The sequence below is a fragment of the Microbacterium flavum genome (assembly GCF_018717645.1).
Taxonomy (GTDB): Bacteria; Actinomycetota; Actinomycetes; order Actinomycetales; family Microbacteriaceae; genus Microbacterium; species Microbacterium flavum.
The window spans coordinates 111,260-167,534 of record NZ_JAFLHG010000006.1 but is presented as its reverse complement, the minus strand read 5'-3'; the positions used below and the strand labels follow the sequence as shown (position 1 = coordinate 167,534).

The 56,275-nt window shown below is 71.0% G+C and carries 57 protein-coding genes and 1 tRNA gene (2 of these 58 cut by a window edge); 29 read left to right on the top strand and 29 right to left on the bottom strand.

The annotated features are described in order from the left end of the window. Positions 1-244, bottom strand: the 5' end (the start) of a protein-coding gene (locus tag J0P97_RS08335) for a MarR family winged helix-turn-helix transcriptional regulator (RefSeq protein ID WP_215487309.1). It extends 347 nt beyond the left edge of the window; the window shows 244 of its 591 coding nt (coding positions 1-244); it begins with the start codon at positions 242-244; its stop codon lies beyond the left edge, outside the window. Between the two features lie 137 nt (positions 245-381). Between J0P97_RS08335 and J0P97_RS08330 the strand changes: the two genes are divergently transcribed. The 12 genes from J0P97_RS08330 (at position 382) to J0P97_RS08275 (ending at position 13,011) form a co-directional block, all read left to right on the top strand. Further along, positions 382-1,038 (top strand): winged helix DNA-binding protein, encoded by a 657-nt coding sequence (locus tag J0P97_RS08330; protein WP_215487308.1) that lies wholly within the window; start codon positions 382-384, stop codon positions 1,036-1,038. Positions 1,039-1,201: 163 nt separating this feature from the next. Next, on the top strand, positions 1,202-1,960 hold the full coding sequence (locus J0P97_RS08325) for a sirohydrochlorin chelatase (RefSeq protein WP_282838184.1): 759 nt from the start codon (positions 1,202-1,204) through the stop codon (positions 1,958-1,960). A 186-nt stretch (positions 1,961-2,146) separates the two neighbouring features. Then, a complete protein-coding gene (locus J0P97_RS08320) occupies positions 2,147-3,862 on the top strand; it encodes a nitrite/sulfite reductase (RefSeq protein ID WP_215487366.1) in 1,716 nt (571 codons plus the stop codon). Next, entirely contained in the window at positions 3,859-4,602 is a 744-nt protein-coding gene (locus J0P97_RS08315) for a phosphoadenylyl-sulfate reductase (protein ID WP_215487306.1), read from the top strand. Before J0P97_RS08320 ends, J0P97_RS08315 begins: the two co-directional genes overlap by 4 nt. Next, on the top strand, positions 4,599-5,516 hold the full coding sequence (gene cysD, locus J0P97_RS08310) for a sulfate adenylyltransferase subunit CysD (protein ID WP_215487305.1): 918 nt from the start codon (positions 4,599-4,601) through the stop codon (positions 5,514-5,516). The genes J0P97_RS08315 and cysD overlap by 4 nt, the downstream gene beginning before the upstream one ends. Continuing rightward, positions 5,513-6,841 (top strand): sulfate adenylyltransferase subunit 1, encoded by a 1,329-nt coding sequence (locus J0P97_RS08305; protein WP_372449692.1) that lies wholly within the window; start codon positions 5,513-5,515, stop codon positions 6,839-6,841. Before cysD ends, J0P97_RS08305 begins: the two co-directional genes overlap by 4 nt. A gap of 66 nt (positions 6,842-6,907) precedes the next feature. Next, positions 6,908-7,993, top strand: coding sequence for an ABC transporter substrate-binding protein (locus tag J0P97_RS08300; RefSeq protein ID WP_215487303.1), 1,086 nt, complete (start codon positions 6,908-6,910; stop codon positions 7,991-7,993). A gap of 1 nt (position 7,994) precedes the next feature. After that, positions 7,995-8,864: an ABC transporter ATP-binding protein gene (locus J0P97_RS08295; RefSeq protein ID WP_215487302.1), complete on the top strand. Its 870-nt coding sequence runs from the start codon at positions 7,995-7,997 to the stop codon at positions 8,862-8,864. After that, the gene (locus tag J0P97_RS08290) at positions 8,854-9,762 is read left to right on the top strand and encodes an ABC transporter permease (protein ID WP_215487301.1); all 909 of its coding nucleotides are present in this window, start codon (positions 8,854-8,856) and stop codon (positions 9,760-9,762) included. The genes J0P97_RS08295 and J0P97_RS08290 overlap by 11 nt, the downstream gene beginning before the upstream one ends. Continuing rightward, a complete protein-coding gene (gene cobA / locus J0P97_RS08285) occupies positions 9,759-10,595 on the top strand; it encodes a uroporphyrinogen-III C-methyltransferase (RefSeq protein ID WP_215487300.1) in 837 nt (278 codons plus the stop codon). The genes J0P97_RS08290 and cobA overlap by 4 nt, the downstream gene beginning before the upstream one ends. Continuing rightward, positions 10,592-12,028 (top strand): FAD-dependent oxidoreductase, encoded by a 1,437-nt coding sequence (locus J0P97_RS08280; protein WP_215487299.1) that lies wholly within the window; start codon positions 10,592-10,594, stop codon positions 12,026-12,028. Before cobA ends, J0P97_RS08280 begins: the two co-directional genes overlap by 4 nt. After that, a complete protein-coding gene (locus tag J0P97_RS08275) occupies positions 12,025-13,011 on the top strand; it encodes an NAD(P)/FAD-dependent oxidoreductase (RefSeq protein ID WP_308163518.1) in 987 nt (328 codons plus the stop codon). The genes J0P97_RS08280 and J0P97_RS08275 overlap by 4 nt, the downstream gene beginning before the upstream one ends. 45 nt (positions 13,012-13,056) lie before the next feature. Here J0P97_RS08275 and J0P97_RS15585 read toward each other — a convergent pair whose 3' ends face one another. The 3 genes from J0P97_RS15585 to dcd form a co-directional block, all read right to left on the bottom strand. Further along, entirely contained in the window at positions 13,057-13,641 is a 585-nt protein-coding gene (locus J0P97_RS15585) for an NUDIX domain-containing protein (RefSeq protein ID WP_308163517.1), read from the bottom strand. Between the two features lie 145 nt (positions 13,642-13,786). Next, the gene (locus J0P97_RS15580) at positions 13,787-14,644 is read right to left on the bottom strand and encodes a serine/threonine-protein kinase (protein WP_246540042.1); all 858 of its coding nucleotides are present in this window, start codon (positions 14,642-14,644) and stop codon (positions 13,787-13,789) included. After that, positions 14,622-15,227, bottom strand: coding sequence for a dCTP deaminase (gene dcd, locus J0P97_RS08265; protein WP_215487297.1), 606 nt, complete (start codon positions 15,225-15,227; stop codon positions 14,622-14,624). The genes J0P97_RS15580 and dcd overlap by 23 nt, the downstream gene beginning before the upstream one ends. A gap of 49 nt (positions 15,228-15,276) precedes the next feature. Here dcd and J0P97_RS08260 point away from each other — a divergent pair, with 49 nt between their 5' ends. After that, positions 15,277-15,525 carry a hypothetical protein gene (locus J0P97_RS08260; RefSeq protein WP_215487296.1) on the top strand — a complete coding sequence of 83 codons (249 nt, stop codon included), beginning with the start codon at positions 15,277-15,279 and terminating at the stop codon, positions 15,523-15,525. Positions 15,526-15,565: 40 nt separating this feature from the next. On the opposite strand, the gene J0P97_RS08255 is transcribed toward J0P97_RS08260, so the two are convergent. From J0P97_RS08255 to J0P97_RS08200, 12 genes are all read right to left on the bottom strand, one after another. After that, on the bottom strand, positions 15,566-15,733 hold the full coding sequence (locus J0P97_RS08255; protein ID WP_215487295.1) for a hypothetical protein: 168 nt from the start codon (positions 15,731-15,733) through the stop codon (positions 15,566-15,568). A 63-nt stretch (positions 15,734-15,796) separates the two neighbouring features. Next, positions 15,797-16,714, bottom strand: a complete 918-nt coding sequence (locus J0P97_RS08250) for a PfkB family carbohydrate kinase (protein ID WP_215487294.1) — start codon at positions 16,712-16,714, stop codon at positions 15,797-15,799. Continuing rightward, positions 16,714-18,237 carry a glycoside hydrolase family 32 protein gene (locus J0P97_RS08245; protein ID WP_246540040.1) on the bottom strand — a complete coding sequence of 508 codons (1,524 nt, stop codon included), beginning with the start codon at positions 18,235-18,237 and terminating at the stop codon, positions 16,714-16,716. The genes J0P97_RS08250 and J0P97_RS08245 overlap by 1 nt, the downstream gene beginning before the upstream one ends. Further along, positions 18,234-19,745, bottom strand: a complete 1,512-nt coding sequence (locus J0P97_RS08240) for a glycoside hydrolase family 32 protein (protein WP_215487293.1) — start codon at positions 19,743-19,745, stop codon at positions 18,234-18,236. The genes J0P97_RS08245 and J0P97_RS08240 overlap by 4 nt, the downstream gene beginning before the upstream one ends. Next, positions 19,742-20,800: an ATP-binding cassette domain-containing protein gene (locus tag J0P97_RS08235; protein ID WP_215487292.1), complete on the bottom strand. Its 1,059-nt coding sequence runs from the start codon at positions 20,798-20,800 to the stop codon at positions 19,742-19,744. Before J0P97_RS08235 ends, J0P97_RS08240 begins: the two co-directional genes overlap by 4 nt. Beyond that, positions 20,797-21,732 (bottom strand): ABC transporter ATP-binding protein, encoded by a 936-nt coding sequence (locus J0P97_RS08230; RefSeq protein ID WP_215487291.1) that lies wholly within the window; start codon positions 21,730-21,732, stop codon positions 20,797-20,799. Before J0P97_RS08230 ends, J0P97_RS08235 begins: the two co-directional genes overlap by 4 nt. Then, complete coding sequence (locus tag J0P97_RS08225; protein WP_372449686.1) at positions 21,729-22,742, bottom strand: ABC transporter permease; 1,014 nt, start codon at positions 22,740-22,742, stop codon at positions 21,729-21,731. Before J0P97_RS08225 ends, J0P97_RS08230 begins: the two co-directional genes overlap by 4 nt. A 13-nt stretch (positions 22,743-22,755) precedes the next feature. Then, the gene (locus J0P97_RS08220; RefSeq protein WP_215487289.1) at positions 22,756-23,733 is read right to left on the bottom strand and encodes an ABC transporter permease; all 978 of its coding nucleotides are present in this window, start codon (positions 23,731-23,733) and stop codon (positions 22,756-22,758) included. Positions 23,734-23,800: 67 nt separating this feature from the next. Beyond that, positions 23,801-25,468, bottom strand: coding sequence for an ABC transporter substrate-binding protein (locus tag J0P97_RS08215; protein WP_215487288.1), 1,668 nt, complete (start codon positions 25,466-25,468; stop codon positions 23,801-23,803). A 63-nt stretch (positions 25,469-25,531) separates the two neighbouring features. Beyond that, positions 25,532-26,554 (bottom strand): LacI family DNA-binding transcriptional regulator, encoded by a 1,023-nt coding sequence (locus J0P97_RS08210; protein ID WP_215487287.1) that lies wholly within the window; start codon positions 26,552-26,554, stop codon positions 25,532-25,534. 155 nt (positions 26,555-26,709) lie between these two features. Further along, entirely contained in the window at positions 26,710-27,546 is an 837-nt protein-coding gene (locus J0P97_RS08205) for an alpha/beta fold hydrolase (protein ID WP_215487286.1), read from the bottom strand. Between the two features lie 353 nt (positions 27,547-27,899). Then, positions 27,900-28,616 carry an alpha/beta hydrolase gene (locus J0P97_RS08200; protein WP_215487285.1) on the bottom strand — a complete coding sequence of 239 codons (717 nt, stop codon included), beginning with the start codon at positions 28,614-28,616 and terminating at the stop codon, positions 27,900-27,902. A 196-nt stretch (positions 28,617-28,812) separates the two neighbouring features. On the opposite strand from J0P97_RS08200, the gene J0P97_RS08195 reads away from it, so the two are divergent. Beyond that, positions 28,813-29,793 carry a GlxA family transcriptional regulator gene (locus J0P97_RS08195; protein ID WP_215487284.1) on the top strand — a complete coding sequence of 327 codons (981 nt, stop codon included), beginning with the start codon at positions 28,813-28,815 and terminating at the stop codon, positions 29,791-29,793. Here the strand turns inward: J0P97_RS08195 and J0P97_RS08190 are convergent. After that, complete coding sequence (locus J0P97_RS08190) at positions 29,745-30,656, bottom strand: helix-turn-helix transcriptional regulator (protein ID WP_215487283.1); 912 nt, start codon at positions 30,654-30,656, stop codon at positions 29,745-29,747. The genes J0P97_RS08195 and J0P97_RS08190 overlap by 49 nt on opposite strands. Before the next feature lie 141 nt (positions 30,657-30,797). On the opposite strand from J0P97_RS08190, the gene J0P97_RS08185 reads away from it, so the two are divergent. Next, positions 30,798-31,394, top strand: coding sequence for a TetR/AcrR family transcriptional regulator (locus tag J0P97_RS08185; protein ID WP_215487282.1), 597 nt, complete (start codon positions 30,798-30,800; stop codon positions 31,392-31,394). Positions 31,395-31,429: 35 nt separating this feature from the next. Here the strand turns inward: J0P97_RS08185 and J0P97_RS15910 are convergent, their stop codons facing one another. The 3 genes from J0P97_RS15910 to J0P97_RS08170 form a co-directional block, all read right to left on the bottom strand. After that, positions 31,430-32,380 (bottom strand): helix-turn-helix domain-containing protein, encoded by a 951-nt coding sequence (locus J0P97_RS15910; RefSeq protein ID WP_215487281.1) that lies wholly within the window; start codon positions 32,378-32,380, stop codon positions 31,430-31,432. 280 nt (positions 32,381-32,660) lie between these two features. Next, positions 32,661-33,074, bottom strand: a complete 414-nt coding sequence (locus J0P97_RS08175) for a DUF3253 domain-containing protein (RefSeq protein WP_215487280.1) — start codon at positions 33,072-33,074, stop codon at positions 32,661-32,663. A gap of 77 nt (positions 33,075-33,151) precedes the next feature. Further along, on the bottom strand, positions 33,152-37,405 hold the full coding sequence (locus J0P97_RS08170) for a hypothetical protein (protein WP_215487279.1): 4,254 nt from the start codon (positions 37,403-37,405) through the stop codon (positions 33,152-33,154). Positions 37,406-37,614: 209 nt separating this feature from the next. Between J0P97_RS08170 and J0P97_RS08165 the strand changes: the two genes are divergently transcribed. The 7 genes from J0P97_RS08165 to J0P97_RS08135 all read left to right on the top strand — a co-directional run bounded on the left by J0P97_RS08165 (position 37,615) and on the right by J0P97_RS08135 (position 42,869). After that, positions 37,615-37,688, top strand: a tRNA-Gly gene (locus J0P97_RS08165). 127 nt (positions 37,689-37,815) lie between these two features. Continuing rightward, complete coding sequence (locus J0P97_RS08160) at positions 37,816-38,496, top strand: GntR family transcriptional regulator (RefSeq protein ID WP_215487278.1); 681 nt, start codon at positions 37,816-37,818, stop codon at positions 38,494-38,496. Positions 38,497-38,645: 149 nt separating this feature from the next. Then, positions 38,646-40,001, top strand: a complete 1,356-nt coding sequence (locus J0P97_RS08155; RefSeq protein WP_215487277.1) for an MFS transporter — start codon at positions 38,646-38,648, stop codon at positions 39,999-40,001. A gap of 68 nt (positions 40,002-40,069) precedes the next feature. Further along, on the top strand, positions 40,070-41,143 hold the full coding sequence (locus J0P97_RS08150) for an Ldh family oxidoreductase (protein ID WP_215487276.1): 1,074 nt from the start codon (positions 40,070-40,072) through the stop codon (positions 41,141-41,143). A gap of 11 nt (positions 41,144-41,154) precedes the next feature. Then, a complete protein-coding gene (locus J0P97_RS08145) occupies positions 41,155-41,796 on the top strand; it encodes a pyridoxamine 5'-phosphate oxidase family protein (protein ID WP_215487275.1) in 642 nt (213 codons plus the stop codon). An 86-nt stretch (positions 41,797-41,882) separates the two neighbouring features. Beyond that, a complete protein-coding gene (locus J0P97_RS08140; protein ID WP_215487274.1) occupies positions 41,883-42,314 on the top strand; it encodes a nucleotidyltransferase domain-containing protein in 432 nt (143 codons plus the stop codon). A 63-nt stretch (positions 42,315-42,377) separates the two neighbouring features. Continuing rightward, on the top strand, positions 42,378-42,869 hold the full coding sequence (locus tag J0P97_RS08135; RefSeq protein WP_215487273.1) for a hypothetical protein: 492 nt from the start codon (positions 42,378-42,380) through the stop codon (positions 42,867-42,869). Positions 42,870-42,941: 72 nt separating this feature from the next. Here the strand turns inward: J0P97_RS08135 and J0P97_RS08130 are convergent, their stop codons facing one another. Then, positions 42,942-43,340 (bottom strand): hypothetical protein, encoded by a 399-nt coding sequence (locus J0P97_RS08130; protein ID WP_215487272.1) that lies wholly within the window; start codon positions 43,338-43,340, stop codon positions 42,942-42,944. A 101-nt stretch (positions 43,341-43,441) separates the two neighbouring features. Between J0P97_RS08130 and J0P97_RS08125 the strand changes: the two genes are divergently transcribed. Together J0P97_RS08125 and J0P97_RS08120 are read left to right on the top strand one after the other, a co-directional pair. Continuing rightward, positions 43,442-43,999, top strand: a complete 558-nt coding sequence (locus J0P97_RS08125; RefSeq protein WP_215487271.1) for a hypothetical protein — start codon at positions 43,442-43,444, stop codon at positions 43,997-43,999. Positions 44,000-44,024: 25 nt separating this feature from the next. Continuing rightward, positions 44,025-44,873, top strand: coding sequence for an SDR family NAD(P)-dependent oxidoreductase (locus J0P97_RS08120; RefSeq protein WP_215487270.1), 849 nt, complete (start codon positions 44,025-44,027; stop codon positions 44,871-44,873). A gap of 51 nt (positions 44,874-44,924) precedes the next feature. Here J0P97_RS08120 and J0P97_RS08115 read toward each other — a convergent pair whose 3' ends face one another. The 4 genes from J0P97_RS08115 to J0P97_RS08100 form a co-directional block, all read right to left on the bottom strand. Then, positions 44,925-46,112: an NAD(P)/FAD-dependent oxidoreductase gene (locus J0P97_RS08115; protein ID WP_215487269.1), complete on the bottom strand. Its 1,188-nt coding sequence runs from the start codon at positions 46,110-46,112 to the stop codon at positions 44,925-44,927. 62 nt (positions 46,113-46,174) lie between these two features. Beyond that, positions 46,175-47,503, bottom strand: a complete 1,329-nt coding sequence (locus tag J0P97_RS08110; protein WP_215487268.1) for a glycosyltransferase — start codon at positions 47,501-47,503, stop codon at positions 46,175-46,177. A 5-nt stretch (positions 47,504-47,508) separates the two neighbouring features. Beyond that, on the bottom strand, positions 47,509-48,516 hold the full coding sequence (locus J0P97_RS08105) for a glycosyltransferase family protein (RefSeq protein ID WP_215487267.1): 1,008 nt from the start codon (positions 48,514-48,516) through the stop codon (positions 47,509-47,511). Beyond that, entirely contained in the window at positions 48,513-49,442 is a 930-nt protein-coding gene (locus tag J0P97_RS08100) for a WcbI family polysaccharide biosynthesis putative acetyltransferase (protein ID WP_215487266.1), read from the bottom strand. Before J0P97_RS08100 ends, J0P97_RS08105 begins: the two co-directional genes overlap by 4 nt. Between J0P97_RS08100 and J0P97_RS08095 the strand changes: the two genes are divergently transcribed. Genes J0P97_RS08095 through J0P97_RS08080 form a run of 4 tightly spaced genes read left to right on the top strand, consistent with a single transcriptional unit; the run spans position 49,441 to position 53,730 of the window. Further along, positions 49,441-50,664 (top strand): glycosyltransferase, encoded by a 1,224-nt coding sequence (locus J0P97_RS08095; protein WP_215487265.1) that lies wholly within the window; start codon positions 49,441-49,443, stop codon positions 50,662-50,664. The two genes, J0P97_RS08100 and J0P97_RS08095, sit on opposite strands and share 2 nt — an antisense overlap. Then, on the top strand, positions 50,661-51,854 hold the full coding sequence (locus tag J0P97_RS08090; protein ID WP_215487264.1) for a glycosyltransferase: 1,194 nt from the start codon (positions 50,661-50,663) through the stop codon (positions 51,852-51,854). Before J0P97_RS08095 ends, J0P97_RS08090 begins: the two co-directional genes overlap by 4 nt. After that, positions 51,851-52,873 (top strand): hypothetical protein, encoded by a 1,023-nt coding sequence (locus J0P97_RS08085; RefSeq protein WP_215487263.1) that lies wholly within the window; start codon positions 51,851-51,853, stop codon positions 52,871-52,873. Before J0P97_RS08090 ends, J0P97_RS08085 begins: the two co-directional genes overlap by 4 nt. Further along, complete coding sequence (locus J0P97_RS08080; RefSeq protein ID WP_308163514.1) at positions 52,870-53,730, top strand: glycosyltransferase family 2 protein; 861 nt, start codon at positions 52,870-52,872, stop codon at positions 53,728-53,730. Before J0P97_RS08085 ends, J0P97_RS08080 begins: the two co-directional genes overlap by 4 nt. Before the next feature lie 56 nt (positions 53,731-53,786). Here the strand turns inward: J0P97_RS08080 and J0P97_RS08075 are convergent, their stop codons facing one another. From J0P97_RS08075 to J0P97_RS08065, 3 genes are read right to left on the bottom strand one after another with little or no spacing between them, the layout of a single operon-like run. Continuing rightward, complete coding sequence (locus J0P97_RS08075; RefSeq protein WP_215487261.1) at positions 53,787-54,230, bottom strand: BLUF domain-containing protein; 444 nt, start codon at positions 54,228-54,230, stop codon at positions 53,787-53,789. Beyond that, entirely contained in the window at positions 54,227-54,448 is a 222-nt protein-coding gene (locus J0P97_RS08070; RefSeq protein WP_215487260.1) for a hypothetical protein, read from the bottom strand. Before J0P97_RS08070 ends, J0P97_RS08075 begins: the two co-directional genes overlap by 4 nt. A gap of 38 nt (positions 54,449-54,486) precedes the next feature. Further along, entirely contained in the window at positions 54,487-54,846 is a 360-nt protein-coding gene (locus tag J0P97_RS08065) for a hypothetical protein (protein WP_215487259.1), read from the bottom strand. Positions 54,847-54,996: 150 nt separating this feature from the next. On the opposite strand from J0P97_RS08065, the gene J0P97_RS08060 reads away from it, so the two are divergent. Continuing rightward, positions 54,997-56,016, top strand: a complete 1,020-nt coding sequence (locus J0P97_RS08060) for a zinc-dependent alcohol dehydrogenase family protein (RefSeq protein WP_215487258.1) — start codon at positions 54,997-54,999, stop codon at positions 56,014-56,016. Positions 56,017-56,050: 34 nt separating this feature from the next. On the opposite strand, the gene J0P97_RS08055 is transcribed toward J0P97_RS08060, so the two are convergent. Beyond that, positions 56,051-56,275: the 3' portion of a DUF2834 domain-containing protein gene (locus J0P97_RS08055; protein ID WP_215487257.1), read on the bottom strand. Its footprint extends 120 nt past the window's final position; the window shows 225 of its 345 coding nt (coding positions 121-345); the start codon falls outside the window, past its right edge; it ends in the stop codon at positions 56,051-56,053.

Sequence of the window (56,275 nt, the reverse complement as noted above, 5' to 3'; positions counted from 1 at the left end):
GCGCCCCCGGCGGGGTGGCATCCCGCTCGCCGCGCATCCAGCCGTGGCCCGGGTGGCCGTGCCCGCGGGCGAAGCCCGCTCCGCCGCGGCCGAACCCGCCGGGGCCGCCCGCGCCGGACGAGCCGCCCGGTCCCCCGGGGCCGCCGTCGGGGCCGGTCGGCCCGAATCTCCCGGGGCCCCGACCGCGCAGGCGCGACAGGGCGGCGGCGATGGCGTCGAGCTCGGCGGGCGTGGGTTCGGTCATGGCATCCAATTTACATGCGACTTGACATGCTTCGAGATTGCATGTCATACTGCATGTGCATGCACTATTACATGCTTCGAGCGGCTCCGACGGAGACGCCCCCACACCTCACCAGACATCACCCGAAAGGACTCCTCATGGAGAACATCGACACCACAGCCACCACCCCCCTTCCGTTCGGCCGCCTCGTGCGCGTCGTGGACCACCTCATCGCTCGGGAGTTCGACACGGCCTTCCGAGCCGAGGACGTCTCGCGGCGCGACATGCGTCTGCTGACGCTCCTCGCCGACGACACCACGGCGCCCGCCGTGACCGCGCGCATGGCGCGACACAGCAGCAAGAAGCTCCACCGCCTCGCCGAGCGGGGCTGGATCACCCAGGTCGACGGAGCCTGGCGCCTGAGCGACGAGGGGCGTGCCGCACAGGCCCGGCTCTCGGAGCGCATCTCCGACATCCGCACCCGCCTCGGCGCGGCCGTCTCGGACGAGGACTTCGCCACCACCACGGCGAGCCTCGAGGCGATCGCTCGCGAGCTCGGCTGGGACCCCGACGAGCGGACGCCGCGGCCCGGCCGCGAGTTCGGCCCGCGCCGCCACGGATTCGGCCCCGGCTTCCGCGGGGGCTTCGGCCCCGGCTTCGGCGGGCACGGCTTCGGGCCCGGCTTCGGCGGGCACGGATTCGGCCCCGGAGGCCGCCACGCGGGCCAGGCTCACGCCGAGCGAGCCTTCGAGCGCGGGTTCGAGGCCGGTTTCAGCCGCGGCGCGGCCTCCCACGAGGCCTCCCGCGGAGCCTGAACCGGCGCTGAACCGGGCTTGAGTCGGGGCCTGCGCCCCGGCTCAGGCCGCGATCCGGGCTCCGACTCGAGCTCGGCCGCACCGCGGAAGCCCCCACCGCGGCATGCGTCGGCGTATGACACGACGACTGCCGCAACGGCCTGCCACCGGTGAGAATGGCCGGGTGACGGCCCTCCTCGCGATCTCGCACGGCACCGGCGATCAGGCCGGCCAACACGCCGTCGCCACCCTCGTCGGCGCCGTGGCGGCGCGGCTTCCGGATGTCGTCGTCCGCCTCGGCCACGTCGATGTGCAGCAGCCCGACGTCGCCACTGCCCTCGCGCACCTTCACGCGGCGCCGGTCGCCCTCGTTCCGCTTCTCCTGTCGGCCGGCTACCACGTGCACGTCGACCTGCGCCGCGCCACCCGCGATCGCCCCGACGTGCGCGTCGCGCCGGCCCTCGGCCCGGACCCGCGCCTCGTGGACGTCCTGGTGCAGCGCCTGCAGGAGGCGGGGTGGGATGCCGCGTCATCCGCGCCCGACGACGCCGTCGTCCTGGCGGTCGCGGGCTCGAGCGACGAACGGGCGAACGAGGACTGCCGCGTCGTCGCACGCCTGCTGGCGGAGCGGATCGCCCGGCCGGTCGAGGTCGGCTTCCTCGCGGCCGCCCACCCGCGCCTGCGCGACGCCGTCACAGCGGCGCAGAGCCGCACCGCACGCCCGGTCGCGGTTGCGACGTATCTGCTCGCTCCGGGCTACTTCCACGACCTCGCCGTCCGCGAGGCTCCCGGAGCGATCGTCGCGCGGCCCCTGCTGGATGCCGATGCGCCGGCCGCCGCGCTCGTCGACCTCGTCGTCGACCGCTTCCTCGCCGCCGACCCCCATCGCACGGCGAGCGCCGGTGCACAGAGGCACATCGAAGGCCCCGCCGCCGGAGTGTGACGCCGTGTGACGGCCGGTGACGCACCGTGTCGCACACCGCGACAGCGGCGCCCCCGTGTTCCTACCCTCCTGAAAGGGTCGAGCCGACCCGCGCACGCAGAGCGCACGAAGAGGAACGCCATGACCACCAGCGAGACCGAGACCCGCGAACCGGGCGACGCCGCCGCGCGCGCGACCGCGCGGGACATGCGGGATGCCGCGACGCGCCCCACCCGCGATGCGTCGCGCCCCCCTCGCCCGGCATCGAAGCCGAACGGCCAGTGGAAGATCGACGGCACCGCCCCGCTGAACGCCAACGAGGAGTGGAAGCAGGTCGACGACGGCCTCGCCGTCCGCGGCCGCATCGAGAACATCTACGCGAAGGGCGGCTTCGCGTCGATCGATCCGACCGACCTCCACGGCCGGTTCCGCGTGTGGGGTCTCTACACCCAGCGCAAGCCCGGCATCGACGGGGGACGCACGGCGACGCTCGAGCCGCACGAGCTCGAGGACGAGTACTTCATGCTCCGCGTGCGCATCGACGGCGGTCAGCTCACGACCGAGCAGCTGCGCGTGATCGCGGGGATCTCGCAGGACTTCGGCCGCGGGACCGCCGACCTCACCGATCGCCAGAACATCCAGCTGCACTGGATCGAGGTCGAGTCGATGCCCGAGATCTGGCGCCGCCTCGAGGCCGTCGGACTCGGCACCACCGAAGCATGCGGCGACGTGCCGCGCGTCATCCTCGGCTCGCCCGTCGCGGGCATCTCGGCCGCCGAGCTCATCGACCCGACGCCGCAGATCGAGGAGATCCAGTCCCGCTTCATCGGCGATCCGACGCTGTCGAACCTGCCCCGCAAGTTCAAGTCGGCGATCACCGGGCATCCGAGCCAGGATGTCGTGCACGAGATCAATGACGTCGCCTTCGTCGCGGTGCACCATCCCGAGCTCGGCATCGGATACGACCTCTGGGTGGGCGGCGGCCTGTCGACCGCGCCGCGCCTCGGCGAGCGCCTCGGCGTGTTCGTCGCGCCCGAGCGCGTCGCCGACGTGTGGCACGGCGTCGCCCAGATCTTCCGCGACTACGGGTACCGCCGCCTGCGGAACAAGGCACGGCTGAAGTTCCTGCTCGCCGAGTGGGGCACCGAGAGGTTCCGACAGGTGCTGCAGGACGAGTACCTCGGTCATGCCCTGCCCGACGGCCCCGCGGCCCCGAAGCCGGAGACGCCGGGAGACCACATCGGCATCCACCGCCAGAAGGACGGGCGCTTCCACGTCGGTGTCACGCCGATCGTCGGACGGGTCTCCGGTCCGACCCTCGAGAAGCTCGCCGACCTCATCGAAGCGCACGGCTCGGCCCGGCTGCGGACGACACCGCACCAGAAGCTCGTGATCCTCGACATCCCGGAGGACCGGGTGCCCTCCCTCGTCGCGGGCCTCGACGACCTCGGGCTCTCGGTGCGTCCGAGCCTCATCCGCCGCGGCACGATCGCGTGCACGGGCATCGAGTTCTGCAAGCTCGCGATCGTCGAGACGAAGGCGTACGCCACCGCCGCGGTCCTCGACCTCGAGGAGCGGCTCGACCGGTTCGAGCTCCCCCACCAGATCTCGCTGCACGTGAACGGATGCCCCAACTCCTGCGCCCGCATCCAGACGGCCGACATCGGGCTGAAGGGCCAGCTCGTCACGATCGACGGCGAGCAGGTGCCCGGCTACCAGGTGCACCTGGGCGGAGGGCTCGCCTCGCAGGACCGCGACGAGGCCGGCCTGGGCCGGACGGTCCGCGGCCTGAAGGTCGCCGCGGACGGCATCGCCGACTACGTCGAGCGGGTCGTCACCCGGTTCCTCTCCGATCGCGACAGCGAGATCGACGAGACGTTCGCCCAGTGGGCGCACCGCGCCGACGAGGAGGCGCTCGTATGAGCGTCTCGCTCGCGCCCCGCGCGACGACCCGCCGGAGCGCCGATGAGCTGCGCGCTCTCGCCGAGGAGGGGAACGCGTTCCTCGGCAGCCTGACGGATCACGAGGCATCCGCGCAGGAGATCATCCGCTGGGCGGCGGAGCACTTCGCGCCCGAGGCGGCCGCCGTCGCCTGCTCGATGGCGGATGCCACGCTGCCGCACCTCGTCGCAGCGGACCTCCCCGGCGTCGACGTCCTCTTCCTCGACACGGGCTACCACTTCACCGAGACGCGCGCGACGCGCGACGAGGTCGACCGGGTGCTGGACGTGCGCATCGTCGATGTGCTCCCCGCGCAGTCGGTCGCCGAGCAGGATGCCGCCTTCGGCGAGCGCCTGTACGAGCGCGACCCCGCGCTGTGCTGCGCCCGGCGCAAGGTCGAGCCGCTGCAGGAGGCCCTCGGCGGCTACGAGGTGTGGTTCACGGGCGTGCGCCGCGACGAGGCGCCGACCCGTACGCAGACCCCCCTCGTCACCTGGGATGAGCGCAACGGGCTCGTCAAGGTGAACCCCCTCGCCGCGTGGAGCTTCGATGAGGTGCTGGGCTACGCGGCCGACCACAAGGCGCCGGTCAACCTCCTCGTCGGATTCGGCTACCCCTCGATCGGATGCGCGCCCTGCACCCGCCCGGTCGCCGCCGGCGAAGATCCCCGATCCGGCCGATGGGCCGGCACCTCGAAGACGGAATGCGGGCTGCACGAATGAGCACCGACCTGGCCACCCCGACGCGCCTGAGCACCCTCGACACGCTCGAGGCGGAGGCGATCCACATCATCCGCGAGGTCGTCGCCGAGTTCGAGCGCCCTGTGCTGCTGTTCTCCGGCGGCAAGGACTCGGTCGTCGTCCTCCACCTCGCGACGAAGGCGTTCCTCCCCGGCAGGGTCCCCTTCCCCGTCCTGCACGTGGACACGGGGCACAACTTCCCCGAGGTGCTCGCGTTCCGCGACGAGACCGTCGCGCGGCTCGGGCTCACCCTCCATGTGGCGCGCGTGCAGGACTACCTCGACGACGGGCGGCTGCACGAGCGCGCCGACGGCACCCGCAACCCGCTGCAGACGCAGCCGCTCCTGGATGCCATCGCCGCAGGCCGCCACGACGCGGTCTTCGGCGGCGCACGCCGCGACGAGGACAAGGCCCGCGCGAAGGAGCGGATCATCTCCCTGCGCGATGAGTTCGGACAGTGGGATCCCCGCAACCAGCGGCCCGAGCTCTGGTCGCTGTACAACGGGAGGCACACGCCCGGCCAGCACGTGCGCGCCTTCCCGATCTCGAACTGGACCGAACTCGACATCTGGCGCTACATCGAGCGCGAGGGCATCGCGCTGCCGCCGCTCTACTTCGCGCATGAGCGCGACGTGTATTCCCGCGACGGCATGTGGCGGGCAGTGGGCGAGGCATCCCCTGCCCGCGCGGAGGAGGATGTCGTCCGACGCACCGTCCGCTACCGGACGGTCGGCGACATGAGCTGCACCGGAGCGGTCGAATCGGATGCCGCGGACGTGGCCTCCATCGTCGCCGAGGTCGCCCGCACGACCCTCACCGAGCGCGGCGCCACGCGCGCCGACGACCGCCTCTCGGAGGCGGCGATGGAAGACCGCAAGAAGGACGGGTACTTCTGATGACCACGACCATTCCCACCTCGGAAGACACCGCCACGCTGTTCCGCTTCGCCACCGCCGGCTCGGTCGATGACGGCAAGTCCACGCTCGTCGGGCGACTCCTGCACGACTCGAAGGCGATCCTGGCCGACCAGCTCGAGCAGGTGCAGCGCACCTCCGCCGAGCGGGGATTCGCGCACGGCGCGTTCGACTTCGCGCTTCTGACCGACGGCCTCCGCGCCGAGCGCGAGCAGGGCATCACGATCGACGTCGCCTACCGCTACTTCTCGACGGGTGCGCGCTCGTTCGTCCTCGCCGACTGCCCGGGTCACGTGCAGTACACGCGCAACATGGTCACCGGCGCGACGACGGCGGACGCCGTGATCGTCCTGATCGATGCCCGCAAGGGCGTCCTCGAGCAGACCCGCCGGCACCTCGCCGTCGTCGCGCTCCTCCGGGTGCCGCATGTCATCGTCGCGGTGAACAAGATCGACCTCCTGGACTTCGCGGAGGATCGCTTCCACCCGGTCGCGGAGGACGTGCGCCGCGTCGCGGCGGAGCTCGGCATCCTGGAGGTGCATGTGCTCCCGGTCTCCGCCCTCGAGGGCGACAACATCGTCGACCGGTCGGAGCGGACCCCCTGGTACGACGGTCCCGCGCTCCTCGAGCTCCTCGAGTCGCTGCCCTCCATCGACGAGCGGGAGAGCGCGGCCGACCCGTTCCGCCTTCCGGTCCAGCTCGTCCTGCGCCCGCAGGGCGGTCTCGCGCCGCACCTCGCCGCCGATCCCGATGCCGCCGAGCGCTACCGCGACCACCGCGCGTTCGCTGGGCGCGTCGCCTCGGGCACGGTCCGCGTCGGCGACCGCGTGAGCGTGTTCCCCTCGGGCGTCGAGACGACGGTCACCGCGATCGACGTCGCCGGGTCGCCCGCCGAGGAGGCGGTCGCGTCGCAGTCCGTCGCGATCCAGCTCAGCGACGAGGTGGATGCCGCGCGCGGCGCCGTCATCGCCGCGGCGGGAACGCTCCCCGCACCCACCCGGATCGTCGAGGCGGAGCTCTTCCAGCTCGACGCGCGGCCGCTCCTGCCGGGCGCCAAGGTGCTCGTGAAGCACGGCACCGCGACGGTGCAGGCGCTCATCGCGGGCATCGTCTCGCGACGCGACCTCGACACGCTCGCGCACGAGCCGGCACATCAGCTCGCGGTCAACGACATCGGTCGTGCGACGCTGCGGCTGGCCGCCGATCTCCCCCTCGAACCGTACGAGACGAACCGCGCGAGCGGCTCGTTCCTCGTCATCCACCCGCTCGACGGCGCCACCCTCGCCGCCGGCACCGTCCCGGCCTGACGCCGGGGCATCCGCACGACCCGCACCACCGCACGACCCCACTCATTCGCAGAAGGAGGCGAACCGATGAAGAACACCCGAATCCTCACACTCACCGCACTGGCTGTCGCCGGGATGATGGCCCTCACCGGCTGCGCCTCGCAGGCATCCGCCGACGCCGGCGCCTCCCCCGCCGCGACCGGCGCGGGCACGCCCGCGACCGAGCTCCGCCTGGGCTATTTCGCGAACGTCACCCACGCGCCGGCCCTCATCGGGCTGCAGGAGGGCCTGTTCGAGAAGGAGCTCGGCGACACGACGCTCACGACGCAGGTCTTCAACGCCGGCCCCGCGGCGATCGAGGCCCTCTCCGCCGGTGCGATCGACGCGACCTTCATCGGGCCGAACCCGTCGATCAACACGTTCATCCAGTCCCAGGGCGCGTCGGCACGGATCGTCGCGGGTGTCGCGACCGGCGGCGCGGCGCTCGTCGTCCGCGACGGGATCAGCTCTCCCGCGGACCTCGCCGGCGCGACGCTCGCCTCCCCACAGCTGGGCAACACGCAGGATGTCGCGCTCCGCAGCTGGCTGAAGGACGAGGGCTACTCGACCGACACCACGGGCGGCGGCGACGTCCACGTCACCCCGACCGAGAACGCGCAGACGCTCACGCTGTTCCAGCAGGGTCAGCTCGACGGGGCATGGCTGCCCGAACCGTGGGTGTCGCGGCTCGTCGTCGACGCGGGCGCGAAGGTGCTCGTCGACGAGGCGGACCTCTGGAAGGACGGGGCATTCCCCACGACCGTCCTCCTCGTGCGCAAGGACTTCCTCGAGGAGCACCCCCAGACCGTCGAGGCGCTCGTGAAGGGCAACCTCGACGCGATCGCCTGGATCGGGGACAACCCCGACACGGTCGGGGCGGAGATCAACAAGAAGCTCACGGCCGACGCGGGCAAGGGGCTCAGCGACGCGGTGCTCGCGCGCGCGCTCGAGCACGTGACGTTCTCCGCGAACCCGCACGCCGAGACCTTCCAGCAGCTGGTCGACAACGGGCTCGCCGCGGGCACGCAGAAGAAGGGCTCCATCGACGGCCTCTTCGACCTGCGCATCCTCAACGGCCTCCTCGGCGCGGACGGCCAGGAGACCGTCTCGGCCGACGGTCTCGGCGAGGACTGACATGCCCCGTTCCCGCACTCAGCCAGGGGCCGGCGCGCCCGCGTCGGCGACACCGGCCGTGGCATCCGCCGGGCTCCTCCCGAGCTTCGACCTCGCCGCACCGCCCTCCGTCGCGCCCTCCGAGGCGCCCGCGATCGTGCGGCTGGACGGCGTCGGCAAGCGGTTCGGCACCGGTCCGCTCGTCCTCGACGGCGTCACGCTGGACATCCGGGCGGGCGAGTTCGTCTGCCTCGTCGGGGCGTCCGGGTGCGGGAAGTCGACCCTGCTGAACCTCGTCGCGGGTCTCGATCGGCAGAGCTCCGGCACGATCGAGACCCCGGCGGCGGGATCGGCCGTCATGTTCCAGGAGTCGGCGCTCATGCCGTGGCTCACCGCATCCCGCAACGTCGAACTCGCGCTGCGGCTGCGCGGCGTGCCGCGCGGAGAGCGGCGGACGCGGGCGCGGGAGCTCCTCGACATCGTCAACCTGGCGGATGCCGCGGACAAGCGCCCGCACGAGCTCTCCGGCGGCATGCGCCAGCGCGTCGCGCTCGCGCGCGCCCTCGCGCAGGACCGCCCGGTCCTGCTCATGGACGAGCCGTTCGCCGCCCTCGATGCGATCACCCGCGACCTTCTCCACGAAGAGCTCGAGCGGGTGTGGCGGGCGACGGGCCGCACGATCGTCTTCGTCACGCACAACGTGCGCGAGGCGGTGCGCCTCGGCCAGCGGGTCGTGCTCCTCTCCAGCCGACCCGGCCGCATCGCCCGCGAGTGGCGAGTGGCACCGGCATCCGCCACCCGCGGGCGCCGCACCGAGTCGCCCGAGGTGTCGAGCCTCGCCGCGGAGATCACCGAGCAGCTCCGGAAGGAGATCCGCCGCAATGCCGCATGACACCCCTGTCCTCGACCGCTCGGATGCCGCGCCCTCCGCCGAGGAGGCACGCACCCTCGCCGGCCTCGACCGCCTGCAGACCGCCGCGGGCCGCGACGCCGGGGCGTGGCGCAGCTTCTTCTCCGGCGTCATCCCGCCGCTCATCTTCGTCGCGCTTCTCATCGCCGCCTGGCAGCTCTACATCGTGATCGCGCAGCCGCGGCCCGACATCGTCCCCGCACCGCTGGACGTCCTCGGCGCGTTCGGCGACGCGCTCGAATCGGGCCGGATGCAGCTCGCCGTCGCGACGAGCCTCGAACGGGGCGTCCTCGGCTTCCTCATCGCGATCGTCGTGGGCACGCCGATCGGGCTGCTGCTCGCGGAGGTCCGACCGATCCGCCGCGCCGTGGGCCCGATCGTCTCGGGCCTGCAGGTGCTGCCGTCGGTGGCCTGGGTGCCCGCCGCGATCCTGTGGTTCGGGCTCTCGGACGCCACCGTCTACTTCGTCATCCTCATGGGGGCCATCCCCTCGATCGTCAACGGCCTGATCGCGGGGGTCTCGCAGGTGCCTCCGCAGTTGCGGCGCGTCGGCACCGTGCTCGGCACCACGCGCCTCACGCAGCCGCTGCTGATCGTCCTCCCCGCGGCCCTCCCGGGGTACGTCGCCGGCCTCAAGCAGGGCTGGGCGTTCTCCTGGCGCTCGCTCATGGCCGCCGAGATCATCGCGACCGGCGGGTCGATCGGCTTCGGTCTGGGCGCCATGCTCGACCAGAGCCGACAGCTGGCGGACCTCGCCGGCGTGCTGGCGACGATCCTCGCGATCCTCACCATCGGCATCCTCGTCGAACTCGTCGTCTTCGCGCCGCTCGAGCGGCGGATGCTCCGCAATCGGGGCCTCCTGCAGGGAGCGACGGCATGACCGGCGCCGCGGCCGGGCCGGGCCTCGGCTCGGTGACCCTCGTCGGAGCGGGGCCGGGAGACCCGGGCCTGCTGACCCTGCGCGGCCTGCGCGCGCTCGAGCGCGCCGACGTGATCGTCGCCGACCGTCTCGGCGCGCGCGCCGTCCTCGACGGGCTCGCCGCCGACGGTGTGCAGCTCCGCGCGGAGGTCGTCGACGTCGGCAAGACGCCCGGACACCACGCCGTGCCGCAGGATGCCATCAACGCCCTCCTCGTCCAGCTCGCGCGGGAGGGGCGCCACGTCGTGCGCCTCAAAGGCGGCGACCCGTACGTGTTCGGCCGGGGGCTCGAGGAGCTCGCCCACTGCCGCGCCCACGGGGTCGACGTCGAGGTGGTCTCCGGGGTCACGAGCGCGGTGTCGGTGCCGGCGGTGGCGGGCATCCCGCTGACGCATCGCGGCATCGCGACGGCCTTCACGGTCGTCACCGCGCACGATCAGATCCCCGGCATCGGCGGGGGGCGCGACCACACGGTCGTGCTGCTCATGGGCGTCGGGACGCTCGCCCATGCGGCGCACGTGCTCGCCGCGGGCGCCGACGGCCGCAGCGGTCGCGGCGCCGACTGCCCCGTCGCGATCGTCGAGGACGGCTACGGCCCCGGTCAGCGGGTGACCATCGGCACGCTCGCGACGATCGCCCACCAGGCGGCGGCGCGCGGCGTCCGCTCGCCGGCCGTCGTCGTCGTCGGCGATGTCGTCGCCCTCAGCCCGTACGCTCCCGACAGCCTCACCGCCGCTCAGTCCGTCAGCCCCCTCCAGCCGGCCGACCCCCTCCTTCGAAAGGCCCCCGCATGACCTCCACGATCCACGAGTCCGCCCCGACCCCTGAGCGGGTCGACGGACTCCGCGTCGCCATCATCGGCGCCGGGCCCGCCGGCATCTACGCGGGCAACATCCTGCAGAGCGCCGTCGAGAGCCTCGGCGGCACCGTCGCGATCGACCTCTTCGAGTCGCTTCCCGCTCCGTACGGCCTCATCCGCTACGGGGTCGCGCCCGACCACCCCCGCATCAAGGGCATCGTGAACTCGCTGCACGAGATGCTCGACGCGGGCTCGATCCGCTTCATCGGCAACGTCGAGGTGGGGCGCGACATCGCGCTCGACGAGCTGCAGGAGCGCTACGACGCCGTGATCCTCGCGACCGGCGCGATCCGCGACGCGGCGCTCGAGATCCCCGGCATCGACCTCGCCGGCTCGTACGGCGCGGCCGACTTCGTCGCCTGGTTCGACGGGCACCCCGACGTGCCGCGGGAATGGCCGCTCGACGCGCGCGAGATCGCGGTGATCGGCAACGGCAACGTCGCGCTCGACATCGCCCGCATCCTGGCGAAGCACCCCGAGGACCTCCGCTCGACCGAGGTCGCCGACACGGTGCTCGCAGGGCTCGAGTCATCCGCCGTCACCGACGTGCACGTGTTCGGTCGCCGCGGCCCGCTGGACGTGAAGTTCACGCCGATCGAGCTGCGTGAGCTCGGCGAGGTGCCCGGGGTCGACATCGTGCTGGCCGAGGAGGACTTCGCCGCGCTGGATGCCGCGGTCGCCGCCGGAGCCCCCGGCACCAACCAGCTGAAGGTCATCCGCCGCACCTTCGACGCATGGCGCACACGCGACGCGGAGGCGTCCCGCACCCACGGCGAGCGCGCGCGGCGCCTGCATCTGCACTTCTTTCACGCGCCCGTCGCGGTTCTCGGCGACGAGCGGGTGGAGGCCGTCCGGTTCGAGCGCACGGCGCAGTCGGAGGACGGTGCGGTGCGCGGCACGGGCGAGCTCCGTGACATCCCCGTGCAGGCCGTGTACCGCGCGGTCGGGTACTACGGCACCCCGGTCGTGGGGGTGCCGTTCGACGAGCGCCGCGGCGTGATCCCGAACGCCGAGGGCCGGGTCCTCGCGGGCGATGCGCCCGCGCCCGGTCTGTACGCGACCGGGTGGATCAAGCGCGGCCCGGTGGGGCTCATCGGGCACACGAAGTCGGATGCCATGGAGACGATCGCCCACCTCGTCGCCGACGCGCAGGCGGGCGCGCTGACCGCGCCGGTCGAGACGGGCGATGTGCTGGAGGTCCTCGCCGCTCGCGAGGTGCCGTACACGACGTGGTCGGGCTGGCTGGCGCTCGACGCGCACGAGCGCGCGCTCGGCGCGGGGCACGTCCACGCGCGCGAGCGGGTGAAGGTCGTGCCGCGCGACGAGCAGGTCGAGGTGTCGCGCGCGGGCGCGCTGATCGGGTCGTGACCGCCGTCCGCGGCGACGCCCGCGCGCCGGGCGGCGCTCCGGCGCCCGCGCCGCTCGTGGACGTCGTGGTGATCGGCGGCGGTCCGGCGGGCCTTTCCGCGGCGCTCAACCTCGGACGCGCCCGGGCGTCGGTCATCGTCGTGGACGCGGGCCGCCCCCGTAACGCGGCGACCCTCCGCTCGCACGGGTTCCTCACGCGCGACGGCATCCCCCCGATCGAGCTGCGCAAGCTCGCGCATCTCGAGCTGGCGGGGTACCCCGACGTCCGCGTCCTCGACCGAACGACCGTCACCGAGGTGCGGGCCACGGATGCCGCTGACGGCATACGCTTCGAGATCTTCCTGGCCGGGCGCTCCGCCAAGACCACCCCTCTCGTGCGCACACGAACCGTGATCGTCGCGACGGGTCTGCACGAGACCCTTCCCGACGTCCCCGGCATCCGCTCGTTCTACGGGATGTCGCTGTTCAGCTGCGCCGCCTGCGATGCGTGGGAGCTGCAGGGGCAGCGCCTCGCGCTCATCGGCGAGACCCCCGATCTCGCCGAGCGTGCGCGCCTGATCGCGCGGTGGAGCGAGCACCTCACGGTGTTCACGAATGCCGCGCCCGTCGTGGACGCCGCCGACGAGGCCGAGCTCGCCGCCCGCGGCATCGCGGTCGAGCGTCGGCCGATCGCCGATCTCGCGGGAGAGCGCGGCGCGATCCGTGCCGTCGTCCTGGACGGCGGCGATCGCGTCGAGGTCGACGGCGGGTTCGTGCGCCCCGACTGGGAGCCCGCGCTCGACTTCCTGACCGGCATCGACGTCGATCGCGATGCCGACGGCCACCTCGTCACCGACCGCTCGGGTCGCACCTCGGCCGCGGGGCTGTACTCCGCGGGCGACGCGGCATCCGGTGCGCAGCAGCTCATCGTCGCCGCGGGGCAGGGCGCGCGGGTCGCAGCCGTGCTCGTGCACGACCTCGTCGGGGTCACGACCGCGCACTGACCCCCCGGGCCGGCGCGACCCGCTCCGGATCGCTCCGGTTCGCCGTCAGCGAGTGGGGCCGCCTCGGGCGGGGATGCCTCGGACAGCCGTCGCGACCCGCGCCGCGAGGTGCGGCTGGGTCTGCGGGAGCTCGGCGAGGGGCCACCAGGCGACCTCGTCGCTCTCATCGCTGACGACCACGGGCTCCGCCTGTGACGCGACGCCGAGGAAGCCGAGATCCCAGTGGGTGCGGCACGCGCCGAAGGAGCCGATGAGCCGGTGCGCGTCGATGTCGACCGGCCGCGCCGAGAGCAGGCGCACTCCCGGCAGGCCGCCCTCTTCTCGGGCCTCGCGGAGGGCCGCCGCCGCGGGGTCGGCGTCGCCCGCCTCGAGGTGACCGCCGAGCTGGAGCCACCGGCCGGCCTTCTTGTGCAGGGCCAGCAGGATCGACCGACGATCGCCCGACAGCACGAAGCAGCTCGCCGTGATGTGCTCCGGAGCGCCGCCCTTCCGCACGAAGTCACCACCGAGACCGGTCAGCCGCTCCACCGCATCGTCGCGCAGACGCGCGTGATCCGGATCGGTCGGCGACCATTGCCGCAGCGTGCGCTCGGTGGTCGATGCGATCCGATCCCAAGCCTCCGTGTCCACCCCCCGACAGTAGCCGAGGGGCCGCGGAGGTTCGCTCTGTGGACTCCGCCCCGCCCAGCTGGCGTGTCGGCGGGGGTGAGGCAGGTGATCACCGGCGTCCGCGCCAGGTGAAGCGACGGGACGCCACCAACGCCGGGCGGCCGCATCAGACGCGGGCGGACGCCTCTCGCCAGCCGTCGGCGAGGGCTGCCACCGAGGGCCACCGACGCGACCGATCCGGCTCCAGCGCCCGGGCGGCCACGGCGAACTGCGCAGGGGTGCCCGCCCACGACCCGCGGTCCTTCTCCGCATCGTCACCGAGGAAGGAATGCGTCAGCGCGCCGAGGGCGAACACCGTGGTGACCTCGTCGATGCGCGCGCCGCGCTCGTATTCCTCCGGTGACATGAAGCGTGCGGACCCCCACATCCGCCCCCGGTCGTTGACGGAGGGACCCCGTCGGTAGAAGTCGAGGTCGCAGAGGGTCGCCGCCCCTGTCGACGGGTCGACGAGGACCGACCCGTCGTACAGGTCGACCGCGACCCATCCGCGCGCGGCGGCACGCACGTGCACGTCGAGGATGCTCTGCACCGCCGCAGATCGGACGGCGACCGGCAGAGCGCGCACGCGGGTCGCCTCCCCGTACTGGCGCCCGAGGGGATCGGCGTCCACCCAGTCGAACACGAGCGCGAACCCGCCGCCGCATTCGACGGCCTCTCGCAGCACGATCACATTCGGGCCGCGCAGCTCCTCGTACACCTGCTGCGCGCTGCGCAGGGCGGTGACCGCATGCTCCGGATCGACCGCAGACCTCACGGTCGGCGCGCCGGCGAACTTCACGAACACGCGATCCGCACCGCGCTCCACTCCGGCGCAGAGATTGCCCGAATCCTGATCGTCGAACACGCGGAAGACGCGGCCCCACCGCCCGAGGAACGACAGATCGTACGGCCTCGACAGACGCACCGGCAGCCCATCGACGAACGCGACGTGGGGCGGCGGGTCAGTCTCCGCGGGCCCCGGCATCCGTCGACCCGACATCGGTGCGGTGGAAGTTCTGGGACGATCGGGATGCCGTCGGCCCCCGCTGCCCGTGGTAGCGGTTGAGATACGGCCCCGTGCCGTAGGGGTTCTCCGCCGCCGAGGAGAGCCGGAAGAAGCAGAGCTGCCCGATCTTCATCCCCGGCCACAGCTTGATCGGCAGGGTGGCGACGTTGGAGAGCTCGAGGGTCACGTGGCCCGAGAAGCCCGGGTCGATGAACCCTGCGGTCGAGTGCGTCAGCAGACCCAGCCGGCCGAGCGAGGACTTGCCCTCGAGGCGCGCGGCGACGTCATCCGGGAGAGTCACCTGCTCGAACGTCGACCCGAGGACGAACTCGCCCGGGTGCAGGATGAACGCCTCGTCGGGCCGCACCTCGATGAGGTGCGTGAGGTCGGGCTGATCCTCGGCGGGGTCGATGAACGGGTACTTGTGGTTGTCGAACAGCCGGAAGTACCGGTCGAGCCGCACGTCGACGCTCGAGGGCTGGACCATCTGCGGGTCCCAGGGGTCGAGACCCACCCGTCCGGAGGAGATCTCGGCTCGGATGTCGCGGTCGCTCAGCAGCACGCCGCCAGCCTACCGGCGCTCGGCCGAGCGGCCGCGCTAGGTTGCGACCATGAACCCTGACTACGGCCCCGCGGCCGGCTTCGGCATCGGCTTCATCGTCCTGATGATCGCGATCTACCTCGCGCTCATCGCCCTCGGCATCTGGATCCAGTACCTCCTGATGCGCACCGCGGTGAAGAACGGGATCAAGCTCGCGATGCAGGAGACGGGCCAAGCTTTCCCGCCGTCGCAGTACCACCCGCCGATGCCCCCGCAGGGCTATCAGCCCCCGCAGGGCTATCAACCGCCGAACGGCTGACCGACCGCCGAATTGCCGACCGACCGCCTCTCACCGTCCGTCAGGCCAGGCCGGTGCCGGTCGTCGGCTCCTCGTCCTGCTCGAGGCTCTTGTTCGGGTCGGTCGAGGAGTCGTCGATCTCGGTGGCATCCTCCGCCTCGTCGGCCTGCTCCTCGGCGAGGTCGAGGAGCTTCTCCTCGTCCTTGTGGTGGGGCTTCTCTCCGTACATCGGGGTCCTCCGTCTCGATCGCAGCGCCCGGCGCCGCCTGCCTCCATCCTCCCCGTCCGGTGGTCAGGATGCCAGGGGCGCCGCCGCCGCCTCGAGGATCTCATCGAGGGTCGGCAGGTCCGCCCCGGCCCGCTGCACGGTGATCGCCGCGGCAGTGGCGGCGTACGACCCGGCAGCGAGAAGGTCGGCCTCCGTCGCCGCGTCGAGCAGCTCCGGAGAGGAGATCACGCGCCGGATCAGTGCTGCCATGAACGTGTCGCCCGCACCGACCGTGTCGCGGACGGCCACCCGCGGCGCACCCACGTCGACCACGGCGCGGGACGACTGCAGGATCGCCCCCGAGCCACCCGCCGTGAGGGCCGCCACACCTGCGCCGAGCTCGACGAGGTGGGTGCACACCTGCCTCGGCGTGAGGGCGGGGTAGAGCCACTCGGCATCCTCGTCGCTGAGCTTCACGAGGTTCGACATCGACACCAGTCGCTCGAAACGCGCCCGCGTCTGCGCGTGCGCGGGGACGAGCGCCGGTCGGATGTTCGGGTCGAACGTGACCACGGTTCCGGGCCGACGCTCGCGCAGGGCCGCTTCCACGGCCGTCGCTCCCGGCTCGACGAACGCGCCGATCGAGCCGACGTGCACGTGGGTGGCATCGCCGAGCGCGACCGGCCGCTCCAGCGTCCACGCGATGTCGAAGTCGTATGCGGCCGAGCCGTCCGCGCCGATGCGAGCATGCGCCGTCGACGTCGCCGGAGCCGACCACGAGGCCGGATCGATGTCGACGCCCTCCCCCTCCAAGTGTGCGCCGATCCGCTCACCGCGCTCGTCGCGCGCGAGCGCGGTGAGCAGCCGCACGGGGATGCGCTGACGGGCGAGCCCGAGCGCGACGTTGGCGGGCGATCCGCCGACCACTTCCGCCGTCCGCCCGTCGGTGCCCGTGACGATGTCGATGAGGCTCTCACCGATGACGAGGACGCCGCCGCCCATCAGCGGGCCTCCTCGCTCTCGTGCGCGGGGACCGACGATTCAGGAACCAACAGTTCGCGGATCATCAGATCGCGGAAGGTGGCGGATCCTCCGCGCGCGTACAGGCGGATGCCGTCATCGGAGGGGAGCGGGAAGACGCGGTGCGACTGCACGCTGCGGCCGTCATCGACGAACACCTCGACGCTGGTCCGGTCGACGAGCATCCGGAAGGACACCCGCCCGCGGGAAGTGTCCAGCGGCGCGCGGGTGCGACCCCGGGTGGGGTTGATCGTCATCGTGCGGTCGAGGAAGACCTGCGCCGCGCCCACGTCGAGGCCGACGCCGACGAAGCGGGTTCCGCCCTCCGCGCGGCAGACGTCGACACCGACCTCGCTCGTCGGAGTGAGGGCGTCGACGCTCCACTCGATGACGCATTCGAGATCGTATGCCGCGAGGTGGAGGGGGAGGTCGACGTGACCGTCGACCTCCTGGTCGCCGAGACGGTGCTCACGCGTCGTGTAGTCGCGGAGCGCCGAAGTGGGTGCGCTCGCGAGGCAGTACCCGCCCGCGTCAGGCACGAGCCGCAGATCGCGGACGATCATGTCGTCGCCGTTGTAGCCGTCGGTCAGCAGCGTGGGGGTGTTGTGCGGGTAGTCCCAGAAGTTCGCCCATCCGATCGCGTGGCGCACCGTGGCATCCTCGTCGCCCGTGGGCGTGTGGTGGGGATAGGTCACCGCACCGTAGAAGTCGAACCCCCAGTCCAGCCAGCGCGGCTCGGCAGCGTCGGGGACGAACCCGGCGCCGTCGAAGGCGCCCGTCCAGTACGCGTAGGTGGCCGGCAGGCCCCGGTGCTTCGCGTTGGCGCTCACTCCCAGGACCCAGTGCGAGCTCCCGTCGGAAGCCGTCATCTCGAAGAGGTCGGGGCATTCGAGCAGCCCGAGGTCATCGCGGGCGAACTCTCCGACGCGCTGCCACGCCGCCAGGTCGGGCGAGACGTAGAAGCCCAGACGGTCGCCCTCGGCGAGAGCCATGAACCACCGCCCGCGGACGGCGTCCCAGATGACCTTCGGGTCGCGGAACTCCGCGATGTCGGGGTCGGCCAGAACCGGGTCGGTCCCACCGGGGCCGAAGGACGCGCCCCCGTCGGTGGAGAACCAGAGGTACTGCGCCTGGGCGCCCTCGGGCACCTGGTCGGTCCGCGCCTGCGTGACCAGAGCGATGACGGCGCCGCGACCGTATCCAGCGGTGTCATCGACGTCCACCACGAGGGACCCCGACCAGCAGTCGCCGTTCCCGTCGGTGAACTTCTCGATCGCGACGCCGCGGTCGACGAAGGCGACGTGGTCACGGGTCGTCGCCCGCCGCCACGCCGTCCCGCGGCCGCCGGCGAGGTAGTCCGCGTTGTAAAGGTAGTAGTAGTGGTACTCGCCGTCCAGGAAGATCGGCCGCTGCGGATCGTTCTTCCAGTTGTCGGGGACGCTGAAGTGGAACGCCGGTCGCATGCTCGCGGGCGAGGGCGCCGGCGGCGGGGCGCCCGCGCTCATCCGGCCTGCACCTCGGCCGTGCGCGCTGCGGCCCGCATCGACCACGCGGTCACCTCCGCCGTGACGCCCTGCCCGGCCAGGCGGACTCCGAGGGCGTCCTCACGCGTGGGGTAGACGCGTGCCGTCAGGGGGACCCCGCCGACGAACACCTCGAGGGCGGAGTGGTCCACGAGGATGCGGAGGTTCGCGCGTCCGGCCTCATCGAGAGGCACCTCCCCCGCGCGTCCACTCGCGTCGACCTCCGGGTCGAGGCTCGAGCGCGAGCGATCGAGGGTCAGCTCGGCGTGGGCGCCGCGCCGCGTCAGGCGGAGCACGGTGCCCTCGGCGCCGTCGTCGGTCGCCCGGAGCTGGACGGTGGCGATCCCCCCGTCCGGGATCGTCAGCTGCAGCTCGAGATCGAGCTGATCTCCGCGCACCACCTCGACCGGCTCGATGCCCAGCACGGAGGTGAGGGAGCGCAGTCGCGCCTCGCGGAGCGACGCCACCTCGGGGGCGGGCTCCTGGTGCAGCGACCCGTCGGGGTTCGCCGAGACGACGCGGGGCAGCGACATGACCCCCGACCATCCGGCGGCGACGGCGGCGGCGTCCGGCCGCCCTTCCTGCAGCCACCCGAACATGACGCGACGCCCCGCATCGTCGCGCATCGACTGCGGCGCATAGAAGTAGCGGCCGCCGAGGTCGAGGCGGCGGAGCGCCTCGGGCACGAAGCGGTTCCCCTCATAGCGGCCCGTCCAGTACAGCGGGTGATGCGTGACCCCGTCGTCCCAGGCGGAGAAGACCAGGATGTCGGCGCCGCCCGCACCGGGGATGCCGGTGGCCGGCCCGTCGAGAGAGAAGAAGTCGACGCACTCCCACATGGTCCCGGTCCAGTCCGGGGCGCCCTCAGGCCGGTCGTCGGAGTCGCCCACCAGCAGCGGTCCGACGAACGACCAGGTGCGCAGGTCGTCCGACTCGTAGAGGAAGGCCGTCCCGCCCTCGCCGCGGATGCCGGCGCCGATCAGCTGACGCCAGCGACCGCCCTCGCGCCACACGCAGTGGTCGCGGAACGCGACCACGTCGAACCCGTCGGGCAGCGCGGGGATGACCGGGTTCGCGGCATCCTTCGTCCAGTGCACGAGGTCGGCGCTCCCGGTCGCCACGCAGGGCAGCTCGCGCTCCCCGTGGCGCCCGGAGTAGACGAGCGTCGGAATGCCGCCGTCGTCGACGAGCACACCCGACCAGCATCCGTCGACGTCCGCACCCGCGCTCGGGATGAGCGCGACGGGGAGGTCCCGCCAGGTCACGAGGTCGGAGCTCACGGCGTGCCCCCAGTGGATGCGCGCGTGAACCGGCGCGTACGGGTTCAGCTGGTAGAAGAGGTGGTACTCCCCGTTCCACTGGGTCAGCCCGTTCGGGTCGTTGAGCCAGCCCGCGGGGGCGGTGAAGTGGAAGGCGGGCCGATGCGGATCGGTCGCGGCGCGGGCGATGAGGTCCTGAGGGACCAGCGTGTCTGCGGAGAGCGTGCTCATGCGGCGGTGTCCTCGTTCGGTTCGGGCAGGTCGGCCACGTCGGGCAGGTCGATCGCCGTCCCCGGCGCGTCGGCGGGCGGCGCGTACAGTCCGCAGCGCACCCAGTGCTCCGCCGGACCCTCCACGGCGTGGAAGACCGCGCGCTCCGAGGAGCACTCGGAACCGGGCGTCCCCTCCCACGCGCACGAGGTCGGACTCACGACCTCCCTGCGCAGCCGGGCGCGCTCCACGGGATCGAAAGCGCCCTGCCGGCGGGGGTCGGGGACGGCCGAGATGAGGAGCTTCGTGTACGGATGCCGCGGGTCGGCGAGAAGCGTCAGCGCGTCGCCTCCCTCCACGAACTCCCCCGCGAACATCACGACGATCCGGTCGGCGAGGTAGCGCGCCGACGCGAGGTCGTGGGTGATGTAGAGCATCGAGATGCCCTGCTGCTCGCACAGCGACCGCATGAGGTTCAGCACGCCGATGCGGACGGAGACGTCGAGCATCGACGTCGGCTCGTCGGCGAGGATCAGCCGGGGACCCACGGCCAGCGCCCGCGCGATCGCGATGCGCTGCCGCTGACCTCCGGACAGCTCGTGCGGGTATCGGTCGAGGAACTCTGCGGGCAGGTCGACCTTCGCCATGAGCCGCCGCTTGGCATCCTCGAGCGCCTGGCGGCCCGAGACGGCGCCGTGGACGCGCAGCGGCCGCTCCAGGAAGTGGCCCACGCGGTGCACGGGGTTCAGCGAGCCGAACGGATCCTGGAAGATCATCTGCACGGCGGAGCGGTACGCGCGGCTCGCGCGGTGCCGCTCCGCCCGGAGGATGTCGCGGCCCTCGAAGAGGAAGGTGCCGTCGGTCGGCTGCTCGAGGCGGGCGAGGCAGCGCGCGAGGGTGGACTTGCCGCTGCCGGACTCGCCGACGAGGGCGACGATCTCGCCGTGCGCGATGTCCAGGTCGACACCGCCGAGGGCTCGGACGGCGCCGCGGGAGAACATCCCGCCGGTCGAGAACGTCTTCTGCAGGCCCCGGATCGACATGACAGGGGTATCTGCGGTCTGTGGGGTGCTCATCGCGTGGCCTCCAGCGGCGAGGTCGAGTCGAGGGTCGGGGCGGCCGGCGCGGCCGGCGCAGACCAGTGGCCGGGCGCGACCTCGACGAGGTCGGGGATGCGGGTGAAGCGGACGCCCTCGCCGAGTCCGTGCAGACGCGTGCGCGGCCCGCTCATCGGGGGGAACGCGTTCATCAGCGCGCTCGTGTAGGGGTGGCGCGGCGTCTCGAAGATCTCCGACGCCGGCGCGGTCTCCACGAAACGGCCCGCGTACATGACGGCCATCCGGTCGGAGAGCTCCACCATCAGCGACATGTCGTGCGTGATGAACAGGATGGCGAAGCCCAGTTCGCGCTGCAGGTCCTTGATCTGCGCCATGATCTCCTGCTGCACCACGACATCGAGCGCGGTCGTCGGCTCGTCCATGATGAGCAGCGGGGGTCGGAGGGCCGTGGCCATCGCGATGACGACGCGTTGGCGCATGCCGCCGGACAGCTGGTGCGGGTAGGACCGCAGACGATCGTGCGGGATGCCGACGAGGTCGAGCAGCTCGGCCGCGCGGCGCAGGGCGGCCTTCTTCGACATCCCCTCGTGCGTCGTGTAGATGTCGGCGATCTGGTCGCCGATCGTCATGACGGGGTTGAGGGAGTTCATCGCGCTCTGGAACACCATCGCGACCTGGCGCCAGCGGAAGGCGCGGAGCGCCGCGGCATCCAGCCGCAGCACGTCGACGTCGCGGAAGCGGATCGAGCCGCCCGCGATGACGGCGGGATCGCGAAGCAGCCGCAGGATCGCGTTCGCGATCGTCGACTTGCCGCAGCCCGACTCGCCGGCGAGGCCGAACACCTCGCCCTCGCCGATCTCGAAAGTGACGCCGTCCACGGCGCGGACCGTGCGCTGGTCGGTGACGTACTCGACCGAGAGATCCTCGATCCTCAGCAGCGGCGCGCTCATCGTGCCGCCTCCTCTCCGGTGGATCCGGTGCCGTCGACATCGGCGACGACGGGCGTCGGGGCGAACGGCGAGACCCGGCGGCGGGGTCGACGCAGTCGCGGATTGGTGGTCTCGTCGACGCCGTAGTTGACGAGGGCGAGCGCGAAGGCGACGAGGGCGATGGAGACCCCCGGGGGGACGAAGACCCACCACGACCCGGTGAGGAGGGCCCCGTCGTTGCTGGCCCAGTAGAGGTTGGTGCCCCAGCTGACCGTGGAGATGTCGCCGAGGCCGAGGAACTCGAGTCCGGCCTGGGCGCCGATGCCGAAGATCACACAGGCGAGGAGCGTGCTCATCACGATGGATGCCATGTTGGGGAGCATCTCCCGGAACATGATCCGCAGCGACGACTCCCCCGTGACCTGCGCGGCGGCGACGAAGTCCTTGCCGCGGATCGACAGGGCCTGCGAGCGGAGCACGCGGGCGGAGCCGGCCCACCCCGTGATCACGAGCACGATGATGACGGTCGTGATGCCCGGCGGAAGGAACGCCGCGAGGATGACCAGGAGCGGAAGTCCGGGCAGCAGCAGGAACACGTTGGTCACGAGCGACAGCAGGTTGTCGACGGACTTGCCGAGGTAGGCCGAGGCGAGACCGACGAGCAGACCGACGAGGGTCGAGAGGATTCCCACGGTGAAGCCGACGAACAGGGACGATCGCGCGCCCCAGATGTTCAGCGCGAGCACATCCTGACCCTTCGCCGTCGTGCCGAGCAGGTGCTCGGCCGAGGGCGGCTGTGCGCCGAGGCCCTGGATGAGCGTCGGGTCGCCCGGGGCGAGGACGGGGGCGAGCAGCGCGATCAGCACGAAGACGACGAGGATCACGAGCCCCGCCACGGCCTTGCCGTTGGAGAGCAGGCCGCGCAGCAGCCCCTCTCGGCGGGGGCGCCGCAGGCGCGGTGAGTGCTCGTCCTCCGGCGGGGAGCCGAGTTCGAGCTCGGCGAGGGCGCGGGGATCTTGGGCGAGAGACATCGTCATGCTCCGATCAGCTGACGCGCACGCGCGGGTCGAGCCGCACGTACACGATGTCCACGAGGAAGTTGGCGATCAGCACGGCGGTGGTGATCGTGAGGAAGAGCCCCTGCATGAGGGGATAGTCGAGGTTCTGGACCGCCGACAGCAGCTGGTAGCCGACGCCGGGGTAGGCGAAGACGACCTCGGTGAGCAGCGCACCGCCGACGATGAAGCCCAGCGACATCCCGAATGCGGTCACCGAGGGGAGCATCGCGTTGCGGGCCGCGTACGCGAACATGATGCGGTTGCGCCGCAGCCCCTTCGCCTCGGCCATCGTGATGTAGTCCTCGGCGTTCGTGGAGATCATCGTGTTGCGCATGCCGAGCATCCACCCGCCGATCGACACCAGGACGATCGATGTGGCGGGGAGGAACAGGTGCCAGGCGACATCGCCGATGAAATCGAGCGAGAACTCCGGCGTGGCACCGACCGAGAAGGCATGGCGCAGGGGGAACCACCCGAGCGTGACGCCGAACAGGTACAGCAGGCCCATCGCGAGCCAGAAGTAGGGGAACGAGCCGATGAAGATGAGCACGGGCGGCAGCACGGAGTCCAGAGCGCTGCCGCGACGCCACGCGGCGAGGATGCCGAGCAGGTTGCCGATCAGCACGGCGATGATCAGCGACGTGAGTCCGAGCAGGATCGTCCAGCCGATCTGGCTGGCGATGACGTCGGTGACGGGGGTCGGGAAGCGCGAGATCGAGAAGCCGAAGTCTCCCCGCAGGATCTGCCCGAGGTACCGGAAGTACTGCTCCCACAGCGGTGCGTCGTCCAGTCCGAACGAGCGCCGGAGCGCGTCGATCTGGTCGGGGCGGATCGCGCCCTGCAGGCGGGCCACCATGCGGGTGACCGGGTCGCCGGGCATGAGGCGCGGGAGCATGAAGTTGAGGGTGATGGAGACCCAGAAGGCAGCGAGGTAGAAACCCAGGCGCCGAAGGATGTAACCCATGATGATTCTCCGCGGATGACCACCGCACCGCCCGTGATGGGCGGGCGGCGCGGTGGTCGACCGATCGTCAGCCCGTGACGGGCTCGAGGGTGGTGAGCAGCAGCACGGCGGAGCGTGCCTTCGGAGCGCCCAGCGACGCGTAGGGGTTGTCCGCGTCGGGCCAGCCCGTGAAGCGGAGCGTGGTGGCGGCGCCGAACTCCGGCCCGGGGAACAGCGGCACGACGGGAGCCACATCGGCGAACAGCGCCTGCAGCTTGTTCATGGCCGCGTGCTGCCCGGCCTCGTCCGAGGTCGACGCGAACTGCGCGAGCAGGGCGTCGGCCTGGGCGTTGCCGTAGCGGTGGTAGTTCTCGAAGGCCTGATCGCCGACCGGCTTCACCGTCTCGGTCGACATGACGCCGCGGTAGAACTGGTACGGCGTCGGGGCATTGTTGCTCCAGACGATGCCGGAGTCGAACGAGCCGTTCTCGTAGCTCGAGACGACATCGGCCCAGTCGCGGGCGTTGACGGTGACGGTGACCCCCAGCTCGGCCAGGTTCTGCGAGATGACGTTGCCGACGGACACCCAGTCGCTCGAGGTGGTGCCCACGGAGAAGTCGAACGCGAAGGGGGTGCCGTCGGGGAGGACCCGCTTGCCGTCCGCTCCCTTGGTGATGCCCGCGGCATCCAGCATCGCGCCGGCGGCGTCGAGATCGCGCGCCGTCCAGGTGCAGGAGTCCGCGACGGAGGTGTCACGCCAGGCGTCGTAGGCGCCGGAGAGGCCGGTGCAGTCGGCAGGCTTCGTGTACCCCTGCATGCCGATCGACGTCACCTGGTCGCGATCGACGGCGAGAGACAGCGCCTTGCGCACGTCGGGGTTGTCGAACGGCGCTTTCGTCGTGTTGAACTGCCAGCTGATCGTCGACCCGATCGTGGGGAACCAGTAGAAGCGGTGCTCCGGGTCCTTGTCGACGAAGGACTGCTGGATGTTCGGCATGAACTGGGGAGCCCAGTCGACGTCTCCGTTGGCGGCAGCGAGGTTCGCGCCGTCGTTCCCGGCGAAGGCGAGCATGCGCACGCCCGCGATCTTCTGCTTCTCCGGCTGCCAGTAGTGCGGGTTCTTCAGGAGGTCGAAGGACTGAGCCTGGAAGTTCGTGACCTCGGTGTAGGGGCCGGTTCCGATCGGCTCGGGGTTGGTGAACTTGGCCGGGTCGCTCTGCGCGTCCCAGATGTGCGACGGGGCGATGATCTGCTGACCGACATCCAGCAGCGCCGGCGAGAACGGCGTGTTGAAGGCGAACTGCACCGTGAGGTCATCCACCGCGGTCACCGTGTCGATGTAGTCGAATCCGCCGCGGATCTCCTTCTGCAGCGCGAAGCTCGTGACGACGTCCTGAGCGACGAGGGGCTCGCCGTCGGACCAGCTCACGCCCTCCCGCAGGTGGAACGTGAGACCCGTGCCGTCGGCCGCGGCCTCCCAGTCGGTCGCGAGCCACGGGGTCGTGGTGCCGTCGGCGGGGTTGAAGACGAGCATCGACTCGTAGATGGCCACCTGGGTCATCGGGAAGTCGGGGTTCGAGAAGGGGTTGAAGTTCTGATCGAACGTCCCCATGTCCTCGCGGGGGATGGTCAGCAGCTGTGAGCCGTCGAGGTCTGCGGCGGCCTTGCCGCCCCCTCCCGAGCATCCCGCCAGCAGGATCGCTCCTGCGGCGACGATGGCGGCGAGCGCCGCCATCCGTCCTCTCCGTAGTGCCATGATTGGTGCTGTTCCTTTCTTCTGCGTTGAAGCCGAAGGTCGTGCTCGTCGCGGGATGTCCAGTCACACCGACGAGCGCTCGAGGAGCGGGCAGTCGACCGTCACGATCTTCGTGTCGGTCGACTCACCCGCGGTGGTCTCGGCGAGGAGGTCCACGCCGACGGAGCCCATCTGTTCGAAGGGCAACGCAATGGTCGTGAGAGCGGGACGCAGGTAAGCCGAGATCAGCTCCTGATTGTCGAACCCGATCACGGCGATGTCACGGGGGATGCGCAGTCCGCGCTCCTTGATCGCGTCATAGGCGCCCATGGCCATGCGATCGTTCGCGCAGAAGATCGCCGTCGGCGGTTCGCGCAGCTCGAGGAGTTCGGCGGCGGCGTCGAATCCGCCGTGCGCGGTCGCGTGGCCGCTGATCTCCAGCAGGTCGTCGGGCTCGACGCCGGCCTCGCGCAGCGCCGCATGGAAGCCTTCGCGGCGACCGACGGCGGCGGGGATGCCGGGGTCGAGGTTGACGAAGCCGATCCGTCGATGGCCCGCGGCCAGGAGCCGCTCGGCGGCGCGGCGTCCGCCGGCCCTCTCGTCGGGCACGACGGCCGGGTAGCGGCCCTCGGCGTCGAAGCAGTTGACGAGGACCGTGGGAACTTCTCGCGCGATCTCGGGGACGTTCACGGCGCGGTGCCACGTCGCCGCGTAGATCAGCCCTTCGACGCGCTGCTCGAGGAGGCGTTCGATCGCTGCCGACTCGGCGACGGGGTCGGACTCCGTCGAGGCGATGAGGAGGTACTTGCCATCGGAGGACGCGCGGTCCTGCGCGCCCTTGATGACCTCGACGGCGAACGGCGCGGTCACGATCTCGGTGACGAGCCCGTACCAGTCACTGCGCTGCTGGGCGAGCGCCCGGGCCCCGGCATTCGGCCGATAGCCGAGATCGGCGGCCGCCTGGAGCACCCGCGCACGGGTCTCGCTGGCGAGGGTGACGTCGTGACGGCCGTTGAGCACCAGGGAGACGGCGGTACGCGAGACGCCGGCGTGGGCGGCGACGTCTTTCATCGTCACCGCGCGGTTCCGAGCGTCGTTCGTCGACATTTCGCCTCATCGTTGTGGGAAACTAACTCGCGTTAGCAGCTGATGACACGAGAGTAACCCGCGTTAGGTCGGGATGTCAACCCCACGTCGGCGCGCGCGAGAACGAGAGATCGGAGGCCGCGCCGGGATGAGCCGGCGCGGCCTCCGATGCCGACCTACTGCTGGATGAAGGCGAGGATGTCGGGGTTGAGGATGTCGGCGTGAGTCGTGAGCATGCCGTGGGGGTAGCCCTCGTAGATCTTCAGCATCGAGTTCTGCAGCAGCTCGTGCTGCTTGATCGACGCATCCTTGTACGGCACGACCTGGTCATCGTCGCCCTGGATGACGAACACCGGCACCGTGATCGCCTTCAGATCCTCGGTCTGGTCGGTCTCGGAGAACGCCTTGATGCCCTCGTAGTGGGCCAGCGCACTGCCGGTCATGCCCTGCCGCCACCAGTTGTCGATCACCGGCTGGGACGGGGTGACCCCGTCGCGGTTGAAACCGTAGAACGGCCCGGATGCCACGGCCTCGAAGAACTCCGCGCGATTCGCCGCGAGCGCGGACCGGAATCCGTCGAACACCGACACCGGCGTACCCTCGGGGTTCGCGTCGGTCTGCACCATCAACGGGGGAACCGACGCGACGAGGACCGCCTTCGCGACACGCCCCTGCGGCTCGCCGTACGTCGCGACGTATCGCGCGACCTGACCTCCGCCGGTCGAGTGGCCGATGTGGATCGCGTTGCGCAGATCGAGGTGCTCGACGACCGCGTTCACATCGCTCGCGTAGTGGTCCATGTCATGACCGGTGCCGATCTGCGACGAGCGGCCGTGACCGCGACGATCCGACGCGATCACGCGGTAGCCCTTGCTGTGGAAGTAGAGCAGCTGCGCGTCCCAGTCGTCCGACGACAGCGGCCAGCCATGGTGGAACACGATGGGCTGCGCATCCACGCTGCCCCAGTCCTTGTAGAAGATCTCCGCACCATCTTCCGTGGTCACAAAAGGCATGTCCGTCTCCGTTCGGTCGGTTCGCGATTCGGGTCGTCGCCCCGGGGAGATGGGGCGGCGCGATCACGCTACGGGCGGCCGCATCGACGATGCATCCGACATTCGTCCAGCGTCCGTCTTTCCGCAGGTCGGGACTCTCGTCATCTGTCGCGTTGCGGACGCGGCGGGCGGATCTAGCGCCCGCCGCAGATCTAAAGGAAACAGCGATGACCGTCGTCGATGCGAACGCGTTCCCGATCGTCCCCACCGGACGAAGGAGCACTTCTTCCCGGTTCTGTGACGCGCGGACGACCCAGCGCCGGCGCAGCAGACCGGCCGTGCCGGGCGGAGCGTCCGCCCCGCACGGCGCGCGTTCAGCCGAGCTCGGCGATCGCGTCGGTGATGACCTTCGCGACGTCCGCAGGGTGCGTCTGCATCACCAGGTGGGGCGCATCGATCTCGACGACCGAACGAAGCCCCGCCCGCTTGTACCCGAAGCGCTCGACATCGGGATTGATGGTGTGATCCGCCCGGGACACGATGCCCCAGCCGGGCTTCGTCTTCCACGCCGCCACCGGCGCGGACTCGCCGAACGCGAGAGCGGCGAGAGGGCGCTGGGATGCCGCGAGGACCTCGGCGGTGGCGAGAGGCACGCCGTGCGCGAAGACCTCGGGGAACGCGTCGACCTCGACCGAGACGTCGGTGCCCGGCTCGCCGCCATCGATCGGGAACGGGGTGTAGACGAGGTGCTGAGCGAGATCGGAGTCGGGGAATCCTCCCTGCAGCTCCCCCAGGCTCTCCCCCTCGTCCAGGGCGTACCCGGAGACGTAGACGAGCCCGACGACGTTGTCCGCGGCACCCGCGACCGTGATGACAGCACCCCCGTACGAGTGGCCGGCGAGGATCACGGGGCCGTCGATCTGCTCGACGACGGAGCGGATGTACGACGAGTCCCCGAGAAGACTGCGATTGGGCACCGCGGGGACCCGCACCGTGTAACCCTGATCGAGCAGGGCCCGTGTGACGGGCGCCCAGCTCGCGGCGTCCGCGAAAGCACCGTGCACAAGGACGATCGTGGGCGATTCGGACATGGCAGACCTCTTCTCTCTCCCGCGGCGGCGCCGCGCGTAGACGCCACGGTAGGCGGGGCGATCCGTCAAGGGCATGAGCATCTGTCGAGTCCCGGCCTCGACAGATGTCGGAACCCGCGCGGCCGCGGCGCGCGGCGTTCGGGCCCTGTCGAAACGGTGGGAAGCTGACTGTCGACACGGGATCGCGGGGACGGACATGAACGCAGGGCGCCGCAAGGTGGGGTTCCTCGTCTTCGACGGGGTCAAACCGCTCGATTTCGTCGGACCGGCGGAGGTCTTCTCGGAGGCGAACCTGACGACGGATGCCTACGAGCTCCGCTTCTACTCGCCCTCCGGCGAGAATGTCACGACCTCCATGGGACTGCGGATCGGCGTCGACGGCGCCGCGGCTGACAGCGGCCCACTCGACACGGCCATCATCCCGGGGAGCGAGATGGCGCCCGCGGTCTTCGACGACCGCTCGCTGCGAGAGGCCATCATGCGCCTCGCCGGCCAGGCGCGGCGCGTGGCATCCATCTGCAGCGGCGCCTTCGGACTCGCGGCGACGGGATTGCTGGACGGCCACTCCGCGACGACGCACTGGAAGTTCGCCGACGTCCTGGCGGCGCGCTACCCGCGCGTTGCCGTCGACGCGGAGCGGATCTTCACGCGCCACGGGCAGATCTACACCTCGGCCGGGGTCGCCGCCGGAATCGATCTCGCCCTGTCACTCGTGGAAGAGGACCTGGGTGCGGACGTCGCGCGCAGCGTCGCGCAGCACCTCCTGGTGTACATGCGCCGCTCGGGCGGCCAGTCCCAGTTCTCGACGGCACTGAAGCTGCCCGCCCCGCGCACGCGCATCGCGCAGGCCGTCGCGAGCTACATCAGCGACGACCCGACGCGTCCGACGAGCATCACGACGCTGGCCGCACACGTCAACGTGAGCACCCGTCACCTCACGCGTGTCATCCGCGACGAGCTCGGCGTCACCGCGGCCGCCTACATCACCTCGCTGCGCCTCGAGCTCGCTCTCAATCAGCTCGAGAGCGGGATGACGGTCGCTGAGGCTGCGGCGGCCGCCGGGTTCGCGTCAGCCTCCGCCTTGCGCCGAGCGTTCCATGCGCGATATCGGACGACGCCGTCCGAGTATCAGCGTCGGTTCCGCTCATCGAGTGAGGACAGGGCGCCCGCGCTCTGACCGACCCCCGCTGCCACTGCAAGGAGAGGGGCGACCATCGTTCCGACACCGCGAACACGGTCGGTGAGATCCTGCAGCGCGACGGCGCCCGGAGTGCCGGGTTCTGCGAAGAAGTGCGTGAGCGTGTACCCGCTCGCACCGGACACGGCGAAGGGTTCCGCGCGCAGCGTCACCCATCCGTGGGGCTCGACGAGGAAGAGGGGCCGCGAACTCGTCAGCGGCCGGACCTCGCAGCGGTTCCAGATCGGCAGGAACCGGGGGTCCGATGCGCTGAGCTCGGCGACGAGCTCGCGCAGACGGGGGCTGCGCGGATCGGCGTGATACCTCAGCGCGGCCACCGCATTCGTCGCCGCGCGACGCCAGTGCGGTTCGGAGTGCGGGTCCGGATAGTGCAGGAAGATCGACGTCACGAGGTTGACCCCCGGAGCCAGCGACTCCGGAGCGAGCAGATGAGCGGACGCGTTGACCGCCACGATGTCGCCCGCCGCGTTCGACAGGTACGCGGGGGCATCCGGGCGCGCGGCGAGGAGCTTGATCACGCCGTCGGGCACGTCGTCGCCCGCCGCGGGTGACGGAGAGCCGGAGCCGAGCCGCGCGAGACGCTCCAGATGGGCGCTTCCGTGGATATCGAGCATCAGGGCGCGGCAGAGCCCGCGCAGAACCTGCTCGGAGGGCTGGTGGCCTCGTCCCTGCTCGAGACGCAGGTAGTAGTCGGCACTGATGCCGGCCCGTTCCGCGACCTCGGTCCTGCGCAATCCGCGGACGCGTCGGCGGTCGATGGTCTGCACGCCCACCGATTCAGGACGAAGCGACTCGCGTCGGTCGCGGAGGAAGTCCGCGAGCGGATCTGACGAAGACCTCATGAGCCCCCCAGCCAGTAATGGAATGACGACTCCAATTCTCGACGTCGGCGTCACCCCTCGTACGTCGGAATCGGACACGATTGCCGCACATACGGACGCACCCGTTGCCCCTGTCCGGGGTCCACGAAGTAGGTTGTGGAGGTGGGCAGGCCACGGCGATTCGACGAAGAGACGCTCCTGGACGTAGGCCAGGAGCTCTTCTGGTCGCGCGGTTACGACCGCACGTCCATGGAGGAGATCGCGGCGGCATCCGGCGCCGGAGTCAGCAGCCTCTATGCGATCTACGGGAGCAAGCTCGCGCTCTTCCTGCGCATCTTCGGCCGCTACTGCGAGGCCCGCGTGGAGCTCGCGGCGGAGGCGACCAGCGGGGTGAGCGAGGATCTCGGCTCCGCCGTCGCCGAATATCTGGACCGGATCGTCGCCGAATGCACGTCCCACGCCGACCGGCGCGGATGCCTGATGCTCAACAGCGTCGTCGATCTCGGCGACCGATTTCCCGAGATCCGCGTCGTCGCCGACTCCGCGACCGCGCGGATCGAGGATCTCCTCCACGACAAGCTGCTGCGGACGGCGGCAGCGCGGTCGGTGGACCTCTCCTCCGTCGAGGCCCGCCCCCTGGCGGCGCGCGTCGTCCTCGCTTCGCAGGGCCTCATCCAGCTCAGCCGACTGCGCGTGTCCGCATCGCACCTGACGGCGTCGGCCGCACATCTGAGCGGGACTGTCGGCCACTCGTCGTGAGATTCACGGGCGCCCGACCCGGACGCCCGCCGAGATCAGGCGCCGAGCCGGTCGTGGTGACGCGTGGGATCGAAGGGGACCGTCACGACGGGGGCGCTCGCCGCCTCCTCCTCTTCCCAGAGCCGCAGGAGCTTGAGGGCGAGGTGCAGGGTGCTGCGCTGCATCCCATCCGCGAGCGCCTCACGCACGGAGTCGGGCATCCGTTCGAGGCGGTAGTACAGCGTCGTCCGATGGATGTGCAGCAGCTCGCAGGTGACGTTGGCTCGGCCCGCCGCATCCAAGTAGACCTCGACGGTCTCGCGCTGGGTCGGATCGTCACTGGCCGCCAGAGCGATCGCCGCGGGGGATGCCTGCGTCAGCAGCGACCGAGAGCGCGGAAGTGTATGGAGAAGCGACCATCCCCCGAGGTCCTCCGCGCGCGCAGAGCCCACCTGTCCGGGGAGCGTGCCGCGTAGCCGCGCGGAGTGGACCGCGCGCTCGGCGGCATCCTCGATATCCGCCGCCGACGGTGGGCAGGATGCCACGGCGAGCCCTCGCACCCGGGCGCGATGGCGTGACGCCTCGACCTCCGCGGCGCGGCCCACCTCTGTGACGTCGAGCGTCGGGGCGCAGGCGAACAGTGCTGCACCGAGGTGCAGTCCGATGAATTGCGCGTTCCGGTGCGTGATCGCGGCCAGGTGGCGCCCGAAGGCCACCTGCCCGACCTCACTGATGCCGTCGAGGATGACCGCGAGCACATCGATCCCTTCGCTGTTCGAGTCGACCCAACGTCGGGCGCGGACCTCCCAGAGCGCATCCCGACGAACGTCGCGGTCGTCGTCGACGAGGGCGTTGAGCACCCAGTCCTTGTGCGTCGCCGCACCGACCCCCAGCGCCAGGTCGAGCAGGTAGGTCGCGGCGTCGATGACCGACCACTCGAACGTGTCGAGGTCTCCGCGCCGCGCGCCCAGGATCCGCAGCGCTCCGCGACCACGGCCGTACCGCACGTCGACGCCTCCACGGTCCGAATCGCCGACCGGTTCCGCGGCGATTCGCCGGAGCGGGCCATCCCACAGCACGACCCTCCGGCGCAGGAGGTCCGAGAGTTGCGCTGCGATCTGTGATGGGGACACTGCACACCTCCCATGCGGGCTTGCCGATACAGCGAGGCTAGGGGCGCCCGCACGAGGGAGCGTGGCCCTCCCACACACACCCAGGAACAGGACGCCGGACCACGGCCCCGCGCGATGGTCGGCTGCTCGGTCGTCGACTCGCGCGGAGCCCGGCTCAGCGACGGGTGCGGATGCGGATCGGCCCTTTCGCGGTCGAGGGGTCGACGACCTGGCCGCGTTGCGTGATCTCGACGTCGCCGGCCGCGACGAGACGTCGCGCGGCACGGCGCGCGGGCTCCATGAGCTCACGCCACTCCTCGCCGCCGACGGCGCGGGCGGCCTCGGAGGGGCAGATCGTCGCGCCCTCCGCCCGGGCCGCCAGGAGCCGCGGGATCACCTCCTGCAGCTCGCGATCCACCGGCCGCAGGCCGCGGGAGCGGCACGCGGCGGAGCAGTACCGGACGGACGCCCAGTCGTCGGCCCACTTCGCCCGCCACTCGATGCGACGTCCGCACGACGCGCAGGTCTTCTCACCCGGCGGAATGCCGCCCTCCGGGGGATCCGTCGCCTCGGCGCACTGTCGGCCCATCAGACCAGTCTGCCCCCGTTTCGGATGCCCGGGTCCTGATCGACCTCACCGACGATCGACCTCACCGCCGATCGACCTCACCGACCCGTGGCATCGACCACATCCGACGACAGGAGGTCGCCCACGACGTTGAGCCGCTCGATCCGTGCCGCGCCGAGGGGCGAGGCGGGGTCCGCCGGGGCGATCCGGATGATCTCGCCCGCCTGCGCGGCGGCGACGGGGTACGCGACGGTCCCCGCACGGTACACGAGCTCGGATGCCGGGACGGCGACGGCATGCTGGAGCCGCAGCCCCGGACGACCGGCCAGCCAGCGTACCGATGCGGATGCACCCTCCCCCACGCCGAGGCGCACCGCCCAGCCGGACGGGCCGTCGCCGCCGGCCGACTGTCCGGCATCCTTCCGCAGGTCGAGCGAGACGTCGGCGATCCGAGCCTCGCCCGCGCCGATGATGCGGACCCCCGGTCGCAGCCCGGCGAGCTGCTGGGCGACGAGCGTGTCCAAGGCGCCTCGCGCGAGCGGCGCAGAGGTGCGGATGAGCGCGGCCCTGCCCAGGAGCGCGGTGCGATACACCTCGCCGCGCCCGCGGAGGGTCACCGTGATCTCGTCGGGCACGGTACCGCGGAACGCCACGATCTCCCGACCGGGGCGGTCGTCGTCGGCGTGCACGAACGCCACGTCGGGCATCGCCCCCGGGGTGATGAGATCGCCGATCGACACGCCCGACCGGTTCAGCGCCGCCTCGATGCGATCGGCGCGCTCGCTCGAGATGAGCGACACCGACCCCCACGAGGCCTTCGCCCGCTCCGCTCCGGGCACGGTGTCCAGCGCCGACGCGAAGCCGATCGCCGCGGTCGGAAGGTCCAGCCCGACGGATCCGTTGTCGGCGACGAGGGCCGCGGCGGACACGAGGCGCTGCTGATCGCGCAGCCCCGTCGCGACCACCGACGCGACCGCCTCCGGGGCGAGCTGCATCTCGTCGATGGGCTGCGCGGCCTCGACGATCCCGCCCCGCACCGCGCCGTCGAGGACCTCGCTCTGCAGCCGAAGGTCGTCGATGAGCCGGCGTCGCTGGTCACCGACGAGCTTCCGCCCGCCCGCCTCGACCTGGCCCACGGCCGCGCCGTCACTGGTGAGGATGCCTCCGGCCAGGCACGCGAGCGCTGTCGCGGAATCCCACACCGGCGTCCGCAGCGGGCTCGCGTAGGCGCTCTCGGGGATCTCCATCAGGTACCGCTTGCCCAGCGACCCCTCCTCGAACGCGGGGGCCACGAATTCGGGGTAGGTGCCCGACGGCTCGACGTGGAAGGAGCCGTCGGCGCCGATGACGATCATCGACGACTCGTCGCGCTCCCAGCCCGGGCCGTACGGCACATTCGAGTCGGCGATGTAGATGCGACGGGCTCCGTCGCCGGTCTGCTCGCATCGGTGCGCGATCACGGCGTGGCCGACTCCCGCGTCCTTCGCGTCGTCGTAGCCGCGCAGGGAGAGGGTGATCGGCGTCCCGGCATCCGTCCTCGCCTTCACCCGGGCCCACACCCGGCGCGGGTCGCAGAAGTCCGGCTCGAGCTTGGCGCCGATCTTGTAGAGGACGACGCTCGCCGCCTTCTGACTGCCCTGTCCCCGGTTGATGAGGCGCCAGTTCTTGTCGTCGACGCGGTTGCTCGTCTGCTGTGAGAGGGGCTGGGGAACGCCGCCCCGACGCTGGAAGGCGTCGATGGCCGACACCGAGAACCCGAAGCAGTTGCCGCCGTCCGCCACGTTCTCGTACTGCGAGTCGTAGTACCAGGAATCCAGAGGATCGGTGAAGTAGTTCACGTCGTCGCCGTCGATGTCGACGAACGTCTCCTTGTACATCGACCAGGGCAGGTGGTCGCGGCCCTTGTTCGAGAAGCGCCAGAAGTGATGCTCGCGCATGCGACCGATCTCGATGGCGACGGGCGGCGAGATGGAGTAGTCGAAGGTGACGTCGCCGCCATCCGCATTCGACGAGTCGTTGGCCGTCGACGGCTCGTTCAGGTGTGCGCCGGATGCCTCCGTGAGACCCCAGAGATCTCCGCCCATCGTGTAGGTGACGTCGCGCTCGGCGAGGCGGTCGTTGCTCGAGATCTCATCCCAGTCCCACGCCTCGATCCGGATGCGCACCGTCGTCTCGGGACGGACGGGGAAGGGCGCCGTCTCCCAGTCGGAGAAGTCCATGGATGCCCCGCCGTGCCCGCTCTCCTTGTGCAGGACTTCGGCGCCGTCGACCCAGACCCAGGCCTTCACGATGAGTTCCGCCGTCGTGTCTTCACGGGGGATGAGACCGCTGAGCTCGAAGCCGTCATCGATGTTGCCCGTCGCGACGCGGGCGATGCGCACGGCGAGCTGGTCGAAGATCCCGATATCGGCGGTCCACATCAGCACTCCACGGTCGAACACCTGCCAGCGGTACTCGACACCGCCGCGCGTGACCTTCTGCATCTCCGTCGTCGGCAGCCCGTAATGCGCGATGCCGTCCGCAGCGTTCCACGCGGCGAGGAAATCGCCTGCGAGCTTCACCGCGCCCGTCTCAGGCCGCCAGAAGATAATGCCGCCCTCGAAGGTCGACATCCGCGCCGTCTCGAAGCCGTCGACCGCCAGCTCATCGCTCGTCGGAAAGCCGAACGCGCGATCGGTCCCGTCGGTGTTGAAGTAGCGATCCAGGATCGCCCCGTGCACTTCGTGCGCACCGGTGGGGGCGGACCAGTAGATGCGCCCGCCGCCGAAGTCGGCGTAAGCGCCGCCGACGATGCCGATCTGGCTGCCCCGCGGCGCCCCCAGGAAGCCGCGCGTCCCGCCGAGGAGCAGCCAGTGCGCCAGGATCTCGTCGTACAACTCGACGGCCGCGTTCGCCGTGACGATCACGATGCCGTGCTGGAACAGCTGCGCCCGCGGGCCGATGATCACGTAGCCGAGATCGCCGACGGCGACCTGGATGGGAACGCCCCGCCGCTCGCTGTCGGCCAGGAGTCCACCGAGGCCCCCGGCGTCCTCGCCCACCGGCCGTGCGTCTGCGCGGGTGTCCGGCCGCAGCGCGGTGATCGCGGCAGAGAGAGCGTCGTTACGGAGGAAGGCCTGCGGAAGGGCGACGGATGCCTCGACGGCGCCGATCTCGCCTCGTTCCAGCGCTGCGCCGACCCCTCTGTGGACCGACACGGAACCGAGCGCCGTCTCGAGCGGGCGTGAGGCGCGCCGGCCGGTCAGGCGCTCGCCGATTGCAGCGCCCGCATGCCGCTCGCCCGCTTCGGCGGGGGCGCTCGCTGTGGGAACGAGTGCCGAGGCGCGAACCGTCGCCGAGGCGCGCCGGAGCGCGGCATCCGATGCGGGGAGCACGGTGTCCTGCCGGGAGAGCACCCCGCGCGACTGCAGGACGTCCCAGCCCGTCAACCCGCTTTTGCCGCGGGGCTTCACGCGGAGCCGTTCGAGGAGCTCGGCGACGCCCGACTCGCCGGAGATCGGCAGCCCCAGGCGGCCGAGGACTCCGCCGCGCGCGCTGTGCACCGCGCCGATGCGTTCGTAGACGAGGTGCGCGCCGGTCGCGGCGCTCCAGTAGGCGGTCGCGGCCCCGAACGTCTGCCACCTCACCCCGCCCTGGCGCATCGGCGCCGCGGTCGGCGCGCCCGGCGATCCCTCGATGCCGCTCGCGACGAGGCTGTCGATCTCGCCGAGTCCGTCGGATGCGGCGCGTGCGAGCTCGGCCTCCTGAGTGGCATCCAGCAGGTCGCCGACGGTCACCTCGACGATCGTCGCCTCGGTGGCCGTCGGGGTGCCGTCGTCCGCGGGGGCGCCGCCGAGCACGATCGTGCCCGCAGCGGGCGGTGCGGGTGCGGTCGTGCGCCGTCGCGCCACGATCACACCGTCGACGGCGAGGGCCGCTTCGGTGCCCGCGATCCAGACGCCGATCCGCGCCACGTCGGTGCCGACGGGAAGGACCGTGTCGAGCGAGACGGGGGCGCCCGTCGTGCGCACCTCCGCCGTCACGCGCGTGCCGCCGGAGTCGTCCGGGGAGAGGGAGACGGCCGCCGGGATGCCGCTGCCCGAGACGAGTGCGCCCGGACGGGTGGCGGTGACTCCGGCGAGCACGACATCCATGGCGCATTCGCCGAAGGTCAGGACTCCGTCGACGCCGTCGACCGTCAGCGCCCCGTCGGGTATCCAGCCGTGGTCGAGGCTGTCCGCCGAGGCGCGCCCTGCCACCGGAGCCGTCAGCGGCGTCGGCGCCACCGCTCCCGTCGCCGTGCTGGGCAGACCGTCCGCCCCCTCGATGACAGGCCCGGCCGCATCGAAGCGGATGCTGATGATGTGGGACACGATGCCCTCCTCTTTCCGGCGCGCCGCCGCGGTGCGTCAGGTGAGAGGAGGCGCGAGCGGTCCACGTGATACCGAGGACATCGGCGATCTCGACGCGATCGTCGCGACCCGCGCCGAGGGATCCCACCCGGCCGCCCGGACGTCGCCCGAGGGAATGCTCTGTATGCTGGAGTCGTCGCACGGTGCTCACGGCATCGAGAAGCGACTTCGGGGCTGTAGTTCAATGGCAGAACTTCTGCTTCCCAAGCAGATAGCGCGGGTTCGATTCCCGTCAGCCCCTCCACACCGTTTTGCACGGCTGTCACTTCCAGATGTGGACTCCACGGCAACCCGACGACCCGGCGTGCTGGGTGGTCGCCGGTACGCTGATCGTGTCGGACTGAACTCTGCCGACATCGGAGGCCTGAACCATGAGCCCGCTCGAGACGACACCTCTTGTACGCAACCTCGGCGCGCGATCCAGCATCCGCGACCGGGTCACCGACGCGCTGCGCGAGGCGATGGTCGCGGGCACCATGAAACCGGACACGGTGTATTCCGCCCCCGCATTGGCGCAGTTGTTGGGTGTCTCAGCGACGCCCGTTCGCGAGGCGATGCTCGATCTGGTCAGAGAGGGACACGTCGAAGCGATACGCAACCGCGGCTACCGGGTCGTCCCTATCAGCGACGACGATATGGACGACATCATCGCGATCCGGACGCTGCTCGAAGTGCCGACGGTGGCCCGTGTCGCCGAAATCGCCACTCCCGAGCAAGTATCTGCGTTGCGTCCCATCGCGGCTGAGGTCGAGCGCACCGCGGCGGAGGGGCTGCTTCGTGAGCACATCACCACTGACAACATCTTCCACCTCGGCCTTCTTGCGATCGCCGGCAATCGAATGATCGTCGATGAGGTGCGTCGCTTGCGCGGCCTCACTCGGCTGTCTGCCTTGCAGGAGATGTATGACGAGGGTCGGCTCAAGGAGACCGCCGCGGAGCACAGCCAGCTCCTGGATCTGGTCGAGGCAGGCGACGCGACCGGTGCTGCCCAACTGATGAAGCGGCACCTCGGACATGCCCGCGGAGTATGGGTCGGGCGACCCGAAGCGTGAGGCCTGCCCTACTCGTCGGACGCACGTAACGAAGATGAAACCTCTCAGTGACGCACGCGTCATCAAGGGGTGCAATTGTACGTTGTACGTTGTACATTGATCGAGCACGGTCAGCGACGACGTGTACCGAGATCAAGGGAGTCTCCGCAATGACTGCTATGCCCGCACCTGCTCCATCTCGCACCACCGCCCGCCGGGTCCTGCTGGGCAGCCTCAGCGGCAGCGCGATCGAATGGTTCGACTTCTTCCTGTACGCGACCGCGGCGGCGCTCATCTTCAACACGCAGTTCTTCCCCACGGACGACCCCGCACTTTCGCTGATCCTGTCCTACGTCACCGTGTCGCTCACGTTCTTCGTGCGGCCTTTCGGCGGCATCCTGTTCGCCCACATCGGGGACCGGGTCGGGCGGAAGAAGACGCTCGTCATCACCTTGTCCTTGATGGGCGGAGCGACGGTCGCAATCGGTGTGCTGCCGACCTTCGAGCAAGTCGGCGTCCTCGCGCCACTGCTCCTCCTCGCGTGCCGGATCATTCAAGGCCTGGCCATCGGAGGGGAATGGGGCGGCGCTCTGCTGCTGGCATTCGAGAACGCTCCCGCCCAGCGACGCGGTTTCTATGGCGCCGTGCCTCAGTCTGGCGCGACGATCGGGATGCTGCTGGCGACCGCCGCCTTCGCTCTGGTGAGCCTTCTGCCGCAGGACGCCTTCGACGCGTGGGGATGGCGACTGCCGTTCATCGCGAGTGTCGTCCTCGTCTTCATCGGACTGTGGATTCGTAAAGGCCTGTCGGAAACACCCGCCTTCCAGGATGCGAAGGATTCCGGCGACGTGGCGAAGCTCCCCCTCGTCGAGGTGCTCCGTGACCACTGGCGCTCGGTGCTCGTCGCGATCGGCGGGAAGGTCTTCGAGGTCGCACCCTTCTACCTTTTCGCCACCTTCGTCGTGAGCTACACAACCGGCACCCTCGACTTCGCCCGCTCCACCGTCCTCAACGCCGTCACGGCGGGCGCGTTCGTCAGTACGTTCATGATCCTTCTGTCCGGCGCTCTCTCCGACCGTTTCGGGCGACGCCGCACATTCCTCGTCGGGGTGATCGCCACGGGCGCGTTCATGGTTCCCTTCTTCCTGCTGCTGAACATCGGTATGGACTGGGGCGTGTACGCAGCGGTCATCATCGGCCTCGGAATCGTCTGGCCGCCGGTGACCGCGACCTTCGGCACCTTCCTGTCCGAGCTCTTCCCCACTCGAGTGCGCTACACCGGCATCACCCTGGCCTCGCAGGTGGGCAGCGCGCTCGCAGGAGGGACGGCGCCGCTGATCGCCACATGGATGCTCGCAACCTTCGGCGGTTCGTGGACTCCGATCGCTGTCTACTTCATCGGGCTGGCGGTGATCTCGACCGTTTCGGTGCTGCTCGCCCCGGCTGTCACTCGTCGGGAGGCACGACGTTCTACCGACCCCACCGCCGACACACGACCCACCCGCTCCACGCCGGTCTCCGCCTGAACGGACCGAGCCGCATCACATGAAAGAGAATCCGCATGACTGACGACATCCTCCTCACTCTCGACGAGGTGCACACTGCCGCGTACGACGCGATGAAGGGTCAGGGATTTAGCGACGCACATGCGTCTGCCATCGCCCGCACCGTGACGATCGCGGAGCGAGACGAGTGCCGGCACCACGGGCTGTTCCGGCTGTCCTTCTACGCCAACGGGGTGCGGACGGGAATGGCGTCGAAGGACGCGCAACCTGAGCTGTCCCAGATCGCACCATCCGTCTTGCGCGTCGATGCCAAGTACACCTTCTCGAATCTCTCCATCGCCCTCGGGATTGAGCCGCTCGCGAAGCTTGCGAAGGAGCAGGGGATCGCCGCGCTCTCGATCAACAACGCTCTGAGCGTCGTCGCGCTCTGGCCGGAGGTTGAGCAGCTGGCCGAGCAAGGCCTCGTCGCCTTCTCGTTCGTCGCGGCAGCACCCTATGTCGCACCCGCGGGGGGCACGCAGCCACTGTTCGGCACCAACCCGATGGCATTCGCCTGGCCTCGGGCGGGGCATCCGCCGCTCGCGTTCGACCAGGCATCGAGCGAGATGGCGCGCGGAGAGATTCAGCTCCGACTCCGAGACGGGAGTCAGCTGCCCGAAGGCACTGCTATCGGCCCCGACGGACAGCCCACCCGCGACCCCGCGACCGCTCTGGCGGGTGCCCAGCTTCCGTTCGGAGGAGCGAAGGGTTCGAACATCGCGCTCATGATCGAATTGCTCACCGGACCTCTGCTGGGCGACCTCCTGAGCTTCGAAGCCGGCGAACGCGACACAGCGAACACCGGAGCGCCCTGTGGGGGCCAGCTGATCATCGCCATGGATCCCGCACGCTTCAGTCCCACGGGTGATCCGACCGCCCATCTGGCGCACGGCGAGAAGCTGTTTGAGAGGATCCTGCAGCAGGACGGAACGCGGTTACCCTCCGATCGTCGCTATCAGGCACGAAAGCGCACCGCCGTCGAAGGCGTGCGCGTGCCCCTCTCACTGCACAAGACGCTCCAGTTCCTCCGGCAGGGAAAATCTCCCGACCATCTCGAGGCGTGGGAGGGCGACCAATCGCTTCGCAATCCGACCACCGTTCTCAGCAGCGCGAACGATCTGTAAAGGAGGAAGGCATGACCGACTTCGCACCCACGGCGCGGACCACGATCCGCCGCCGTCCGGACCGAGGGTCCTACGATCGAGATCTCGTCCACGCCATCATCGACGAAGCGCTGCTCTGCCATGTCAGCATCATCGTCGGCCGCGAGCCACTCGTGATACCGACATCGATCACCCGGATCGCCGAGGACGTCTACATCCACGGCAGCAACAAGAACCGCCTGATCACCAGTATCGAAGATGGCGCACGCGCCTCGATCGCCGTCACTCACACTGATGGCGTGGTCGTCGGTCGATCTGGATTCGGCTGCAGCCTCGAGTACCGCTCCGTCGTCATCTTCGGTCGAGCCAGCCTCGTACCGGCGGAGGACAAAGAACGCGTCATGAACGCTGTGCTCCAGGACATCATTCCCGGCTACGGCGGACGCCGGCTCAAACCGTCTGAGCTCGCCGCCACCAGGATCGTCCGCTTCCCGCTCGAAGAGGTCTCGGCGAAGGTGCGCAACCACGGAGTCCTCGACGTCGAGGAGGACTACCAGCGAGACATCTGGGGAGGAGTCATCCCGCTCTCCCTCGTGGCGGGCGAGCCCGTGAGCGACGATCGAATCCGCCCCGGAGTCGACATCCCGGACTACGCGCGGTCCTATCGAAGATGATCAGTCGTCCCCCGCGCACGATCGCCGGGCGCAGGTCTCCGCGACACTCCCGCCCCACGCCCGCCCACGAGGCGTAGCGTGGCGGAATGACCCGCACTCACGTCCTGAACAGCACCGGGGATGAGCGCTGCGATGCCATCGTCCTCGACGTTCAGGCCGCGTTCGACGAGCACCTCCCTGGCCGAGTGCTCGGGTGCTACCTGCGCGGAAGCCGGGCCGCCGGCAACGCTGTCGAGGGGTCCGACCTCGACCTCCTCATCGTCTTCGCGGACCGGTTCTCCGGACTGGAGGAGTTCGAGCGGGCGCAGGCGGTGTGCGAAAGCTGCGCGCGGTCATCGCCGATCCTTCTCGAGATCATGCTGATCGGTGAGAACAGGCTGTACGACGACACCGCGCTGGATGCCGCGCTGGATCTGAAACTCACCTGTCGACCCCTCTTCGGCGCCGACATCCGCGACACACTCACCGAATTCGAATCGACGACGTACGTGCGGAACGTCATCCATACGCCGTACTAAGGCTATTCCGCTCCCGCTCAGCGCGATGCTCGGATCGCCTACCCACTGGAGCACATCGAGCCGATGGGCGAGTTCTACGGGTTCGATCAGTGGCTCATCCCGGGCCCCGCCGGTCCCGGCACGCCCAGCACGAAACTGCTCGTCGCCACGGTCGGCTGGACGGCGACGGCACTCGTCGCGCGACGATTCCGGGTCTACGTTCCCAATAAGGCGGCGTCGGCGTCGATGTACGCCGATCTGATCGGAGACGCGTGGGCGCTTCTCGTCCACGACGTGCACGAATGGTGCCGAAACAGGTGGCACTATCTCGTCCCCGAGTCCGACGCGGAGAGGTCGATCCTTCGCGGGATGCGCGGGGACGCCCTGGACTTCCAGAACCACTTCCTCCGGATCTATCGCAATGATGCGCTGGACGAGCTGGCGAGCGGCGACCCGGGCCGCCAGCGCCTCGCTGCCGAACGACTCGAACAGATCACCTACCCGGGTGACCCCGAGGTCGAGCGCGCGCTCCGCGCTTTCTCGTCCGCGTCCACTGCCGCCGACCCGCTGGATTGAGCGGCTATTGCTGATGAAGATCGGGCGTCGGACGGCGACGGAGAAGGACGGCTAGCGGTCAGCCAAGACCTGTCAGCCCACGACACGCACGCTGTCAGAAAGCGCGTTCTCTTCGTCTTCGCCGGTTCGGATGCCACCAGCCTCGACCTTGGCGCCGGAACGAGTCGTCACGGTGACGCCGTTGCCCCCACATCCCGTGGACTCCCACTCGCCGTCCTTCACGATCGCGACGCAGATGGTGTTCTCCGCTTCTCGACCGCGGGCCAAATACACGTCGTAGCCGTCCACGTCGCCGACGTGCCGGACAGTCGCGAGATCGACGCTGCCGTCACCCGACTCGGCGAGCGCCTGCGGAAGGTCCGCGGCGGTCTGCTCACGGCTGAACTCCGGATACGAGACCTGCGGCGTCGCGCAGGACGTGCATCCCAAGGCCAGAGCCAAGATCACAACCAGGCGTCCCGGGTGGCGCATGCGCTGAACGTAGCAGGTGCCGTCGACGCGGGTCGAGACTCGCGTCGACGCCGCGATCCGGCTGCGTGCGCACGTGTGACCAGGGGCGCTAACCTGACCGCGTGAACCGTGACTGGGTCGACTACGCGAATCTCACGTTCAACGGCATCGGAGCCGCCATCACACTCGCGACCGGGCTCATCGCAGTCGCGGGGTTCGTGATAGCCCGAAGAAGCACACGTGCAGCCGCTGAGGCTAAGCGGCTGGCTGATGCTGCGCAGGCTGCCGCCGACGTCGCAGCGGCTGATGCTGAGCGGGCTCAGCGAAACGAAGCACGCACCTTCGACAATCTCCAGCGGACGCTCCGTTATATCCAGCGTCACGAGGTTCCCACCGAGGAGTACCCCGCCGAGGAGTATCCAGATGATTGGGAACGCGAGATCCTGGAGAACACCGAGGACGAGGACGAGCGTGAACAGCGACTGAACGATCTCAACAGGCAGTCCGCCGAGAGAAGGAAAGAATGGCGTTCGTCGCACCGGATTCACGTCATGGGTCAAGGTCGCGGATACGATGCCTGGCCGGCGACGCCCGGAGAGACGGAAGATCACGACACTATCGATCGCATCCTGGCCGATATGCAACGGGAGGTCGAAGACCGTCAGCGGCCTCCGCTCTGACCCCGCCCGGTGGGACACTGGGCCCATGACCACTCCCCCTGTCCTGCTGATCACGGGCACCTCCTCCGGCATCGGATTCTCGTCGGCGATCGCCGCAGCGCGCGCGGGATTCCGCGTCGTCGCGACGATGCGTGATCCCGGGCGGTCCGGAGCGCTTGATGAGGCCGCCGCGCGGGCGGGCGTGGATGTCGACATCCGACAGCTCGATGTCACCGTGCCCGAGTCCATCTCCTCGTGCGTCGCGTACATCCGCGAGACCTACGGGCAGCTGGATGCGGTGCTGAACAACGCCGGCGCCGGCCACGTGGGGACGATCGAGCTCGAAGACCTCGCCGATGTCCGCGCGGTGTTCGAGGTCAACTTCTTCGGCGTCGTGGCCCTCACCCGGGCGGTGCTGCCGCTGCTCCGCGAGAGCAGAGGGCGGCTCGTCACCGTGTCGAGCGTGGGCGGAGTCGTCGGGCAGCCCTTCAACGAGGCGTATTGCGCCGCGAAGTTCGCCGTCGAGGGGTTCATGGAGTCCCTCGCCCCCGTCGCTGCGACCCAGGGAGTACGGGTGAGCGTGGTCGAGCCCGCCGCCGTGGCGACCGAATTCGTCCCGAACATCGGACTCGACGCGCTGCAGTCGGCCGCCGGAACCCCCTACGCCGACGCGATGTCCGCGTATCTCACGCGGACGGCCACCTCGTTCGACCCGGCGAACGCGCAGACGCCGGATTCGGCCGCCGAGGCGATCGTCGCGGTCCTCACGGCCGCGGAACCGCCCGCGCGGGCTCAGACCTCCGATGCCGCACGACGCTTCGCGGGGATGAAGCTCGCCGACCTCGACGGCTCCGCCGTCACGTCGGTCACCGCGACCTGGGTGGCATCCGCCTGAGAACGGGACATCATCGCGGCGGATTCGCGAGCCTCGGCAGCGCGCGGCCCGTCAGGCCCGACCGGTGAGGATGAGGTTCCAGTAGACCCAGGGCAGCACCCACCGGTCCATGACGTAGGTGAAGCGCCGCTCGCGGTACAGCGTCCGCCAGAACGGGATGGTGGGGCGCAGGCGCCCGGACCGGTCGAACTCCGCGAAGACCGCCGTGTGCCGGGTGACCGTGAACGGGGTCTCGGTGTATCCGTCGTAACGCGGCGTCGTGCCGCGGGGCGCGAGCGCCTCGACGAGCACCTTCGCCTGCGACCTGATCGCTCCGCCCGAGCGGATCGGTGTCACCGGCGCGGCGTCCCCCAGCGCCCACACGTTCGGCCACCGGCGGTGCTGCAGGGTCGACGGGTCGACGTCCACGAAACCGTCCTCATCGCCCAGCCCGCTGGATGCGATCCACGTCGCCGGGCGTTGCGGCGGAGCGGCATGCAGGACGTCGTACCGGATGGTCCGCCGCTCGCCGCCCTGGAGCACGTCCAGCTCCCCCGCGCCGGCCCGCACCTCCACGACCTCGGTGGTGTACAGGGCCTCGATGCCGTACTCGGCGATCTTCGCCTCGAGCTCCGCGGAGACGGGCGCGACGGAGAATGGCGCGGGCTCCGGAGTGATGAAGACGACGCGGATGCCGGGGAGCCGGCCCTCTCGCCGCCACCGGTCGCACGCGAGGTACATGGGCTTCTGCGCGACGCCCGCGCATGACGCCGGCTCGGGCGCCTGCGTGAACACGACGGTGCCCGACTCGACGCCTCGGAGCGTCGTCGACGCCCGCTCCGCCAGCGGGAGTGTGTAGTTCGACACCGTCGTGGACAGGTCCCGAGCATCCGCGAGACCGGGGACGGCCGCCCACTCCTGCTCGATGCCCGCGGCGATCACCAGCCTCTCGTAGACGATCCGGCGCCCCGAGGCCAGCTCCGCGACGCTCTCGTCGGGAAAGACGGCGACGAGACGATCCTGGATCCAGGTCACACCGCGCGGGGTCACCGATCTCTGCGACCGCACGACGCGGCGGCGGTCGGCCACGCCCCCCGCGATGTGCGACTGCAGCGGGGCGTACACGTGGTCGGCGCGCGGCTCGACGATGACGACATCCCTCACCTTCCGGCGACGCAGGCGCGCGGCGATCGAGACGCCCGCGTTCCCTCCGCCGATGATGAGGGTGGGCCGGCGCGTCGCGCGGAGAGGGGTCGTCATCCCGTCAGACTGCGCGCCCCGCAGCATCCGCACCAGGCACTTGACGCGCCGCGGTTCGCCGGTCAGGAGAACCGCTCCGCTCCGCCCCAGCCGCCCACCCAGGCCTCCACATCCGGGTCGGAGCGCAGCAGATGGATGCCGACCCCCTCGGCCGTCACCGTGCGGAAGCCCGCAGCGTCCCCTCGTCTGACCGCCCGCCGCTCAGCGCGTCGCGAGCGCAGGATGCCGAGATCGTTGCCCGCGCCGTCGACGAGCTCCACGGTGCCGACCTCGCCCGCCCCCAGACCCGTCACGAGCGCGCGGATCCACTCCGGATCGGTGACGACGACCGGGCGGGGGAGATCCCACACCACCCGCGCGTCGGGCTCCGCCCCCGCCGCGACCACCCGCGGGTCCTCCCACGGCGGGACGACGCCCGCGTCGAGAACGATCCGGGCGGTCGGGAAGGCGAGCAACAACGCGTCGACGGCCACGAACACCGCGGCCTCCGGATGCGCGCCGCGGAGGCGGACGACGAGATCGGGCGCGGTGGGCCGCAGCGCGCGCGGCGCCGATCCGGACACGGGGATCGACCGTGCCAGCGTCAGCGTCTGCGCGTTCGCGCGCGCCTGCTCCGAGCCTCGCCGATCCGCCCATTCGGGACCGTCATGCCAGGCGACCGCCTCGGGAATGTGCGCGAGGACCGCCCCCGCGCTCCACATCCGGTACGCCCACTCCCAGTCCTCCCCGCCGTAGGAGCGGAACGTCTCGTCGAACCCTCCCACCTCGTCGAACAGGGCACGCCCGCACGCCATCACCGCGCCGATGACGTACCGGTAGGAGCGGTCGTCCGCGTCGAGGAGGTTCCGGCTGCGCGCGTAGGCATCGGCGAGCCACGCCGGCTCGGGCAGCTCGCGGCCGGTGACGGCGTCGGCGAGCGTCATCCCGCCGTCGCCGCGCGCGCTCTCCTCGTTCTCCGAGAACTCCGCGTGACGACGCCGACCCACCGTGACCGCGTCGGGATGCAGCGCAGGCAGTCTGGTGAGTGCACGGACGTAGCCGGGCTCCGGCGCGGTGTCAGCGTCGAGGAAGCACAGCACCTCGCCGGTGCTCGCGCGGACGCCGAGGTTGCGCACCGCCGCGAGCCGGAACCCGTCATCGGCCTGGCGGACGAGCACGACGTCGTCCGGCACCGCGACCTCGCCGGGCGACCCGTCGTCGGCGACGACGACCTCGAGCAGCTCACAGGGGTAATCCTGATCCGCCAGAGCGCGAAGAGTGCGCGCGAGCTGCACCGGCTGATCGTAGTGGGCGACGATGACCGAGACGCGAGGCAGCGACGCCGGTGCGACGCCGTCGAGCGCATCCCAGTGATTGCCGACGATGACCGGGGCATCCGGGTGCTGCGGCATCCTCCTCACCACGACAGGTCCTCCCACCAGCGCAGGTATGCGGCCGCCGCGTCCGGCCACGACATCGGGAGCCGCGCGAGACCGTGCCATGTCGACCCCGGATCTGCAGCGGCGGCCGCGACCGCCGCGGGGAGGTCGGCTCCCTCGACGGCGCGCAGCGTGCCGGGCCGGAGGAGCGCCATCTCGTCGACGTAGCGTCCGCGGACGGCGACCGGGCGGCGACCCCAGCCGATCCAGGAGGCGAGGGATCCGGAAGCCGAGACGTGCCGATGCGCGATCACAGGCACCGACACCGCGCGCGCCCTGCGAGCGATCTCGGCGTCGTCGAGCCATCCGGTGACCTCCACGGCGACGCCCAGACCGGCGGCGCGACTCACGAAGGCATCCAGGTCGGCCGCATGCCCCTCCGATGCGCGCCCGAGCACCGTCAGCGTCGCGATGCCCGCCGCGGCGGCGGCCTGCGCCGCCTCGTCGTGTCCCTTCCCGGGGTAGAAGTAGCCGAGCACCCCGACCGATCCGTCCGGGCGGGGGCGCTGAGCGTCGACGCCGAGCGCACCGAGGGTCTCGTCGAGCGAAACCGGCAGCGGGATGATCGCGGGGGCGCCCGCCCAGACGCCCTCTTCGGCGAGGAGCGCCCGTTCGTGCGCGCTGTTGACCACGACCCCGCGCGCCGCGGCGGTGACGATGGCATAGGCATCCCGCCGCCGCGTGCGGTTCGGCTCTCCGTCCGACGCCTGCGGCACGTCGTGCAGCGTGACGCTCACTGGCCGGCGCGCGGCGAGCGCCGCGAACGCCCGCGCGGCCTCCTCGGGGGAGGGACCCCACAGGCGATCCGTGAAGTGCACGTGCACGGGGGCGTGGTCTTCGCGGGCGTCGAGCGCGACCGGGTCGATCGTCCGCACCTCCGGCGTCCCCGCGGGGCGGGCGGCGCGGGCGGCGCGGGCCAGGTCGCCGGCGTACACGGCGACACCGTGGGTGCCGGGGTGGACCAGGAGGAGAGGCACCCCGCTCACGCCGCGCCCCAGGCGCTCAGGAGCGGCGCGAGACGCGCGACGGCGGCCGCGACGAACCCCGGATGCGCGGCGTACCACGCGGTGTGCGCGGCGCGGATCTCGGCGTCATCGACCTCGCGGCCGTCGACGATCCAATGCGCGCGGGGCTCATCGGGCAGCGACCAGGCCTCCACCACCTCCGGGAGAAGAGGCGCGCGAACGGCGCTCAGCAGCGGGCGTCCGGGATCGACCACGCCGCCGTCGAGGCCGAGCGCGGCCAGGAGGCGCGCGCCGAGGGGCAGGAAGATCGCGTTCCCCGGATGGTTGACGGTGCGGGCGTGGTCGGCGGTGACCGTCGCGTACAGGTCGGACAGCGGGACGTCGGTCCGTTCTTCGCGCTCGCGCAGGACATCCACGGACGCGTCGCCGAGCGCACGAACCGCGTCCGGTGAGAGCGCGGGCGCCGCTTCTCTCCCCGCCGCGGCCGCCAGCGTGCGCACGTCGTGATAGGCCACGATCGGCGGATCCTCCTCGACGCCGGCGACCCGGATCGCGGCCTGGAAGGGGTGCAGCCCCGCGAACCGAGCGGGAGGAACGGTCACGACGGGGCCTGCGGCGAGGGCGGTGATCTGACGGGTGCCGACAGGGAGACTCCGGTAGTCGTCTCGGATCGGCTGGCTCACGATGTGATCGGCGAGAGCGACGAGCTCGCGGAGCCGGGCGGCATCCGCGGCGTCGAGCTCATGGACGGGCGGAACGCGGACGAACCGACGCTCCGGCGCGTCCAGGACGAGGCGCATCGACTCCGCCTGGCAGTTGCCGATCACGATGCCGAACCGCTCCGGAAGGGGGTCGAGACCGAAGAACTCGCCGTAGTGACGGCGGCGCCCTAGCACCGCCGACCCGGGCGCCGCAATGGCCCTGTCGGAACGGTCGGCATCACGCATGATTCGAACGTATACCTCGATCGCACGCTCCCCGACCCCCTGGCGAAACCGACGCAGTGTCGGCGCGATTGCGCACCGTACCGCCGTTCGTCATGCCAGGGAGTCCCCCATCACCCCGCAATCCCGACTCATCCGCGTCGCCTCCGTCCCCGCCGCACATCCGTACATCCGCTCGATCGTCGACGCCCGCTGCATCACGGTGATCCCCGACCCGCCCGTCCCCGGAGGCGCCCCCGGGCAGTGGTGGCCCCCGGTCATCCTGACCCCGGACTGGATCTCCGCGCACGCGGACGAGGTCGACGTGATCCACCTGCACTTCGGCATCGAATCGTTCGGGTCGGATGAGCTCTCCGCCGCCCTCGCCGCAGCGCGGCGCCGCGGATGTCCCGTCGTCTTCACCGTGCACGACCTGGACAACCCGCAGCTCACGGATCAGACGCACTACCAGGAGCTCCTCGAGGTCCTCCTTCCCGCCGCAGATGTGCTCCTGACCCTGACCGGCGGCGCCGCGGCAGAGATCTCACGGCGATGGGGGCGGGACGCGACCGTGCTCCCCCACCCCACGCTTCTCGACGCGGTTCCGCCCGTCGTCGCGCGGGCCGACACCGCCCTCCGGATCGGGATCCACCTCCGCGACCTCCGGCCGAACATCGCCGCGGACGAGGGCGTCGCCGCAGCCGGCGCCGCCGCGGCCCTGCTTGCGGAGGCGGGCGCGGACGTCCGCGTCGAGATCGTGATGAACGACCGCGTGCGCGACGAGGCGATGGCCGCCCGGATCGAGGCGGCGGCGAGCACGCACCCCGCCGTGGCGCTGCACCGCCGCGCCCGGCTCACCGATGCGGAGGTCGCCGCGTGGCTCGGCGGCCTCGATCTGTTCGTCCTCCCGTACCACCACGGCACCCACTCCGGATGGGTCGAGCTCTGCTACGACCTCGGCGTGCGGGTCGCGGGAACCTCTGTCGGCCACATGTCCGAGCAGCATCCCGATGAATTCGCCGTCATCGACCTCACCGACCCGGCCACCCTCGTGGCCGCGGTGCAGGATGCCGCCGCGCACCGCCTCCCCGATCCCGGCCGAGCCGCGCTCCTGCAGGCACGCCGCGGCGAGCGCCTCGCGCAGCGCGACACGGTCCGCGCGGCGCACACGAACCTCTACACGGCCCTCGCACGCGACACCGACTCCTCCACCGCAGTCGCCGACGAGGTCGGAGTCCGGTCGTGACCGCGCGCCGGCGCCTGCGGGTGCTCGTCGTCGCCCCCGAACGTCACGCGCTGCGTCAACCGCACGCGGGCGGGTTGGAGGCGGTGGTCTGGAACCGCGTCCGCTGGCTGCGCGGGCGCGGGCATGACGTGCAGCTGTGCGCCGCAGACGGCTCGGACTTCCTCGGCGCGGACACGGGCCTGCACCTTCCCCGCCCCCGCTGGCACCGCTCGCTGGACGCCTCCGACACGGAGTTCCCCGAGGGTCACCGGCGGCTCATGACCGACGCGTTCGATCGCATCCGCGACCGCCTCATCCATCCCGCGACAGGCGTGGACGTCGTCGACAACCACAGCCTCCACGGGGCGCCGATCCTGTGGAGCCGGGAGACGGGCATCCCGGTCGTGACGACCCTGCACACACCGCCCCTGCCGGCGATGGTCGTCGCCGCGCACGCGGCCGGCCCCGATGCCCCTCACCGGTTCCTCGCGGTCAGCCGGTTCACGGCCGGCGCCTGGGCGGCCGAAGGGGTCGATGCCTTCGTCTTCCCCAACGGCGTCGACGGCGCCCAGTGGCAGCTGGGCCCCGGCCCGCGCCGGGGCGAGGAGAGCTGGGTGTGGTTCGGGCGGATCGTCCCCGAGAAGGCCCCCCACCTGGCGATCCGCGCCGCGCGTCTGGCGCGCGCCCGCCTGCGCCTCGCGGGGCGCATCGGCGACCTCACATACTTCACGGAGGAGGTCGAGCCCCTGCTCGGCGACGGCATCGAGTACGTCGGCGCCCTCCGCCAGCCTGCGCTCAGCGCCCTGGTCGGCTCATCGTCGGTCGCGCTCGTCACGCCGGTCTGGTCGGAGCCGTTCGGCCTCGTCGTCGCCGAGGCCCTCATGACCGGCACGCCGGTGGCCGCGTTCGACTCGGGCGGCATCAGCGAGGTCCTGCGGGGGATGCCGGGGACGGCGATCGTCCGCGCACCGGAGGTCGAGACCCTCGCACGGGCGGCGGTCGCACTCGCGCGACGGGTGCGGTCCGGTTCGGCGCGCCGCGGCCTGCGTGCGGCGGCGGTGCGGCGGTACTCGATCGAGCAGCGGCAGCGCGAGGTCGAGCGCGTCCTCATGATGTGCGCCGACAGCGCGCCCGTCTCTCCCGCACTCCGCGCGGCCGGTGCCGTCGCCCTCGCCGAGAGGGATGCCGTCACGGAGGCGATCGGAGCATGATCGGCTGGTACGTCCACCACCACGGGTGGGGACATCTCACACGGATGCAGGCCGTCCGACCCCACCTGCGCGAGCAGGTGACCGTCTTCTCCAGCCTGCCGGCGCCCCGGATCCTGCCCGCCGACACCGTCTGGGTGGCTCTCCCCTCCGACGCCGATCCGGTTCTCGGCGAGGACGGCATCCGGCGGGATGCCTCCGACCACGGTGACGTCACCGCGGGCGGGGCGCTGCACTGGGCACCCGTGGGGCACCCCGGCCATCGGTCCCGCCTCGCCGTCATGGCGGAGTGGATCGCCGCGCACCCCGTGTCGGCCTTCGTGGTCGACGTGAGCGTCGAAGTCACGGCCCTCGCACGCCTCATGGGCGCTCCCACCGTCGTCTTCGCGCAGCCGGGAGAGCGGATCGACGCCCCGCACCGGCTCGGCTACGACCTCGCCGACGGCATCGTGGCGCCGTGGCCGCGGGGCGCCTTCGACGCACGCGGGCTCGCCGGTCGGGGTGATCGCGTCCGCGAGGTGGGCGGTGTCTCACGCTTCGACGGACGCCCCCGGGAGGACGCGGCGCCGAGCGCGCCCCCGTCCGCACGCCGTGTCCTGTTCCTCGGACGCACCCTCGACCCGGTCGGGCTCCGGCGCTGCACCGCCCTCCTCGAGGCCGACGGGTGGATCGTCGCGACAGCCGGAGCCCGAGGCGACGACCGCGTCGCGGACGTCTGGCCGCTGCTCTGCCGCGCCGACGTCGTGGTGAGCGCCGCCGGGCAGAACGCCGTCGCCGACCTCGCGGCGGCCGATGCCCGCGCCGTCGTCATCGGACAGGATCGTCCGTTCGGCGAGCAGGCGGACACCGTGCGCGTGCTCGCCGCGCTCGGCCTGGCTCAGACCGCGCCGCCGGATGCCTCGCCCGAGGACATCGCGCGCCTCGTCCGCCGGGCGCACGACAGCCCGACCCGATGGTCGCAGTGGGGCGTCGACGGAGCCGCGGCGCGAGCGGCGGACGCGATCGAGGAGCGGATCGCGTGATCCGTCGCGTCGCCGTCATCACCCCGGCATCCGCGAACCGCTCGGCGCACCTGCACCGACAGCGCGAGTTCCTGCGGACGGTCGGCGCGCCCCGGTCCGAGGCCGGACGCGCGTCGGACGTCGAGATCGAGGTCGAGCACATCGAAGCGTGGCTCGACGCGGACGAACCGGCCGCGTCCGACCTCTCCGTGCAGCTGCACGTCCCGCCGGGCCCGTACGGTCTGCGCGTCGGGGCCGGGCGGAACGTCGCCGCGCGGCTCGCCCAGAGCCGTGGCGCCGATCTCCTCGTCTTCTTGGACGTCGACTGCCTCCCCGGTCCGACGCTCCTGGAGCGGTACGTCGCGGCATCCTCCCACCACCCGGACGAGATCCTGAACGGGCCCGTGACCTACCTCGCCAGCCCCCAGCGACCCGACTCGCCGTCCGATCTCGCGGCGATGACGCGCCCGCATCCCGCTCGGCCCCGCCCCCGCGACGGCGAGACCGCCGCGGCGACCTCCGCACAGTACGACCTCTTCTGGTCGCTCTCGTTCGCCGTGACGCCCGCCGTGTGGGACCGCCTGGGCGGATTCGATGAGGCCTACGAGGGGTACGGCGCCGAAGACACCGACCTCGGTCGGCGCGCGCGCTCGCTCGGAATCGGGATGCGGTGGGTCGGCGGCGCGCACGCGTACCACCAATGGCATCCGTCCGGATCTCCGCCGTGGCGTCACCTGGACGACATCCTCCGCAACGGCGCCGTGTTCGCCGAGCGGTGGGGGGAATGGCCGATGGGCGGATGGCTCCGGGCGTTCCTCGACGCCGGCGCGATCGAGCCCGTGGACGGCGGATTCCGCCGTGTCCCCGCGGGCAGCTGACCGCTCGTCGCGCGCTCAGGCGCAACGGCTCGTCGGGGCGCGCGATGCGGCATCCGTCAGACGCGCGAGCCCTCCCGCACGCGGAACCACATCGTGAGCTCCATCAGGGCACGGCCGATCATGTCGTGATCCCCGACCCGCAGGTCGTCGAAGGAGTCGCGGTAGCCCTCCTGCTCGTCGGGCGTCGGGGCGACGAGCGGCTGATACCCCATGGTCCACGCCGCGAACCGGCGCGCGTGCAGCGGTTCGCGCAGAAGCACCCGCACGTCCTCATGGCGCGGATCGGCGGAGATCTTCGCCATGAGGGCGTCGACCGCGTCCCGCTGGCCTTCGAGGATCTGGATGAATTCGCGGTCGCGGTAGAGGAGCAGGCCGGTGATGTCCTGCGCCTCGTTGTTCGCACGGCTCACCGTCAGGAGCCCGGCGAGCTCGGCGCCGCTGAAGGCACGCGTCGCGGTGCTGCAGTAGACGACGCAGACGAGCGGATCGGCCGCGGTCATCGCTCCCCCTCCCCGCTCGGCGCGGACGCGGAGACGGCGGCCATCGCCGCGTGATGGTCGGCGTAGTCGCCGACGATGCGGGACGCGGCATCGAACGCCCGCCAGATCCCCTCCGCCTGCCGATCGACGTAGCCGAGGAAGGAGCCGTCGCGGCTGCCGACGTAGAAGCCGGATGCCACGCACGCCCACAGCGCGTTCATCTCGTGGGCCGTGCTCATCGTGTCGTGATACATGCGTTCTCGGACATATCCGGGTCTCAGAGCCCGTGATCGAGGTCGATCCCGCTCAGATCGACATCGTGCGGCGCCGCGGCAGAGCCGCCGTGCGCGTCGGATTCGTCCTCCGCCGGCTGGGGGAAGAGCGGATGCGCGCGCAGCCGCTCTGCATCCTCGGAGAAGTCGGGGTCGACATCCGCGGAGGCCTGCGGACCCACGAGGATGTCGTTGCCGACGCCCACGATGAGGTCGGCGCAGTCCTCCCGGCCGTCGACGAGCACCGGGATCTGGAGCGCCTGCGACTCGCCCTCCGAGGCGATGGCGGCGGCGAGGGTGACGAGGGCGTCGGCGACATCGTCGGTGGTGGCCAGCTGCTGACCGGCATAGGACACGAGCTTCACCCTCTCATCCTCACCCAGGTCCGATGACTCGGATCGGGGGTTGCGTCGACCGCCGCGGCGCGCTACCTCGTCGTCCGGACATCCGCCAGGGGCTCGCATCCCGGCGTGATGAGCGCGAGAGTAGAGGGACCGCCGACGGAAGGATCCTCAATGCGCGGAGTCATCATGTACGGCCCCGGCGATGTTCGCGTCGAGGATCGACCCGATCCGGAGATCGCCCTGCCGACCGACGCCATCATCCGCCTCGCCGCCACGTGCATCTGCGGGTCGGACCTGTGGCCCTACCGCGGCGTCGACCGCGTCGACGGGGCACCGATGGGGCACGAATACGTCGGCGTCGTCACCGAGATCGGCTCCGCCGTCGAGAAGGTGGCGGTCGGCGACTTCGTCGTCGGCTCGTTCTTCACCTCGGACAACACCTGCGAGATCTGCCGCTCGGGCTACCAGTCGCACTGCGTCCACCGCACCCCGATCGGCCGCGAGGGCACGCAGGCCGAGTACGCGCGCATCCCGAACGCGGACGGCACCCTCGTCGCGACGCCCGGTCAGCCCGGCGCCGACCTCATTCCGTCACTTCTTGCGGCGTCCGACGTGCTCGGCACGGGATGGTTCGCCGCCGTCGCCGCCGAGGCGGGGCCGGGCAAGACCGTCGTCGTGGTCGGAGACGGCGCGGTGGGACTGTGCGGCGTCCTCGCGGCGAAGCAGCTGGGCGCCGAGCGCATCATCGCGATGTCCCGGCACGCCGACCGGCAGGCCCTCGCGCGCCGCTTCGGCGCCACGGACATCTTCGAGGAGCGCGGCCGCGAGGGCGTCGCGCGCGTGAAGGAGCTCACGGGCGGGCTCGGCGCGCACTCGGTGATCGAAGCCGTCGGCACGCAGGATGCCATGGACCAAGCGATCCGCTCCACCCGCCCCGGCGGGCACGTGGGCTTCGTCGGGGTCTCGCACGACGTCACGGTCGACGGGCAGCGACTGTTCGGGTCGGGCGTGCACCTGCACGGCGGGCCCGCCCCCGTGCGGCGCTTCCTGCCCGACCTCATCGACCTCATCTGGGAGCGGCGCATCGACCCGGGGGCCGTGTTCGATCTGACGCTCCCCCTCGAGCAGGCGGCGGACGGCTATCGGGCGATGGACGAACGGCGCGCCACGAAGGTGCTGCTCACGGTCTGAGGCAGGGGGACCATCCTGCGGCCGGGCGACGACGTCATCCTTCGCGTGGTGCCGCAGCCCGCGTGAGGCGGCGCTGACGCATCGCGAGGAACAGCGGGAACGTGAAGGCGAACGCGGTGAGCCCGGATGCCACGATGTACAGCCACCCGAAGCGCATGCCGAGACGCCTCGACTCGACGATGATGAAGACGCTCCCGGCGACCGCCACGACGAGCAGGTCCACCGTGATCGACGACACCGCCGGTCCGCTGGAGACGAG

Coding starts and splice junctions, on each gene's coding strand:
- J0P97_RS08200 (WP_215487285.1), bottom strand. CDS start 28,616: ATGTCCGAATCGCCCACGATCGTCCTTGTGCACGGTGCTTTCGCGGAC.
- J0P97_RS08230 (WP_215487291.1), bottom strand. CDS start 21,732: ATGAGCGCGCCGCTGCTGAGGATCGAGGATCTCTCGGTCGAGTACGTC.
- J0P97_RS08110 (WP_215487268.1), bottom strand. CDS start 47,503: ATGCCGCAGCACCCGGATGCCCCGGTCATCGTCGGCAATCACTGGGAT.
- J0P97_RS08205 (WP_215487286.1), bottom strand. CDS start 27,546: ATGCCTTTTGTGACCACGGAAGATGGTGCGGAGATCTTCTACAAGGAC.
- J0P97_RS08140 (WP_215487274.1), top strand. CDS start 41,883: ATGACCCGCACTCACGTCCTGAACAGCACCGGGGATGAGCGCTGCGAT.
- J0P97_RS08320 (WP_215487366.1), top strand. CDS start 2,147: ATGCGGGATGCCGCGACGCGCCCCACCCGCGATGCGTCGCGCCCCCCT.
- J0P97_RS08085 (WP_215487263.1), top strand. CDS start 51,851: ATGATCGGCTGGTACGTCCACCACCACGGGTGGGGACATCTCACACGG.
- J0P97_RS08295 (WP_215487302.1), top strand. CDS start 7,995: ATGCCCCGTTCCCGCACTCAGCCAGGGGCCGGCGCGCCCGCGTCGGCG.
- J0P97_RS08190 (WP_215487283.1), bottom strand. CDS start 30,656: ATGAGGTCTTCGTCAGATCCGCTCGCGGACTTCCTCCGCGACCGACGC.
- J0P97_RS08100 (WP_215487266.1), bottom strand. CDS start 49,442: ATGCGTGATGCCGACCGTTCCGACAGGGCCATTGCGGCGCCCGGGTCG.
- J0P97_RS15580 (WP_246540042.1), bottom strand. CDS start 14,644: ATGCCGGGGCCCGCGGAGACTGACCCGCCGCCCCACGTCGCGTTCGTC.
- J0P97_RS08220 (WP_215487289.1), bottom strand. CDS start 23,733: ATGGGTTACATCCTTCGGCGCCTGGGTTTCTACCTCGCTGCCTTCTGG.
- J0P97_RS08155 (WP_215487277.1), top strand. CDS start 38,646: ATGACTGCTATGCCCGCACCTGCTCCATCTCGCACCACCGCCCGCCGG.
- J0P97_RS08240 (WP_215487293.1), bottom strand. CDS start 19,745: ATGAGCACGCTCTCCGCAGACACGCTGGTCCCTCAGGACCTCATCGCC.
- J0P97_RS08225 (WP_372449686.1), bottom strand. CDS start 22,742: ATGTCTCTCGCCCAAGATCCCCGCGCCCTCGCCGAGCTCGAACTCGGC.
- J0P97_RS08145 (WP_215487275.1), top strand. CDS start 41,155: ATGACCGACTTCGCACCCACGGCGCGGACCACGATCCGCCGCCGTCCG.
- J0P97_RS08095 (WP_215487265.1), top strand. CDS start 49,441: ATGATTCGAACGTATACCTCGATCGCACGCTCCCCGACCCCCTGGCGA.
- J0P97_RS08135 (WP_215487273.1), top strand. CDS start 42,378: ATGGGCGAGTTCTACGGGTTCGATCAGTGGCTCATCCCGGGCCCCGCC.
- J0P97_RS08215 (WP_215487288.1), bottom strand. CDS start 25,468: ATGGCACTACGGAGAGGACGGATGGCGGCGCTCGCCGCCATCGTCGCC.
- J0P97_RS08130 (WP_215487272.1), bottom strand. CDS start 43,340: ATGCGCCACCCGGGACGCCTGGTTGTGATCTTGGCTCTGGCCTTGGGA.
- J0P97_RS08330 (WP_215487308.1), top strand. CDS start 382: ATGGAGAACATCGACACCACAGCCACCACCCCCCTTCCGTTCGGCCGC.
- J0P97_RS08075 (WP_215487261.1), bottom strand. CDS start 54,230: ATGACCGCGGCCGATCCGCTCGTCTGCGTCGTCTACTGCAGCACCGCG.
- J0P97_RS08250 (WP_215487294.1), bottom strand. CDS start 16,714: ATGGGCGGCGGCGTCCTCGTCATCGGTGAGAGCCTCATCGACATCGTC.
- J0P97_RS08235 (WP_215487292.1), bottom strand. CDS start 20,800: ATGAGCACCCCACAGACCGCAGATACCCCTGTCATGTCGATCCGGGGC.
- J0P97_RS08210 (WP_215487287.1), bottom strand. CDS start 26,554: ATGTCGACGAACGACGCTCGGAACCGCGCGGTGACGATGAAAGACGTC.
- J0P97_RS08290 (WP_215487301.1), top strand. CDS start 8,854: ATGCCGCATGACACCCCTGTCCTCGACCGCTCGGATGCCGCGCCCTCC.
- J0P97_RS08175 (WP_215487280.1), bottom strand. CDS start 33,074: ATGGGCCGACAGTGCGCCGAGGCGACGGATCCCCCGGAGGGCGGCATT.
- cysD (WP_215487305.1), top strand. CDS start 4,599: ATGAGCACCGACCTGGCCACCCCGACGCGCCTGAGCACCCTCGACACG.
- J0P97_RS08060 (WP_215487258.1), top strand. CDS start 54,997: ATGCGCGGAGTCATCATGTACGGCCCCGGCGATGTTCGCGTCGAGGAT.
- J0P97_RS08315 (WP_215487306.1), top strand. CDS start 3,859: ATGAGCGTCTCGCTCGCGCCCCGCGCGACGACCCGCCGGAGCGCCGAT.
- J0P97_RS08280 (WP_215487299.1), top strand. CDS start 10,592: ATGACCTCCACGATCCACGAGTCCGCCCCGACCCCTGAGCGGGTCGAC.
- J0P97_RS08160 (WP_215487278.1), top strand. CDS start 37,816: ATGAGCCCGCTCGAGACGACACCTCTTGTACGCAACCTCGGCGCGCGA.
- J0P97_RS08245 (WP_246540040.1), bottom strand. CDS start 18,237: ATGAGCGCGGGCGCCCCGCCGCCGGCGCCCTCGCCCGCGAGCATGCGA.
- J0P97_RS08195 (WP_215487284.1), top strand. CDS start 28,813: ATGAACGCAGGGCGCCGCAAGGTGGGGTTCCTCGTCTTCGACGGGGTC.
- J0P97_RS08260 (WP_215487296.1), top strand. CDS start 15,277: ATGAACCCTGACTACGGCCCCGCGGCCGGCTTCGGCATCGGCTTCATC.
- J0P97_RS08300 (WP_215487303.1), top strand. CDS start 6,908: ATGAAGAACACCCGAATCCTCACACTCACCGCACTGGCTGTCGCCGGG.
- J0P97_RS08070 (WP_215487260.1), bottom strand. CDS start 54,448: ATGAGCACGGCCCACGAGATGAACGCGCTGTGGGCGTGCGTGGCATCC.
- J0P97_RS08255 (WP_215487295.1), bottom strand. CDS start 15,733: ATGTACGGAGAGAAGCCCCACCACAAGGACGAGGAGAAGCTCCTCGAC.
- J0P97_RS08115 (WP_215487269.1), bottom strand. CDS start 46,112: ATGACGACCCCTCTCCGCGCGACGCGCCGGCCCACCCTCATCATCGGC.
- J0P97_RS08120 (WP_215487270.1), top strand. CDS start 44,025: ATGACCACTCCCCCTGTCCTGCTGATCACGGGCACCTCCTCCGGCATC.
- cobA (WP_215487300.1), top strand. CDS start 9,759: ATGACCGGCGCCGCGGCCGGGCCGGGCCTCGGCTCGGTGACCCTCGTC.